Annotated in this window: 56 protein-coding genes (2 of these 56 only partly in view); 26 read left to right on the forward strand and 30 right to left on the reverse strand. The window is 51.4% G+C overall.

The window, feature by feature from the left end:
- The 10 genes from IPI86_RS01885 to pyrE form a co-directional block, all read left to right on the forward strand.
- On the forward strand, positions 1–1019 hold the 3' portion of the coding sequence (locus tag IPI86_RS01885) for an S-layer homology domain-containing protein (protein ID WP_345296282.1). It extends 367 nt beyond the left edge of the window; the window shows 1019 of its 1386 coding nt (coding positions 368–1386); its start codon lies off the left edge, out of view; it ends in the stop codon at positions 1017–1019.
- Between the two features lie 220 nt (positions 1020–1239).
- On the forward strand, positions 1240–2103 hold the full coding sequence (locus IPI86_RS01890) for a hypothetical protein (RefSeq protein WP_345296283.1): 864 nt from the start codon (positions 1240–1242) through the stop codon (positions 2101–2103).
- On the forward strand, positions 2022–2660 hold the full coding sequence (locus IPI86_RS01895) for an S-layer homology domain-containing protein (protein ID WP_345296284.1): 639 nt from the start codon (positions 2022–2024) through the stop codon (positions 2658–2660). Before IPI86_RS01890 ends, IPI86_RS01895 begins: the two co-directional genes overlap by 82 nt.
- A gap of 177 nt (positions 2661–2837) precedes the next feature.
- Positions 2838–4235, forward strand: coding sequence for an S-layer homology domain-containing protein (locus tag IPI86_RS01900; protein WP_345296285.1), 1398 nt, complete (start codon positions 2838–2840; stop codon positions 4233–4235).
- Between the two features lie 176 nt (positions 4236–4411).
- A complete protein-coding gene (locus tag IPI86_RS01905) occupies positions 4412–5803 on the forward strand; it encodes an S-layer homology domain-containing protein (RefSeq protein WP_345296286.1) in 1392 nt (463 codons plus the stop codon).
- A 587-nt stretch (positions 5804–6390) separates the two neighbouring features.
- Positions 6391–6651 carry a stage V sporulation protein S gene (locus tag IPI86_RS01910; protein WP_345296287.1) on the forward strand — a complete coding sequence of 87 codons (261 nt, stop codon included), beginning with the start codon at positions 6391–6393 and terminating at the stop codon, positions 6649–6651.
- A gap of 170 nt (positions 6652–6821) precedes the next feature.
- On the forward strand, positions 6822–7736 hold the full coding sequence (locus IPI86_RS01915) for a DUF11 domain-containing protein (RefSeq protein ID WP_345296288.1): 915 nt from the start codon (positions 6822–6824) through the stop codon (positions 7734–7736).
- 169 nt (positions 7737–7905) lie between these two features.
- Positions 7906–10137, forward strand: coding sequence for a lamin tail domain-containing protein (locus IPI86_RS01920; protein WP_345296289.1), 2232 nt, complete (start codon positions 7906–7908; stop codon positions 10135–10137).
- Positions 10138–10203: 66 nt separating this feature from the next.
- Positions 10204–11004 (forward strand): orotidine-5'-phosphate decarboxylase, encoded by an 801-nt coding sequence (gene pyrF / locus IPI86_RS01925; RefSeq protein WP_345296290.1) that lies wholly within the window; start codon positions 10204–10206, stop codon positions 11002–11004.
- A 55-nt stretch (positions 11005–11059) separates the two neighbouring features.
- Positions 11060–11671 carry an orotate phosphoribosyltransferase gene (pyrE, locus tag IPI86_RS01930; RefSeq protein WP_345296291.1) on the forward strand — a complete coding sequence of 204 codons (612 nt, stop codon included), beginning with the start codon at positions 11060–11062 and terminating at the stop codon, positions 11669–11671.
- A 31-nt stretch (positions 11672–11702) separates the two neighbouring features.
- Here pyrE and IPI86_RS01935 read toward each other — a convergent pair whose 3' ends face one another.
- Positions 11703–12692 (reverse strand): hypothetical protein, encoded by a 990-nt coding sequence (locus IPI86_RS01935; RefSeq protein WP_345296292.1) that lies wholly within the window; start codon positions 12690–12692, stop codon positions 11703–11705.
- A gap of 116 nt (positions 12693–12808) precedes the next feature.
- Here IPI86_RS01935 and IPI86_RS01940 point away from each other — a divergent pair, with 116 nt between their 5' ends.
- Both IPI86_RS01940 and IPI86_RS01945 read left to right on the forward strand, forming a co-directional pair.
- Complete coding sequence (locus tag IPI86_RS01940; protein ID WP_345296293.1) at positions 12809–13705, forward strand: GNAT family N-acetyltransferase; 897 nt, start codon at positions 12809–12811, stop codon at positions 13703–13705.
- Positions 13698–14786 carry a quinone-dependent dihydroorotate dehydrogenase gene (locus IPI86_RS01945; protein ID WP_345296294.1) on the forward strand — a complete coding sequence of 363 codons (1089 nt, stop codon included), beginning with the start codon at positions 13698–13700 and terminating at the stop codon, positions 14784–14786. Before IPI86_RS01940 ends, IPI86_RS01945 begins: the two co-directional genes overlap by 8 nt.
- Here the strand turns inward: IPI86_RS01945 and IPI86_RS01950 are convergent.
- Positions 14772–15389 carry a hypothetical protein gene (locus tag IPI86_RS01950; protein ID WP_345296295.1) on the reverse strand — a complete coding sequence of 206 codons (618 nt, stop codon included), beginning with the start codon at positions 15387–15389 and terminating at the stop codon, positions 14772–14774. The two genes, IPI86_RS01945 and IPI86_RS01950, sit on opposite strands and share 15 nt — an antisense overlap.
- A 122-nt stretch (positions 15390–15511) precedes the next feature.
- Between IPI86_RS01950 and IPI86_RS01955 the strand changes: the two genes are divergently transcribed.
- The 4 genes from IPI86_RS01955 to IPI86_RS01970 all read left to right on the forward strand — a co-directional run bounded on the left by IPI86_RS01955 (position 15512) and on the right by IPI86_RS01970 (position 19615).
- A complete protein-coding gene (locus tag IPI86_RS01955; protein ID WP_345296296.1) occupies positions 15512–15874 on the forward strand; it encodes a hypothetical protein in 363 nt (120 codons plus the stop codon).
- Between the two features lie 65 nt (positions 15875–15939).
- Entirely contained in the window at positions 15940–16707 is a 768-nt protein-coding gene (locus IPI86_RS01960) for an enoyl-CoA hydratase-related protein (protein ID WP_345296297.1), read from the forward strand.
- 231 nt (positions 16708–16938) lie between these two features.
- A complete protein-coding gene (locus tag IPI86_RS01965; RefSeq protein WP_345296298.1) occupies positions 16939–18237 on the forward strand; it encodes a Glu/Leu/Phe/Val dehydrogenase in 1299 nt (432 codons plus the stop codon).
- A 202-nt stretch (positions 18238–18439) separates the two neighbouring features.
- Positions 18440–19615 (forward strand): acyl-CoA dehydrogenase, encoded by a 1176-nt coding sequence (locus tag IPI86_RS01970; RefSeq protein ID WP_345296299.1) that lies wholly within the window; start codon positions 18440–18442, stop codon positions 19613–19615.
- Between the two features lie 66 nt (positions 19616–19681).
- On the opposite strand, the gene IPI86_RS01975 is transcribed toward IPI86_RS01970, so the two are convergent.
- The 4 genes from IPI86_RS01975 to IPI86_RS01990 form a co-directional block, all read right to left on the reverse strand.
- The gene (locus tag IPI86_RS01975; RefSeq protein WP_345296300.1) at positions 19682–19999 is read right to left on the reverse strand and encodes a cupin; all 318 of its coding nucleotides are present in this window, start codon (positions 19997–19999) and stop codon (positions 19682–19684) included.
- Entirely contained in the window at positions 19996–20370 is a 375-nt protein-coding gene (locus tag IPI86_RS01980) for a VOC family protein (RefSeq protein WP_345296301.1), read from the reverse strand. Before IPI86_RS01980 ends, IPI86_RS01975 begins: the two co-directional genes overlap by 4 nt.
- Positions 20371–20490: 120 nt before the next feature.
- Positions 20491–20862, reverse strand: coding sequence for a rhodanese-like domain-containing protein (locus IPI86_RS01985; RefSeq protein WP_345296302.1), 372 nt, complete (start codon positions 20860–20862; stop codon positions 20491–20493).
- A gap of 90 nt (positions 20863–20952) precedes the next feature.
- A complete protein-coding gene (locus tag IPI86_RS01990) occupies positions 20953–22392 on the reverse strand; it encodes a M3 family oligoendopeptidase (protein ID WP_345296303.1) in 1440 nt (479 codons plus the stop codon).
- 477 nt (positions 22393–22869) lie between these two features.
- Between IPI86_RS01990 and IPI86_RS01995 the strand changes: the two genes are divergently transcribed.
- The 3 genes from IPI86_RS01995 to dnaN are packed head-to-tail and all read left to right on the forward strand — an operon-like array spanning position 22870 to position 26476.
- Entirely contained in the window at positions 22870–23343 is a 474-nt protein-coding gene (locus tag IPI86_RS01995) for a hypothetical protein (RefSeq protein ID WP_345296304.1), read from the forward strand.
- 34 nt (positions 23344–23377) lie between these two features.
- On the forward strand, positions 23378–25300 hold the full coding sequence (locus IPI86_RS02000) for a DUF5671 domain-containing protein (RefSeq protein WP_345296305.1): 1923 nt from the start codon (positions 23378–23380) through the stop codon (positions 25298–25300).
- A gap of 42 nt (positions 25301–25342) precedes the next feature.
- On the forward strand, positions 25343–26476 hold the full coding sequence (dnaN, locus tag IPI86_RS02005; protein WP_345296306.1) for a DNA polymerase III subunit beta: 1134 nt from the start codon (positions 25343–25345) through the stop codon (positions 26474–26476).
- 75 nt (positions 26477–26551) lie between these two features.
- Here dnaN and IPI86_RS02010 read toward each other — a convergent pair whose 3' ends face one another.
- From IPI86_RS02010 to IPI86_RS02030, 5 genes are all read right to left on the reverse strand, one after another.
- Entirely contained in the window at positions 26552–27379 is an 828-nt protein-coding gene (locus IPI86_RS02010; RefSeq protein WP_345296307.1) for a YhfC family glutamic-type intramembrane protease, read from the reverse strand.
- A 122-nt stretch (positions 27380–27501) separates the two neighbouring features.
- On the reverse strand, positions 27502–28152 hold the full coding sequence (locus tag IPI86_RS02015; RefSeq protein WP_345296308.1) for an SdpI family protein: 651 nt from the start codon (positions 28150–28152) through the stop codon (positions 27502–27504).
- Between the two features lie 36 nt (positions 28153–28188).
- On the reverse strand, positions 28189–29130 hold the full coding sequence (locus IPI86_RS02020) for a slipin family protein (protein ID WP_345296309.1): 942 nt from the start codon (positions 29128–29130) through the stop codon (positions 28189–28191).
- Positions 29127–29555 (reverse strand): GntR family transcriptional regulator, encoded by a 429-nt coding sequence (locus IPI86_RS02025; RefSeq protein ID WP_345296310.1) that lies wholly within the window; start codon positions 29553–29555, stop codon positions 29127–29129. Before IPI86_RS02025 ends, IPI86_RS02020 begins: the two co-directional genes overlap by 4 nt.
- A 163-nt stretch (positions 29556–29718) precedes the next feature.
- Positions 29719–30372, reverse strand: coding sequence for a cupin domain-containing protein (locus IPI86_RS02030; RefSeq protein ID WP_345296311.1), 654 nt, complete (start codon positions 30370–30372; stop codon positions 29719–29721).
- A gap of 229 nt (positions 30373–30601) precedes the next feature.
- On the opposite strand from IPI86_RS02030, the gene pdxS reads away from it, so the two are divergent.
- From pdxS to IPI86_RS02065, 7 genes are all read left to right on the forward strand, one after another.
- Positions 30602–31489, forward strand: coding sequence for a pyridoxal 5'-phosphate synthase lyase subunit PdxS (pdxS, locus tag IPI86_RS02035; RefSeq protein ID WP_345296312.1), 888 nt, complete (start codon positions 30602–30604; stop codon positions 31487–31489).
- Positions 31490–31535: 46 nt separating this feature from the next.
- Complete coding sequence (gene pdxT / locus IPI86_RS02040; RefSeq protein ID WP_345296313.1) at positions 31536–32114, forward strand: pyridoxal 5'-phosphate synthase glutaminase subunit PdxT; 579 nt, start codon at positions 31536–31538, stop codon at positions 32112–32114.
- Positions 32115–32158: 44 nt separating this feature from the next.
- The gene (locus tag IPI86_RS02045; protein ID WP_345296314.1) at positions 32159–33079 is read left to right on the forward strand and encodes a hypothetical protein; all 921 of its coding nucleotides are present in this window, start codon (positions 32159–32161) and stop codon (positions 33077–33079) included.
- Positions 33072–33392 (forward strand): hypothetical protein, encoded by a 321-nt coding sequence (locus tag IPI86_RS02050; RefSeq protein ID WP_345296315.1) that lies wholly within the window; start codon positions 33072–33074, stop codon positions 33390–33392. Before IPI86_RS02045 ends, IPI86_RS02050 begins: the two co-directional genes overlap by 8 nt.
- Position 33393: 1 nt before the next feature.
- On the forward strand, positions 33394–34074 hold the full coding sequence (locus tag IPI86_RS02055) for an HAD family phosphatase (protein WP_345296316.1): 681 nt from the start codon (positions 33394–33396) through the stop codon (positions 34072–34074).
- Between the two features lie 3 nt (positions 34075–34077).
- Positions 34078–35313: a hypothetical protein gene (locus tag IPI86_RS02060; protein ID WP_345296317.1), complete on the forward strand. Its 1236-nt coding sequence runs from the start codon at positions 34078–34080 to the stop codon at positions 35311–35313.
- A 152-nt stretch (positions 35314–35465) separates the two neighbouring features.
- On the forward strand, positions 35466–36476 hold the full coding sequence (locus tag IPI86_RS02065) for a fatty acid desaturase (protein WP_345296318.1): 1011 nt from the start codon (positions 35466–35468) through the stop codon (positions 36474–36476).
- A 172-nt stretch (positions 36477–36648) separates the two neighbouring features.
- Here the strand turns inward: IPI86_RS02065 and IPI86_RS02070 are convergent, their stop codons facing one another.
- The 19 genes from IPI86_RS02070 to cmk all read right to left on the reverse strand — a co-directional run.
- The gene (locus tag IPI86_RS02070) at positions 36649–38106 is read right to left on the reverse strand and encodes a sulfatase (RefSeq protein ID WP_345296319.1); all 1458 of its coding nucleotides are present in this window, start codon (positions 38104–38106) and stop codon (positions 36649–36651) included.
- 185 nt (positions 38107–38291) lie between these two features.
- Complete coding sequence (locus IPI86_RS02075; RefSeq protein ID WP_345296320.1) at positions 38292–40133, reverse strand: ABC transporter permease subunit; 1842 nt, start codon at positions 40131–40133, stop codon at positions 38292–38294.
- A 3-nt stretch (positions 40134–40136) separates the two neighbouring features.
- Positions 40137–40889, reverse strand: a complete 753-nt coding sequence (phnC, locus tag IPI86_RS02080; RefSeq protein WP_345296321.1) for a phosphonate ABC transporter ATP-binding protein — start codon at positions 40887–40889, stop codon at positions 40137–40139.
- A 145-nt stretch (positions 40890–41034) separates the two neighbouring features.
- Complete coding sequence (phnD, locus tag IPI86_RS02085) at positions 41035–42168, reverse strand: phosphate/phosphite/phosphonate ABC transporter substrate-binding protein (protein WP_345296322.1); 1134 nt, start codon at positions 42166–42168, stop codon at positions 41035–41037.
- Positions 42169–42316: 148 nt separating this feature from the next.
- Entirely contained in the window at positions 42317–42826 is a 510-nt protein-coding gene (locus IPI86_RS02090; RefSeq protein WP_345296323.1) for a GNAT family N-acetyltransferase, read from the reverse strand.
- A 173-nt stretch (positions 42827–42999) separates the two neighbouring features.
- Positions 43000–44049 carry a PKD domain-containing protein gene (locus tag IPI86_RS02095; RefSeq protein ID WP_345296324.1) on the reverse strand — a complete coding sequence of 350 codons (1050 nt, stop codon included), beginning with the start codon at positions 44047–44049 and terminating at the stop codon, positions 43000–43002.
- 172 nt (positions 44050–44221) lie between these two features.
- The gene (locus tag IPI86_RS02100) at positions 44222–44581 is read right to left on the reverse strand and encodes a VOC family protein (protein ID WP_345296325.1); all 360 of its coding nucleotides are present in this window, start codon (positions 44579–44581) and stop codon (positions 44222–44224) included.
- Positions 44582–44661: 80 nt separating this feature from the next.
- Complete coding sequence (locus IPI86_RS02105) at positions 44662–45063, reverse strand: DUF6855 family protein (protein WP_345296326.1); 402 nt, start codon at positions 45061–45063, stop codon at positions 44662–44664.
- 16 nt (positions 45064–45079) lie between these two features.
- The gene (locus IPI86_RS02110) at positions 45080–45562 is read right to left on the reverse strand and encodes an SRPBCC domain-containing protein (protein ID WP_345296327.1); all 483 of its coding nucleotides are present in this window, start codon (positions 45560–45562) and stop codon (positions 45080–45082) included.
- Between the two features lie 54 nt (positions 45563–45616).
- Positions 45617–46417 (reverse strand): sigma-70 family RNA polymerase sigma factor, encoded by an 801-nt coding sequence (locus IPI86_RS02115; protein ID WP_345296328.1) that lies wholly within the window; start codon positions 46415–46417, stop codon positions 45617–45619.
- A gap of 110 nt (positions 46418–46527) precedes the next feature.
- A complete protein-coding gene (locus IPI86_RS02120) occupies positions 46528–47550 on the reverse strand; it encodes a serine hydrolase (protein WP_345296329.1) in 1023 nt (340 codons plus the stop codon).
- Between the two features lie 226 nt (positions 47551–47776).
- Complete coding sequence (locus IPI86_RS02125; protein WP_345296330.1) at positions 47777–49762, reverse strand: serine/threonine-protein kinase; 1986 nt, start codon at positions 49760–49762, stop codon at positions 47777–47779.
- Between the two features lie 104 nt (positions 49763–49866).
- Positions 49867–50808 carry a lipoyl synthase gene (gene lipA, locus IPI86_RS02130; protein WP_345296331.1) on the reverse strand — a complete coding sequence of 314 codons (942 nt, stop codon included), beginning with the start codon at positions 50806–50808 and terminating at the stop codon, positions 49867–49869.
- Positions 50809–50845: 37 nt separating this feature from the next.
- On the reverse strand, positions 50846–52156 hold the full coding sequence (locus IPI86_RS02135) for a nodulation protein NfeD (protein WP_345296332.1): 1311 nt from the start codon (positions 52154–52156) through the stop codon (positions 50846–50848).
- A 129-nt stretch (positions 52157–52285) separates the two neighbouring features.
- Positions 52286–54286 carry an ATP-binding protein gene (locus IPI86_RS02140; RefSeq protein WP_345296429.1) on the reverse strand — a complete coding sequence of 667 codons (2001 nt, stop codon included), beginning with the start codon at positions 54284–54286 and terminating at the stop codon, positions 52286–52288.
- On the reverse strand, positions 54249–55598 hold the full coding sequence (locus IPI86_RS02145; RefSeq protein ID WP_345296333.1) for a hypothetical protein: 1350 nt from the start codon (positions 55596–55598) through the stop codon (positions 54249–54251). The genes IPI86_RS02140 and IPI86_RS02145 overlap by 38 nt, the downstream gene beginning before the upstream one ends.
- A gap of 76 nt (positions 55599–55674) precedes the next feature.
- Complete coding sequence (locus IPI86_RS02150) at positions 55675–56418, reverse strand: lysophospholipid acyltransferase family protein (RefSeq protein WP_345296334.1); 744 nt, start codon at positions 56416–56418, stop codon at positions 55675–55677.
- A 3-nt stretch (positions 56419–56421) separates the two neighbouring features.
- A complete protein-coding gene (locus IPI86_RS02155; RefSeq protein WP_345296335.1) occupies positions 56422–57126 on the reverse strand; it encodes a lysophospholipid acyltransferase family protein in 705 nt (234 codons plus the stop codon).
- On the reverse strand, positions 57117–57671 hold the 3' portion of the coding sequence (gene cmk, locus IPI86_RS02160; protein ID WP_345296336.1) for a (d)CMP kinase. Its footprint extends 129 nt past the window's final position; 555 of the gene's 684 nt are visible here — the last part of the coding sequence; its start codon lies off the right edge, out of view; its stop codon occupies positions 57117–57119. The genes IPI86_RS02155 and cmk overlap by 10 nt, the downstream gene beginning before the upstream one ends.

The following is a 57671-nucleotide window of genomic DNA, read 5'->3' on the forward strand; positions in this document are numbered from 1 at the left end:
GCGCACCCACCACCCCAGCCGCCGACTCCGTCATGGGTACCTCCTACGTTGACATAAACCCCGTGAATGGAATCAAAGCGAATCCCCCTTCCACATCCGGCGTTCCTTCAGCACTGGATACGGCTTCTTGCAACACCTTTGAATACTGGTCTCTTGTGGCTGATGATTACTTCCTGCCCGCTGGCACCGTGTATTCCGGCTTTGATAAGTGGGTTACACATGTGACCGGCACCTTTGCCCCGCCCGCTCCTGAGGGCCCCACCAGCAACCTACTCTCCTGGAAGTTCACCTTCCCTGCCACCGCCTCAGGCACCTGGTCCGCGAGCGCTACAGCCTACGATATGGCTGGAAACCCAATCAACGCAACATTCCGCGCAGCTGTAAATGTCATTCCCGCGGAATTGGCTGATTGTGCCGATTTCACCGATACTGCCGGTCATGAGAACGAAGTCTACGTCCGCTATCTCGCCGACCTCGGCCTGATCAGTGGCTTCGCCGATGGCTCTTTCGGCCCCGACAACACCCTCACCCGCGCCGAAGCCGCCACCCTCTTCGAGATCTCCAATGGCTACGATGAGACCTTGCTCCCCACCTCCGCTCCTGCTGGCTGTGACTTCACCGATGTGGCCGCCTCCGACTGGTTCGCTGGCTGGGTCTGGCAGGCCTGTGATGACGGCTTCATGAACGGTGTCGGCGGCGGTCTCTTCGACCCCAATAACCTGCTCACCCGTGGACAGATCGTCACCATCATGAACAATGTCGCCAATACAGCGCCCAGTGGTGGCTTCCTGAATACAGGAAATATTATGAACTTCTACTGGGGTTTTGGCTCTCCATTCCCCGTTCGTGAAGCCGCATGGACCGATGTTGCCGTTGGCGCGTACTACGCCACCCCGGTCATCGAAGCCTATGGTTTGGGCATTGCCGATGGCACCTCCGAGACCACCTTCTCACCCGATATGCCCGTCACCCGCGGTGAATTCGCCAAGATGCTCTATCGCGCTTTGAGCATTCCTTAACGAATACACGTACAAGTTGTTTTTCGGGCGGGCCCATTCACGGGTCCGCCCTTTTTCGTTAATATGATCACTGTGTCTATAAACCAGAGTAGGGGGGTGTTTAAATGACCTATTTCCTATTACAAGCATTGACTGAATCTCTGTACATATTTAGAATACAAATATTCGGATGATAATACTCCGAAAACATGTCAATCATTTTTTATTAAAGGAGAAACAAATGAAGAAAATCTTTACCGTTTTGTTGTTGGCTGTCTTCATGCTGGCTCAATTCAGCATAGCCTCCGCCGTTGCCGTAACCGGCGACGCCTCCATCACCGCCATCCCCGATTTTTCGAGTGGCACTGATGTAGACCTCGATTGGGCCGCGACCGGCATGGCCGCTGGCACCAAGAACATCCTGGTTTGGGGTCGTGAATATGCAGCAGTTCCCGTTGCCTACGACTGGAATGACTGCCAGCTCATCGCCACCATCATTGGCACCAGCGATGCGAGCGGCACCTTCACCTACGACTTCACCACCACCGCCAACCTTGCTGCGTTGAGCAATGGTGACCAGGTTGAATTCACCCTCAGCGTGGATGACCAGACCTGCGCCACCGCCGACGTCCCCGCCATCGACTCCGTCATGGGTGTCAACTATGTAGACACACTTGATCCTCAGTACTACCAGGGCAACCCGCCTTCTGATACCGGCGTCGCTCCCGAACTCGATATTGCCGCATGTAATACCTTCGAATACTGGGCGCTTGGCCTTGACGGCGGCCCATTGTTACCCGGAATCGCTTATTCCGGCTTTGGCACTTGGAATCCCCAGGTGACCGGTACCTTCGCACCTCCCGCTCCGCTTGGACCCGATACCTCCCTGCTCTCCTGGACCTTCAACTTCCCTGCCACCGCCTCCGGTGTCTGGACCGCCACCGTCTGGCCTGAAGATATGGCCGGAAATCAGGCGCTGCAGCCGAATATTTCCGCAATGCTGTTGCTGTGGACCCCGCCGAGTTGGAAGACTGTGCCGATTTCACCGATGTGGCCGGTCACGCTGATGAGACGTACATCCGCTACCTCGCCGACCTCGGCCTGATCAGCGGCTTCGCCGATGGCACCTTCGGCCCCGACAACACCCTCACCCGCGCTGAAGCCTCCACCCTCATCGAAATCTCCAACGGCTACGATGACACCATGCTTCCCACCTCCGCTCCCGCTGGCTGTGACTTCACCGACGTCTCCGCCTCCGACTGGTTCGCTGGCTGGGTCTGGCAGGCTTGCGATGACGGTCTCATGAACGGCGTGGGCGGCGGTCTCTTCGACCCCAACAACCTGCTCACCCGTGGTCAGGTCGCCACCATCCTCAATAACATCTTCCCGGCCTATGTAGCCGATCCGGCCGCTTTTGGCGGGTTCATTGTTACAGGCCAGCCCAACGCGATCTTAGCGCTTTACCCAGGCCCCATTTACGGGTATCGCCAGGCCGCATGGACCGACGTTAGCGTTGGCGCATACTACGCCATCCCGGTGCAGAAGGCCTATGGCTGGGGTATTGCCGAAGGTACCAGTGACACCACCTTCTCCCCCGATCAGGCTGCGACCCGCGGCGAATTCGCCAAGATGCTCTATCGCGCTTTGAGCGTCCTTCATTAAGTTTTTCCTGCAAGAACAATTCTTTTGGGCGGACCCTTTCACGGGTCCGCCCTTTTTCGTTCCCACCAATTTCAAAATTGCCCGTTCTTGCCCGTCTCTTTTTCGCTTCTTATCCGTTTTAATAACAAAGGGTTTGTACAGATTACCCTAACCTCACATATTATCAAGGAGAACTAAATGAAGAAGCTCTTCACTGTTTTGTTGTTGGCAGTCTTCATGCTGGCCCAGTTCAGCATGGCTTCCGCCGCTACCGTCGCGGGGGATGCCTCCATCACTGCCATTCCCGATTTCAGCCGCGCCGTTGGCGTGGATGTGGATTGGGCTGCGACCGGTATGGCCGCTGGCACCAAGAACATCCTCATCTGGTCGCGCGAATACCCCGCCGCTGCCTATGCCATGAGCGAGTGCCAACTCGTCGCCACCATCAACGGCACCAGCGACGCCTCTGGCACCTTCACCTATGACTTCACTGCCACCGCTCTGGCTATCGCCAATGGCGACCAGATCGAATTCACCATCACCGTGGATACCGATGACTGCGCTGGCGCTCCCACCACACCCGCCACCGACTCCGTTATGGGCACTTCCTATGTAGATACAGGATACGTGAATGGAATCAAGGGCAATCCCCCCTCCACAGCCGCCGCTGCTGGAGCGCTGGATACGGTTTCTTGCAACACCTTCGAATATTGGGCGCTTGGAGCAGATGATTTCGGCCTACCCGCCGGGACCCCGTATTCCGGCTTCGATCAATGGAACCTTTCCACCACCGGCACCTTTGCACCGCCTGCCCCAATCGGCGCAACCAGCGACTTGCTCTCCTGGAAGTTCACTTTCCCACCCACCGCCACTGGCCCATGGACCGTTTATTTTACGGTAAGCGATAAGGCCGGAAATGTGACCCCCCCAGCGGTTCCTTTCCGCAACGCCGTACCAGTAATCCCCGCGGAATTGGCGGCCTGCGACGATTTCACCGATACCGCCGGTCATGAGAACGAAGTCTACGTCCGCTACCTCGCCGACCTCGGCCTGATCAGCGGCTTTGCGGATGGCTCCTTCGGCCCCGACAACACCCTCACCCGCGCCGAAGCCGCCACCCTCTTCGAGATCTCCAATGGCTACGATGAGACCTTGCTCCCCACCTCCGCTCCTGCTGGCTGTGACTTCACCGATGTCTCTGCCTCCGACTGGTTCGCTGGCTGGGTCTGGCAGGCTTGTGATGACGGCTTCATGAACGGCGTTGGCGGCGGTCTCTTTGACCCCAACAACCTGCTCACCCGCGGTCAGATCGTCACCATCATGGGCAATGTAGCCAATGCTTCCCCCTTGCTGTACGGCGGCTTCATTAATACCGTCAACATTATGACCGCCTACTGGGGATTTGGTTTTCCATTCCCCATTCGTGAGGCCGCATGGACCGATGTGCCCGTTGGCGCGTACTACGCCACCCCGGTCATCGAAGCCTATGGTTTGGGCATTGCCGATGGCACTTCCGATACCACCTTCTCGCCCGACCAGCCCGTCACCCGCGGCGAGTTCGCCAAGATGCTCTACCGCGCGCTCAGCAGGCAGTAAAAATATACATGTAAATTGATTTTCGGGCGGACCCTTTCACGGGTCCGCCCATTTTTGTTTCCACCAATTTCAAAAATTGACTGCATTTACCCGTCTCTTTTTCGCTTCTCATACGTTTTAATAACATAGGGCCTGTACAGATCACCCTAATCTCATACCTCGTCAAGGAGAAATATATGAAGAAGATTTTCACTGTTTTGCTTTTGGCTGTCTTCGTGCTGGCGCAATTCAGCATGGCTTCCGCCGCCACAGTGGCAGGTGATGCTTCCATCACTGCCATCCCAGATTTTTCATCCGGCGCCAATGTAGATGTGGACTGGGCCGCCACCGGCATGGCCGCTGGCACCAAGAACATCCTCATGTGGGCACGCGAAGTCCCCGCCGCTGCCTATGCCATGAGCGAGTGCCAACTCGTCGCCACCATCAACGGCACCAGCGATGCCTCTGGCACCTTCACCTATGACTTCACTGCCACCGCCCTGGCCCTTGCCAATGGCGATCAGGTCGAGTTCACCATCACCGTGGATACCGATGATTGTGCTGGTGCTCCCACCACACCCGCCGCCGATTCTGTGATGGGCGCCAACTATGTAGATACCTTCCCAATGAACGGTATTATGGGTTCCCCCCCATCCCTGCTCGTCGCCGGCCGCGGCCTCCGTATTTTGGAATGTAATACCACCGAGTACTGGTCCTTGTTATCTGATGAATTCTTGCTGTTCCCTGGAACGGCCTACTCCGGCTTTGGCGCGTGGAATCTTTCCACCACTGGAACCTTTGCCCCGCCCGCACCGATCGGCCCGGATAATGAATTACTCTCCTGGGTGATCACCCTGCCCGCCACAGCCAGCGGTCCGTGGACCTATTCCATGGAGCCTGAAGATGCGGCTGGAAACTTAACACTGCTTGATTACTGGCGCGATCACCTTGCCATTGACCCCTCTGAATTAGTGGATTGTGCTGATTTCTCTGATGTTGCCGGTCATGAGAATGAAGTCTACGTCCGCTACCTCGCCGACCTCGAGTTGATCAGCGGCTTCGCCGATGGTTCCTTCGGCCCCGATACCACTCTCACCCGCGCCGAAGCTGCCACACTCTTCGAAATCTCCAATGGCTACGATGACACCATGCTCCCGACCTCGGCTCCCGCTGGCTGTGACTTCACCGATGTGGCTGCCTCCGACTGGTTCGCTGGCTGGGTCTGGCAGGCTTGTGATGACGGTTTCATGAACGGCGTGGGCGGCGGTCTCTTTGACCCGAACAACCTGCTCACCCGCGGTCAGATCGTCACCATCATGGGCAATGTGGTCAATGCTGGCGCTACAGGCGGCTACTTGAACACCGTCACCGTGATCAACTCTTATTGGAATAGCCCTATTTACAGCAGTGTTCGCAATGCAGCCTTCTCTGATGTTTCCATTGGTGCTTTTTATGCCGATTCTGTCATCCGCGCATACGGCATGGGTGTGGCCGACGCCACTAGTGACACCACCTTCTCGCCCGACCAGCCTGTGACCCGCGGCGAATTTGCCAAGATGCTTTATCGCGCTCTCAGCCGCTCCTTCTAGTTTTTCAAGAAAATTACACGAATTTCAGGGCTGACTCTTTTGAGTCAGCCCTCTTTTTTGGAGTGCGGACTGAATTCTCCATATTGCTATCCGAAATACCCAATCTGATGCCCACATTTAGGGGTGATTGTTTAGACAACATTTTCAACAAGCCAAAAAAACTGTGGATAACTGCCGTAAAACTGTGGAGAACTCCCCCTGCCTGTGGACAAGGTGCCCCTTTCTGCCGGATGGGGATTGAAAACTTAAAAAACGGCACCCCCATATATGGGGGGTGTTTTTGGGTTTTACCGAAATATGGAAAACTGGGATTAAGTACTTTTACGCAGTGTTTTTTTCGGGGAATCTATCCAGAATCTATCCACAGGTTGTGGATGCTTGAAAACAGGATCAAGCCCCAGATGCGGATGATTCGTTTTTGAGTCCAGCATATGCAGGGAGGCTTTGAATCTATCCACACTATCCACAGGCTCTACTACTATTACGATTCCATATAAATATCTATATATTACTTGAATCTGTTAAGTGAACCATGTACAATGCACAAGTAAGTCCGTTCCCTTCTTAGCCAACCTTGGGAGGTTGCCATGGATGTTATCAAAGTTTCTGCTCTCTCCCGTACCTCTGCAGTCGCCGGGGCGATCGCGGGCGTTGTCCGCGAACATAAACGGGCAGAAGTGCAAGCCATTGGAGCTGGCGCAGTGAACCAGGCCGTCAAGGCGTGGACATTGGCCACTGGATATCTCAAGCTCGATGGAATCGATGTTGTTTGCACGCCTGAATTCGTGGAAGTCAACATTGATGAAAAGGTTCGTACGGCTGTAAAATTTACAATCGAACCGCGTTAGTACAAACAGGTGACGGTCTCATGTAGCGAGGCTGTCACCTGTTTCATAGACAATAGAATGCAGGGTGGCGTATAATCTTCGTTGCGGATGGTTCGCTGCGCGTATCCTCATGTGACTTGTGCCTGGGTGCCCGCTTCAAGCTGAATCTCCCTTCGTTTTTTTCTGTGCTTATGCAAAACTCGATCCGTTTTTCGCGTGTGTTGTTTTTCATCACCCTGCTGATCAGTCTGCTGGCGTTCGTTTCCGCGCCTGCGATGCTCGGTGACTCGGCCAGCGCCGCGCCGTTGAAACAAGCTCCCGATGTGGATTTGTCTTTGACAATGAGCGTGAATGATGCAACACCGAACAAAGATCAGGATATTGTTTTCACAATTACAGTCAGCAATTCAGCGGGATCTGCTGTTGCTACAAATGTAACAGTTAATGCTGCTTTACCAGCGGGATTGGCATGGCAAACAGACGATGGCGGCGGGGCATACAATAATGGCACCGGTGTTTGGACAGTGGGGGTATTAGCGAATAATTCCAACGCTGTTTTGCATGTAACAGCAAAAAACACAACAACTTCGCCGAAAACTTATTCAGCTGCTGCTGTGTCAAATGTAGAAGCCGTTGTTAATTCTGGAAATGATAACGCCAGTGTGGGAATAACGACTATTGCGGATCTGAATTTGACAATAACTCCTATTTCCTCGGCCAGATTCCCAGGTGATAATGTAGTATTCACAATCAAAGTAACTAATGGTGGTCCGAATGTTGCAACAGGGGTAACTGTAATGGACGACCTTTCACTCACGGGGTTGACTTATGTAACGGATGACGGCGGGGGAACATATAATGATGGGACAGGAATTTGGATAATAGGGTCTTTGGCTAATGGAGACAGCGCTTCACTAAAAATTACAGCGCAGACCCCCCTCACAGGTGGTGTGTATACAAATTCAGCAGAAGTATGGACTTCTGCTGAACCTGATAATGACTCGACTCCAGGGAATGGTCCAACCCCTCCAACGCAAGAAGATGATTACGATACTAGTGTAATAACCGCTGAAAAAGCTGATTTAAATTATTACCAATACTGTTAGCAGTACAACCACCTACCAAATATGTACAATTTACAATTCCTGTAATCAATAACGGGCCTAGTGATGCAACCGGTGTAACGGTAAAAGATGTTTTACCTGCTGGTGTGGAATATATTTCACACAACCTTGGAACCTATAACAGCAGCTCAGGGATTTGGGCGATAGGTTTTTGGCAAATGGAAGTACAGCTACTTTAATAATCAACGCAAGAATTGCCTCGCCCGGTGCAAAGGTAAATATTGCCGAAGTATGGACGAGCGATCAATTTGATGACAATTCCACTCCGGGAAATGGCGTCGCTTCAGAAAACGATTATGATGCTGCACCTGCCACGCCTTTGGTAGCCGACTTAAGCCTGACCAAGACAGTTGACATAATTACTCCAACGGTCAGTGGTGACCCTGTAGAGTTTACGATCACCGTTACAAATAATGGCCCTGACACTGCGACAAATGTAACGGTACAAGACGTACTGCCTCCAGATTTGACTTATGTTACAGATGATGGCGGTGGAGTCCATAATAGCGGTACTGTAACTTGGACTGTGGGGTCTTTGACGCCTTCCGGTGCGGGTTCAAGTGCTATATTACATATCATAGCCACGTCGTCCAGTACAAATCCAATAGGTACAAACTATGCTGAAGTTTGGACCAGCGATCAGGTTGACCCCGACTCAACACCCGGCTTCGATGGCACAGTCAATAACGAAGACGATGACGACGGAACCCCGTACGCCGACCTAAGCCTTTCAAATGTAGTCAACAACCCAACGCCAAAATTAGGTGAGAATATTATTTTCACTGTCACGGTCGCCAATGCAGGTCCGCTGAACGCCACGGGTGTGGTCGTGAAAGACCTGTTGGATACGAATTTCTTTACATTTGTATCCAGTGTCCAAACCGGCGGAGGCGGGCCTGGTGCAACCCCATACAGTGCAGCTACAGGGCTTTGGGGCGTGGGAGACCTTGCCGGTAATGCGACTGCGAAATTAACCATCACAGCCACGGTGAAACAAACCGGTACATTGACGAACTTTGCAGAAGTATGGGATTCTGATCAATTTGATAAAGACTCAACCCCGGGCATTGGCACACCCACCATCATCGGCGAAGATGATGATGAGGCTGCCACAGTTACCCCTTCCGCTGGCATGGCGGTGGTCATCAGCGAAGTGGCCTGGTCTGGTACGACCACAGGCAGCACCGATGAGTGGATTGAGCTTTACAACCCCGGCACGGTCGAGATCGATATCACCGGCTGGAAATTAAAAGACGGCTCAGGGGAAGTCACATTGGCGGGCAAGATCGCCCCCGGTGCATTTTTCATTTTGGCCGACAACTCGGGCGTTTTTTCAACGGGCACCGAACCTGTCACGGTCAATCAAACCGATAGCGGTTTGGGCCTCACCAACGACGGCGAAATTCTGCAATTGGTGGACCTGTTGGGCAATGTGATCGACACCGCGAATAAAGATGATGGCAGCTGGCCTGCTGGCGATTCCGCTACATTTGCCAGCATGGAAAGAATCGTCACAGAAGTGGATAGCGATACCGCCTGGTACACGAATCAAGGCGTTGAACGCTATGGCTATGATGCTGGCAATAATCCGATCTGGGGCACGCCCGGCAAGAAGAATTCAACCCCGCCTGGGCCTACGGCCACCCCCACAGCCACTGGCACAGCCACGCCCATCACCCAAACCCCCACGCGCACACCTTCGCCGACCAAGACCGTCACGCCCACAAAGACCGTCACCCGCACGCCCACCTACGAACCCGTCGGGCGTCCCATCATCAACGAATTCCTGCAGCGCCCCGGCTACGATTGGAATCGCGATGGCCGCGTGGATGTGTACGACGAATTCATCGAGATCAAGAACATCGGCCCTGTCGATATCAACATCAAAGGCTGGAAGCTGGATGACGAAGCCGACTCAGGCTCGACCCCCTTCACCTTCCCCGACCTCGTCCTTGCGCCCGGTGACCGCGCCGTATTCTTCGGCAGCGAAACCCGCATCCTGCTCAGCGATGGCGGCGACACTGCGCGCCTGCTGAATCCCAGCAACAAAGTATTCGACGCCTACACCTATCCGCTTGCCAAGGTCAAAGATCGCTCCGTCTGCCGCATGCCCGATGGCAACGGCTCATGGTACGAAGACTGCATCCCGACCCCCAACCTCACCAATTCACGCGAAGGCTCGGTCCCGTCCATGCCGGGCGGCATGGATTCTGAATCCGTGTTTTGCGACCTGCCCGATACCCTGCCCGCCGATTTCCTTTTTGCAGAATGCCGCGGCTTCGGTTCCAACATCTGGGATACCTTCCTCTGGGATCAATTCGGCTGGCTGAGCAACCTGATCTTCCAGCCAGGCATGAGCAAGTGGGAAGTCATCCTTGAATAAAAAACATCCGCCCTGATCGCATCGAAGGGCGGTTTTTTAATCCATACTCAGGACGTAACCACTCCAATGGAAACCTTTTTCACTTTTCTCGAAAGACGCGTCGACGATTCATCCTCCCTGCTTTGCATCGGACTCGACCCGCACATTCCCGACCTCAAGGAACCCACCGCCGAATCTGCCCTCGACTTTTGCCTGACTCTGGTCAAGCAGACAGCTCCCTACGCTGCGGCATTCAAACCCAACGCCGCCTTCTTCGAAGTCTTCGGCGCCGAAGGCTGGACCGCCCTCAAACAGGTCATCGAAGCCATCAATGCAGAATCAAACCGCTTGGGCTCGCGCATTCCCATTATCCTCGATGCGAAGCGCGGCGATATCGCCTCCACCGCCGATGCATACGCCAAATCCGCTTTCGAGAATCTCGGCGTGGATTGCATCACCTTGAATCCGTATTTGGGAAAAGACTCCATCGATCCCTTCCTTCAAAATTCTGAAAAAGGCGTCTTCCTGCTTTGCAAAACATCCAACGCAGGTTCGATGGATCTGCAAAACCTGCTCGTCATGCCGATGGGGTCAGACAGCCCCATGCCCTTGTATTTGTATGTTGCCCAGCTCGCCCAGCAATGGAACGAAAAGAATAATATCGGCATCGTCGTCGGTGCCACCCATCCGCAGATCATGGAAATGATCCGCGCCGCCGCGCCTGATCTGTGGTTCCTTTCACCCGGCGTCGGCGCACAGGGCGGCGAATTGGAATTGGCGCTCAAAGGCTGGCCTGCGCAAAGATGGCAAGGGAATCCTCCTGCCCGTCTCACGCGCTGTGGCCCGCGCACAAAACCCCGCCAAAGCCGCCGCCGAATTACGCGATGAGATATTGAATATCAAAAGAGAATTGAAGCTCAGATAATCGAAAAGGAATCCATCCATGACAGAACTCAACCCCAATCTGGCATCCCTTGCCGATGGCCTGCTCTCTGCTGGCTGCATCAAATTCGGTGAATTTACACTCAAATCCGGGCTCAAATCCCCCATCTACATTGACCTGCGTCAGATCATCACCTATCCCAAACTGCTGGAGCAGGTCGGCGCGGCTTATCTGCCTCTGTTAAAAGAATTGAAGTTTGACCGTCTCGCTGGCCTGCCCTATGCCGCCATTCCCATCGCAACGGCCGTTTCCCTGCAGGGCAATTACCCGATGATCTATCCGCGCAAGGAAGTGAAGACCTACGGCACCAAGGCCGAGATCGAAGGTGAATATCATGCGGGTGAGATCGCCCTCGTCATTGACGACCTCGCCACCACCGGCGGAAGCAAATTCGAAGCCATCGAAAAACTGACCGCTGTTGGTTTGGCCGTGAAGGATGTGGTCGTTCTGGTAGATCGCCAGTCTGGCGCAAAAGAATCGCTTGAACAGGCGGGCTATTCCATGCACTCTGTATTGACCATCAAACAAATGCTCGACCACTGGGAGTCTACGGGTAAAGTGGAAAAGGACAAGATCGACGCCACGAGAAGGTTTTTGGAAAACAACCATTAATGCGGAGAGTCATGACTCCCTATTGCCATTGTCACTGACTGATATTAAGAGGCGTTTCAGACGGTATCAACAGATTGAGAAGATCACCGCGTTCTTTGCCTGTGCCGCATATCTTGTAGGTATCCATTTCCACTCTGGCTTCATATGGGCCGCCCCACCAGGTTGTGCTGGTAAGGTTGTATATCACCCGATTGGGCCGGTCAGGGGGTGGAAGAATCTTGTGGGTATCGGGGATTGAAAGACGACCCAATTCTAAAAATACACGATAAGCCATATCATTCGGGCTGCGCACCACATTCCTGATCTCTGCACATAGATATTCATATGCAGTCACCCAGTTTTGGCCTTCGATCGCGGTCAGATAGCCATTCAAAGACTGTTCCATCAGGTACGTTGGTGATAACGGTGTTTCTGATGCCAGTGATTGCTGTTGCTCCGCCTGCATCAGCGGCAAAATGGGCTGGCCTGCATGGAATAAAGGCATGGCTGAAGGCTGAGGGTGTTCCGTCTGCCTGAGTAGCAATGGCGGACGGGTGACCTCTATGTTCGGAAGCAGCGGATGTTTTGCTTGGGCGCTGATTCCATACCTGCCAATATAATAAAAAAGCACGCTGGTGATACAAAATATCAATATGCCGAGCATGATCGGTATGTAGCGCGAGTTGTTTGGACGCTTACCCCACCCGTCAAAATAGATCCATTTTGGTTCCCGTTTCACAGGGAGCCCGGACCTTGCATTTTTCACCGATAGAGGTTCCTGTATTGAACGTGCGATGACGGTATGTTTGGATGTTAATTTTTCAAGTTCGCTGCGCGCATTTTGGTTGTCGGGATTGATCGCCAGGATCTTTTGCAGGCAATACTTTTTCTTCGAAACGCTTTCCACACATTCAAATAAACAGATCCAGGCCGCCTCGTTATAAGGCTCTTCCTGGACAAGCTTGCTTAAAAGGGACAAAGCCGCCCGCTTGTCTCCCTCCAGAATAAGTGCAATGGCCTGCCTGAGTTTATCTGAATTCATTTGCCCTCACTGATTTGCTTGAGATCCACATTATATTTTCCGTATGGTAATGGCTTGCGGTACGATAAAATAAAATGGATACAAAGGTGATTTTAGCATAAAAGAGGACAGTGAAAATGCAGCCCAAACTCATCCCCTGCGGCACAGAACATTTTGAAGAATTAATCAGTTTCGTCGTTCGTTTGAACAGTGAAGATACTCATCATATCGGTTTTTTCGGCGAAGGAGAAGCCGATGTGCGTGCTTCTCTGGCGGAATGTGTCGTTCCGCCTGCAGAGGGATTCCATCTCGCCTATGCTGACGATCAACTGGTCGGCGTTTTTGGTGTGGATGCAGACCCCGAGGTCAACCGCGCCTGGCTTTTCGGTCCGCTGATCGAACATGCAGATTGGCACTCCCTTGCAGATGATCTGTATGCAGCCAGCTTAAAGGTCATCCCTGCAGGTATCGGGGAGCAGGACCTTTTCTTTGATGTTCATAACGTGAACATCAAAGAATTTGCTGAAAGACATGCTTTTCTCTCCCGTTCTGAAAACGCGATCATGACTCTGGCGCGGGCGCAATGTAAAAAACTTTCATTGTCCCCAAATTCATTTTCAGTGATTGAGTTTCAACCATCATTTTTTGAGCCGTTCGAGCAAATGCATAATGAGCTTTTCCCGACCACTTATTTCACGGCGCGGCAGATTGTTGAAAGAATAAACGAAAGCCGCCGCCTGTTCCTCGGGATTGAAAATGGGATATTGAAAGGGTATCACTTCTGTAAAATCGAATCGGATGCGCGTCTCGGCTATGTGGATTTCATCGGTGTGGATCGATCGGTGCGCGGGCGCAGCCTTGGGGCATCCCTGCTTGCTGCGGGCATGGATTGGATGCTGTCTTTTCCGGAAACTGATAAGATAAGCCTGACGGTCAATGCGGATAATGCGGCCGCCATAAAACTCTATGAAAAGTACGGCTTCATCACCGAACGGGTGATGTGCGGATATCGTAAAAAAGGACTTGATGTATAACTCCATTCGCCCTTATCTTTTTCGGCTCGATCCCGAGCACGCCCATGCGCTCACCCTTCACGCATTACGCATCACAGGCAATTTCGCTCCTTCACGCTGGATCATGGAGCAGTTGTTCAAATCCCCGCCAAAACCGGTCGAAGCATTCGGATTGACTTTTAGGAATCCCGTTGGGATTGCCGCCGGTTACGACAAGGACGGCGTTGCCATTCGCGGACTCGCCGCACTGGGGTTTGGTCACGTGGAAATTGGAACGGTCACCCCTCGGCCTCAACCTGGCAATCCATCCCCGAGAGTCTTCCGCCTGGTGGAGGATGAAGCCGTGATCAACCGCATGGGCTTCCCGAGCAAAGGCTCCGAGTTTATGCAGCTCAAATTGAATCCGTCGCTGCGCTCTGGTTTATTCGAACGCATTTATGGCATTCAGCCGCGCAATCAAAAAAGATTTATCAACTCCATTCATCGGGGCGGCGCCATGTTGGGGATCAACCTCGGCAAGAATAAGGATACATCCAATGAGGAGGCCGTTTTCGATTATGTCTCGCTTGTGGATGTCTTCTCGAAATACGCCGATTACCTGACCATCAATATCAGTTCGCCGAATACCGCGGGCCTGCGTGAATTACAGGGACGGGCGGCGTTGGAAAACCTGCTTTCTCATTTGCATCAACAGCGGCTTGTTTCGCAGAAACTGCACGAGAAGAATCTGCCCATCCTTGTCAAACTTGCGCCAGATCTTTCAGAAGCGGAATTGGATGATGCCATCGAAGCCATTCTGCGCACGAAGATGGACGGTGTGATCGTTACGAACACGACCCTTGCACGCGATGGGCTGAGATCAAATTTGCGGGGAGAAACAGGCGGCTTAAGCGGGAGTCCGCTCAAGGGTAGGAGCGAAGCGGTTCTTCATCAAACCGTAAAAAGAGTGAACGGTGAAATTCCGATCGTGAGCGCGGGCGGAATTATGACTCCGCAAGATGCAAAACGCCGCCTTGATATGGGAGCGGCGCTTGTTCAGGTTTATACAGGCTTGATCTATCGCGGGCCGGGTTTGGTGAAGGAAATTTTACGGCATATATAATCCACCCGAAGATTCCATCCAGTCGGCGATCTTTTCAACGGCGGCGGGGATATTGTTATCTGAAATATCAATTTCGAGTTTTGGCAAAATTGATTCGCTGGCTAGCCTGCGGATCAATTTTTGTTCATCAATAAAAAGATTCAGGTCATCATATTGAGATGGATTGCCCGAGACCTTGAGCCTTTCGGCGCGCGCGGCTTCGAATGACTCAGGGGAACGAGTGAGCAGCACCAGGCGGAAATTAAGCGGGAGCAGGCGTTCTTCAAGCCAGCGGAAATCGTAATCTTTTTGGTAGGTGTTAAGCTGATACATGCGCGTGGAAAGATGAAAACGGTCCACGATCCATGAGTAATAGCGCTGCAACTCGAAGAGCTTCACCCATGTTTCGTAAGTTTCCATCGCGAGCGATTCTTCATGCGGCTCGAAATTGATCAGGCCTCGTCCCCAGGGGAAATTGGTGAAGGCGCACCATTCGCCGGAGATGAGCGGCGAGTGGTATTTGTATTTTCGCGGGCCCACGATGCGTGGGTGCTCGTTGAGGGCAAAAGCGATGTCGGTTTTGAACGTCAGGCGCGTGCCCTCGAGGATTATTTTTGGGGTCATTTTGCTCATATTTGTAATTATATTCACAGTTTAACCTTGCAAAAAAATTCTAATAATATTCTGAAACGATTCATCTGCATTGTTGTGGTATATTCCCGCTAGGTAAAACTATAGGTAAACTTATGGAAGATAAAATTACGATCATCGAAGGTCCCCCGCCGATTTTTGAGCACGTCAACGACGGCTGGGCATTGGGTTTGAACGAAAGTTCGACCCTGTCGGTCCCCGCGCTAACACGCCTGCGTACGTTCAACGGGCCAGCGCTTGTGCAGCGTTGTTATACCGCCTGGCACAACAAATCATCCATCCATCTGCATTATCGTACCGAATCCGGTCTTGAAGAGACCGCCCCCATCCTCGCCGCCCGCAATGTTGATACTCCCGATGGGCACATGCTGCTCCTGTGGGTATATCTCGACGGCGAAAGCGTTGAATACGAAGTGGATGCAGGCGACGAAGATCAGCAGGATGATTTCCCTGAATAAATAGTTTTCAAAACAATGACAGTCACCTTGCACAAGGTGACTGTCGCTTTTTGTACCGAGGACTCATGACAACGCTCAACACGAACCTCAAATCTGGTACGGCGATCCTGACGTTGAATCGCCCCGAACGCGCCAACGCTTTTAATTTTGAAATGACGAATGCCCTGATGGACGCCCTGTCACACGCGGAGAACGACCCGAACGTGAAATGTGTGGTCATCACCGGTGCTGGGAAGGTTTTTAGCGCTGGGCAGGATATCACCGAAATGAAACAAGGCGGGGCGATTTCCTACCGCGAGCATCTTGAGAAAACATACAACCCGCTCATTTTGCAGATCCGCAACATGGGTAAGCCTGTCATCGCCGCAGTCAACGGACCGTGCGCGGGCGCCGCGTTTGGCATTGCGCTGGCTTGTGATCTGCGTATCGCAAAATCCAGCGCATATTTTGTGGTGGGTTTCAGTGGAATCGCGCTTGCGCCTGATTCTGGCGTTTCCTTGTTCCTGCCGAAATATATCGGGCTGGGACGCGCGCAGGAGTATTTTTATTCCAACAAGCCCATCACTTCCCATCTGGCCTATGAGTGGGGATTGGTCAATCAGGTGGGTGGATTCAACTTCGATGCGCTGGTCATGCAGGTTGCGGGCAAACTGGCCGCAGGTCCGCGTGAAGCGTTTGCGGCGGGGAAGCAGGCTTTCAATCACGCCATCCTTCCCAATTTGGAGGATGCGCTTCACTACGAAGGCATCCTGCAGGACAAGGCAGGTAAGTCGGCGGAGCATCGAGAAGGGGTGGCGGCGTTTTTGGGGAAGCGCGCCCCAAAGTTCGAGTAGTGGCGGAAATCCTGCAAAAGTAGTCAAAAATCATCATTAATAATCCTAAATATGCGGATTTTTGTCATATTGACTTCATTATGATTCTCGTGTAAAGTTCAGGAGTAATTGTGATTTAACGGATTAACTTTATGGTTCAGTCGATTGACATAACTCGTGTTTAGAGCGGGTACCCCGTCCGGGGTGCCCGCTTATATTTTCTCAAAATTCTTCATTCAAGGAGAACAAAAAATGTCAGGACAGATCAATGCCTTTGAAATGGCACAGAAGCAATTCGATGGAGTTGCCAAGCAATTGAAGCTCGATCCCGGTGTCGCCGAGGTCTTGCGCTGGCCGATGCGCGAATTTTCGTTCCGCATCCCCGTGCGTTTGGACGACGGCTCGTTGAGGGTCTTCCAGGGCTTCCGTGTACAACACAACGATGCCCGTGGCCCCAACAAAGGCGGTATTCGTTTCGCAGCGAATGAGACCATGGACACCGTCCGCGCTCTCGCCACTTGGATGACCTGGAAATGCGCAGTTGCCGATATCCCTCTGGGCGGCGGCAAGGGCGGCATTATCGTCGATCCCTCCACTCTTACTGTCAATGAAAAAGAAGAAATGTGCCGCGGTTGGGTACGTGCCATGTGGAAGAACATTGGTCCACGCAATGATGTGCCCGCTCCGGATATTGGTACCACTCCTCAAATGATGGGTTGGATGATGGACGAATATTCCCGCCTCGTCGGCCAATACACCCCCGGCGTATTCACCGGCAAACCGCTTGGCGGCGGCGGCTCTTTGGGCCGCACCGAAGCCACCGGCTATGGCGTGATCTACACCGTCCGCGAAGCAATGAAGCACCTCAAGATCGATGGCAAGAACTCCGTCGCCGCCATTCAAGGTTTCGGCAACGTGTCACAATATGCGGCTGCCGGTTTCGTTGAAATGCTCGGTGGACAGGTCGCTTGCGTTTCCTGCTGGGATCGCCACGACAAGAAGGCTTACACCTACAGCAAGAAGGGCGGCATTGATCCGCGCTTCCTGCTCACCATCGTTGATGAATACGGCACGATCGACAAGGCCAAGGCTCAGGATGCTGGTTACATCGTTGAAGACGGCGACGCCTGGATCACCAAGGAAGCCAATGTCTTGATCCCCGCCGCGATGGAAGGACAGGTCACTTCCGATACCGTTGGCAAGATGTCCAAGAACATCAAGATCGTTGCCGAAGGCGCAAACGGCCCCTGCACACCCGAAGCGGACGAATTCTTCAAGAAGAACAACATCTTCAATATCCCCGACTTCCTCTGCAACGCTGGCGGCGTGACCACCTCCTACTTCGAACAGGTTCAGAACGATATGAACTTCTACTGGTCGAAGGAAGAAGTGCTCGAAAGACTCGACCAGAAGATGACCTCCGCCTTTAACAGCGTCGTTGACCGCAGCGAAAAGGAAAAGGTCTACATGCGCGATGCAGCCTACATGGTTGCGATCGATCGCGTGGTGAAAGCCATGGATCTGCGCGGCTGGTTGACCGGTAACGCGTAAGAAGAGAACCGAGATTCGCGAATAGTAAAAGAGGACTTGTCACCAGACAAGTCCTCTTTTTGAATTGCGATTAATCGTAAATCTCGGAACTGTTCCTGTTTTCTGCGGCAGTAACCCAACTCTGACATTTGATACAATCACCAGAAACAACGCGATTTGCTATTCTCTGCTCTCTAATCACTATTCTCTAAAAGAGGCCCTCATGTCAAAACAAACCTTCAAATGGGACGATCCTTTCCTGTTCAACGACCAGCTCAGCGATGAAGAGCGCATGATCCGCGATACGGCACGCAAATACTGCCAGGACAAGTTAATGCCGCGCATCCTCGAAGCGAATCGAAATGAGAGCTTCGACCGCTCCATCATGAATGAAATGGGCAGCCTGGGGTTTTTAGGCAGCACCCTGCCCGAAGAATACGGCGGCTCGGAATTAAATTACGTCTCCTACGGCCTGATCGCCCGCGAAGTGGAGCGCGTGGACAGCGGTTACCGTAGTGCAATGAGTGTGCAAAGCTCGCTGGTCATGCATCCCATTTATACCTACGGCTCCGAAGAACAGAGGAAGAAATATCTGCCCAAACTCGCCAGCGGAGAATGGGTCGGTTGTTTCGGTCTCACCGAGCCTAATCATGGCAGTGACCCTGGCAGTATGGAGACCCGCGCCAAAAAAGTGGATGGCGGATATATTGTGCATGGCAACAAAATGTGGATCACCAATTCCCCGATTGCCGATGTTTTCATCGTGTGGGCAAAATTGGATGGTGAAATTCGCGGCTTCATTTTGGAAAAAGGCATGAAGGGATTAAGCGCCCCGAAGATCGAAGGCAAATTCAGCCTGCGTGCCAGCACTACAGGCGAGATCGTGATGGAAGAAGTCTTCGTCCCCGATGAAAACCTGATGCCGAATGTCTCTGGCTTGAAAGGTCCATTTGGATGCTTGAACAAGGCACGATATGGAATTGCCTGGGGTGCTCTTGGGGCGGCGGAATTTTGCTGGCATGCCGCGCGTCAATACACACTTGACCGTCCGCAGTTTGGACGTCCACTGGCGGCGAATCAGATCATTCAACTCAAATTGGCGAATATGATGACGGAGATCACGCTCGGTTTGCAAAGCGCATTGCGCGTGGGACGACTCATGGATGAAGACAAGTCCACGCCTGAGATGATCTCGCTCATCAAACGCAACTCCTGCGGCAAGTCACTTGAGATCGCGCGCATGTCACGCGATATGCACGGCGGCAATGGCGTTTCAGATGAATTCCACGTCATTCGCCATGTGATGAATTTGGAAGCGGTTAACACCTACGAAGGCACACACGATATCCACGCGCTGATTCTTGGCAGGGCGCAAACGGGAATTCAGGCGTTTTCATAAAGTGATGACTATGATAACAAAAAGAGGATGTGCTTCTGCGCATCCTCTTTTTGTATCGAAATTTCGTTACAGATGTCCTTCCAGACACACCACACCCTCGGCGCCGACTTGCGCATCGTGGACCGTACCCGCTGGCAGGTCGAGCCGATCGCCTGCATGGAGGGTGACCTTCTGTTTAAGCAGGGGCAATCCAAAGGTGATGCTGCCCCTGACCACATAGATCACCTTGTCGAAACCATGCTTGTGCGCCGAATAAACATCATGCGGACCATTCGACCATGAATAGGGATTCAATCCCTGGCCTGCCATGATCGTATATAACAATTCCTCGGTTGGTGGGCTTGCTGTTTCCCATGGGGTGACGCGAAATGAGTTTGTTGTCATCCTGTTGCTTCCATCAACTCGATTCGATTTCCAAACGGGTCGAAGATGTGTGCTCGTTTGTAGCCATCCAGCGGCGGCTGGGTCGTGTCTGTTTCAAACCCTGCTTGTTGGATTTTTGCAAGTAACTCATCAAGGCCATCCACGACGAAAGCAGGATGTGCCTTGCGCGCGGGGCGGAAATCCGCTTCGACCCCGATATGCAATTTCACAGAATCAGACTCGAACCAGACTCCGCCGCGTTTTGCAAGCTCGGGCGGTTTTGGGACTTCATGAAACCCAAGCAGGTCGACGAAGAAAGCCCGCGCTTCACGCTCCGCGTCGCCGCCAACTGGCATTGCGATTTGAACATGGTCAACCCTGAGAATGCTCATCTATTCCGTTGGATAACCCGCTTCCATCCACGCGGCCAGGCCGCCAAGGATGGGAGTCGCTTTGGTAAATCCGTTATGTAAAAGCAGGAACGCCGCACGGGCGCTCGTGTGTTCATTTTGTCAGGTACAGTAGGTAATGATCCACTGATCCTTATCGAGCGGCACGTTCGCTATATTGCCTTCAAACTCACCCAATGGAATTAAGACAGCCCCGGCAATGTGGACCTCGGCATAGGCTTCCGAACTGCGTACATCCACAATGACCGCTTCACCGCTATCGAGCGCAAGCTTTGCATCCTCTACAGAGACGCGCGGCACCTCATCTTCTGTTTGTGGCTGGCCGCTTTTGGTCGGCAGAGGAGACAGGGTGAAGATCGGGGCTTGCGTTGAGATGGGGGCATTGGATTCGCTTTGCGGCAGGATGGCATTACACGCCAGCACTGCCAGCAAAGCGACTGAAAGGCCGATAAAAATATTCCTTTGTCTTGTCATTGCCTACCTCCAAAGTTTATTTAAAGTGCGTCGCACCAAAAGGTTGGATCGTTCTATCAAAATTGGTGCGACGCACCCTGCGCCATAAGACTACAACTTGCAGAAACGGTCGATGCGTTTACCGATAATGGCGAGGCTGTCATCCCAGAACTTGCGCGTGGTGATGTCAATACCAAAGCGTTTGGCGAGTTTTGCCGCGCTTTCTTCGCCTGTGGATGCAAGCAGATTCTTGTAATCCTGTACGAAGGCTTCACCGCGCTGTTGATAAATGGCATACAACCCCGTGGCGAACAAAAGGCCGAAGGCATACGGGAAATTATAGAAGGAAAGCCCGGAAGAATAGTAGTGCGGCTTCCAAGTCCACATGAATTTTTGCAGGTATTTCTCGTCGATGCCGTTGCCATAGGTGGCCTTTTGGGCACGTTCCATGATGTCGTTGAAGTCATCCGCAGAAAGCTCGGATTGTTCACGGCGTTCGAACACTTCCTTCTCGAACAGGAAGCGCGAATAAATATCCACCACCACCTGCCCCGCACCCTGGATCTGCGCTTCGAGCACGGCCAGTTCTTCCTGTGGGTCCTTGGTTGTGGCGAGCACTGCTTCAGTGATGATCGTTTCACACATGGTTGAGGCAGTTTCGGCCAGAGTCATGGGCGTGAGCTGCTGTAACACCGTCTTGTTTGCCTGATAGGCACATTCGTTATGGAAGGCATGTCCCAATTCATGTGCCAGCGTGCTGACTTGATCGAACGAACCGTCGAAGTTGCACAAGATGCGGCTTTCCTTTAATCCCTGTACCTCAGTACAGAATGCGCCGCCGCGTTTGCCTTCGCGTTGTTCAGCATCGATCCAATTGTTGTCGAAGGCGCGTTTGGCGAACACACTCAGATCGGGAGAAAACTTCTCGAAGTTTTCGAGAATGAAATCGCGCGCTTCTTCGTAGGAATACACCTTATCCGTTTTTCCGAGCGGGGCGAAGATATCCCACCAGGCGAGTTGTTTCTTGCCGATCTTCTTCGCCTTGGATTTGAAGTACTTACGGAACATTGGGAAGGAATCTTTCATCGCTTCGAGCATGGCTTCGAGAGTCTTGCGGTCGAGGCGTGCCGCGTCAATGGCAGAATGGACTGCATCCTTGCGTCCACGGCGTTTGTTCAAGACCACGGTTTCACCTTTGACCCCGTTGAGGCAGGCGGCCAGTGTTTCTTTTACACCTTCCCAGGCAATGTTCTCTGCTTCGTATCCACGGCGGCGCGTAGCTTCATCGGGGTGCGAGCGCAGATTGATCAACGCGGGCATCGGCATTTTCTCCACTTTGCCGTCGAGTTCGAATTCAACTGACATCTGCGAAACGACCGAGCCCTGCAATTTGCCGAAGGCATTCCCGCCGCTGAGTGACATTTCTGCGGCAAGCTGCTCTTCGATCTCGCTCATCAGGTATTTGCTCTGCTGTGCAGATTCCTTCAGCATGAAGGCGTGTGCCTTTGCCGAGGGATTCAACTTGACGATCATCACCCAGCTTTTGGGCATTTGCCCCGACCCATGCGGTGAACTGTGTGAACAGTTGACTCATCGGCAGGCTGGCCTGCTCCATTTCGGAAAGGGTCTTCATGGCCACTTTGTCACGTGAATTGGTGGTGACGAATGAGTAGATATATGGGAAGATCGTGGAGGAAAGGGTCTGGATTTTGTTGATGCGGTCAATGGCTTCGCCTATGAGGGGTGCCAACTCCCTGGCTTTGGATTTCGGGCCAGCTTTGCTCAGTTTGTTCTTGAAAAACTTTCCAAAAGAAGCAACCTGTTTTTTGTAATCTTCAACAGCTGCCTTGAATTCTTTTGATTCAAGCGAAGGATATACGTTTGTTAGATCCCAATGGGGGGCGGAAATGGTCATTTTGTTCTCCTTGAAATATGAGATATGGCTAGTATACCAAAGGCCTTGGGGAACTTTTTACCTTGCCTTTTCATCTTTGAACCTATACAATGAATTTAGACACGGAGGTTCTTATGAAACAGGATCGATTTCTTATCGGCATTCTGGCAGGCATTGGAGTTTTGATCCTGCTTGCCCTCGTTTTGTTCTTCACGCGAAAAGAAGACAAAAGGGAATACATGACCGCGGATTCACCCGAGGCGGTGGTTTATAACTATGTGCTGGCTATCACAAACGATGATTACAAAAAAGCCTACTCCTATCTTGCCGAAAAGGAGCATAAACCCAGCTATGAACAATTTCGGCAGTCCTTCTTTAATGGAAGTATTTATTCAGATAACGTTGGTGTGGATGTAGGAACTGCGGAAATTGATGGTGCTGACGCCCTTGTTGATTTGGATATGGTGTACTCTCCCAGTGACCCATTTTCCGGCGGCTACACCAATACAGACCGCGCCCAACTTGTCAATCAGAACGGTGATTGGAAACTGACCTACATGCCATATAACTTCTGGGCATACGATTGGTATCAGGAACAATTTAAGTAATAGCTGCCCTCGCAATGGCGAGATGGAGTGAATCATGAAAACAGTCAGAAGACTTTACTTTTATGCCGTAGCCCTGATCAGCTTCGAGGTGGTGTTGTGGGGCTTGGTTGGTTTGATCCGCTCCATTGTCAACCCGAACCTGATCACCGATAACGCACAGGCGCTGGCAACGGCACTTTCCCTTATTTTGGTAGGAATCCCATTTTTTCTTGTCCACTGGTTGTGGGCTCAGCGGGTCTCGGCGCGTGAAGAGGAGGAGAAAACTGCCACGGTGCGCGCTGTATTTTTGTATGGCGCATTGCTTGCCACACTCATCCCAGCTGTGCAAAATTTGCTGGCATTGCTCAACCGCGCCTTCATCGGTGCAGCCAGGATTTCATACGAACGTGCTTTGATCGGCGGCACGCAATCCTGGCCCGATAACCTCATTGCGATCATTCTCAACCTGTTGATGGCCGCCTACTTCTGGAGCATTCTCCGCGCCGAATGGCCCGCTCTGACTGATACTGAAAACTTCAAAGATATTCGCCGCATCTATCGTTACTTGTGGATGCTGTACGGCTTGTTGATGGTCGTATTCGGTACACAGCAAATTTTGCAATTCATTTTACAAATCCCCACAGATTTGATCGGGACTTCCGGACGCGAGACATTTGTCAACGCGACCGCTTTGCTGGTGGTGGGTACGCCGATCTGGTTCTTTGCCTGGCGCTTCATTCAGGACGCCTTGCCTGATCCTGATGAAAGTGGGTCTGTTCTGCGCCTTATCATTCTCTACCTGCTTGCGCTCGGCGGCATCATCACTGTGCTGACAGCGGGCGGGAACATCCTTTACGATCTGCTCAGCCGCCTTTTTGGAGAAAATATCTCGAACACAGACCTTCTTCAAAATATCAGCGGTCCGCTTTCGTTGGTGATTCCCTTTGGCGTTTTGTGGGGCTACTATGGCGGCTGGCTAAACAAACAATTCGAGTCAGTGTCGAGTATTCCACGCCGCTCGGGAATGAAGCGAATCTATTTTTACATTCTTTCCACCATTGGGCTGGCAACAACGATCACTGGTGTGCTCTTGCTGTTTATGTTGATCATTGACCAGCTTACCAATAAAAACGTGGACGTCATTGCGGCGGATACTGTGTTGAAACAATTGGCCGCCGCGATTTCTGTTATTGCTGTGGGGTTGCCGCTCTGGTTAATGACCTGGCGGCCCATGCAGGCAGAGGCACTCGCCGATGGTGAATCGGGTGGACATGCGCGCCGTTCCATTGTTAGAAAGGCATATTTATATCTGGCTTTGTTCGCGTCTGTTCTGGGAACAATGGTGCCAGCAGGAATGATCATTTTCCTGTTGATCCAGGCCGCGTTGAAGGGCGAAGTCGAAAAGGATTTTCTGAACAGCATATTGACAGCCTTGCAGGCATTGATCGTATTCGTTGTGGTATTGGCTTATCACCTTATGGCGTTGCGCAAAGACGGCGCGGCGCAAGCTGATGTATTGGAGGAAAAGCAATCGGAATTCCGTGTGGTGGTCTTTGACCATGATGGGAAATTTGGCGAGGCGGTCAAGTCGGTATTTGCCAGGCAGGCTCCTAAATTACCCGTGACCGTGCTGAAGGCGGGCGAAGCCATTCCTGCCGATGTGAAAGCGAATGCCTTGGTATTATCTGGTTCACTGGCTGTGAATTTGCCCGACCATGTCGAGGCGTGGATCCGCTCATTTGATGGGAGCAGGCTCATCGTCAATGATGATGCGGCGGGCGTTTACTGGATGAATGATTTTGGGCAGGCGGCTTTATCCGCGCAGGCTTTGGCGGAGGGGCAGGATATCCGCCCGCGATCTGCCGCAAAAGCAACACCAGTGTGGACGTATGTAGCTTATGTGTTTGCAGGATTGTTCGCGTGCCAGTTGCTGATTATATTATTGTCTCTGGGTATATCTTTGGTTGTCGGCGGTTAGTTAATGATATACTTTCAAAAAAATCATCCGAGGCGATAACCTATGAAAGTAACTGTCCTTCAAGAAAACCTTGCACGCGGTTTGAGTATTGTCTCCCGCGCCGTTTCGCCGCGCAGTACCCTCCCTGTTTTATCTAATATTTTGATCGCAAGTGATGAAGGCCGTTTGAGGCTTTCGGCCACCAACCTTGAGTTGGGCATTACCTGTTGGATCGCGGCTCGTATCGACGAGGAAGGATCCACCACGGTCCCTGCGCGTACCTTTGCTGACTTGGTGAATACTTTGCCGGGTGATCAGGTGCAGTTGGCATTGGATGTGAAGACTCAAAACCTGCATGTAAAAGGCGGCACTTCGAATAACGATATCAAGTGCATTGATGCGCAGGAATTCCCTCCGCTGCCTGTGCCTGAAATGGATGGCGCTGTTCAATTAAACGTGGCTGATTTTAAAGAAATGATCCAGCAGGTTGTCTTTGCTGCATCCACCGATGAAGCCCGCCCTGTGTTGATGGGCGTGTTGATGCATGTGGAAAAGGACAAACTTACGATGGCAGCGGCAGATGGTTTCCGTCTTTCGGTTCGCAAGGCAGTCCTTTCGAATCCCGTGCCCCAGCCGTTGAATTTGATCATTCCGTCACGCGCGTTGAGCGAACTGGCTCGCGTGGCTTCGGATCATGAAGAACCCATTTACATGGTTGCGCCGAAGAATCGTGGTCAGGTTTTATTCCGTGTGAAGGACGTTGAAGTTGTTTCGCAATTGATCGATGGGACATTCCCGGATTATCAGCAGATCATTCCGCGTAGTTACAAATCACGCACGCTGGTTTCCACAGCCTCGCTGCTCAAGGCTTGCAAGCAGGCTGAGATCTTTGCGCGTGAAGGTTCGAACGTTGCCCGTTTCGACATCAAACAATCGAATGGCGAAATGCAGCCAAGTGAAGTGGAAATCTCCGCCACATCTGAAGAGACTGGTAAAAACGAGACCATCGTTGAAGCGACTGTGGATGGCGGCAGTGTGTTGATCGCGTTCAACGTCAAGTTTTTGCGCGAAGCGTTGGAAGTGATCAAGACTCCGAACGTTGCGCTGGAAACATCTGCGGCGAATGCGCCTGGTGTCATCAAGCCGGTGGGTGACGATAATTTCCTACACGTGATCATGCCGATGCATTTGGGATAATCAATAGAATCAAAAAAATCCGCCGAAGATTTTCTTCGGCGGATTTTTTTGATTCTTGAAACCAGAACAAATGTTCTATTTTGTTTGCGCTTCATTTTTGACGGGGAAGTTGGTACGGAGTCGAATGGCATATGCCAACACCCCAACACCTAAAAGCAAGATCATTAGCTCGAATCCAAAAACACTCACGGCAACATTTTCACCAGCTGTGATCTTTGGAAATACATAAACTGCCACTGCATCGACAAATGCATGCCAGAGTAATGCGATCCAAAACCATTTCTTTTGATTGGCGACAATGCTGTACAACACAAGAATCGATAAGCCAATATGTAAACTCATCGCTGAGATACGTTCCATAAACCCGAACAAAGGCATGACATCGGGCTGAGTCCAATATGCATTAATTTGTTCTTGAACAAGCCCAACTTGATCGGCTGGTAAGTTCAATGCAGAAAGATTGGACGGATCTCGCATGGCAATCATTTGTGCCATCGTTGAGATCGAGATGATGCCCAGCAAGATCGCCTCGATGCCACCATGTCCAAGCCCGATGACGATTCCATTTTTCCATGTGTCTGTTGATTTGCGAATGGCTTTGAATAAAATGTAGCGAGCTGTTTCCTCGAATATACCCGCAAGTAAACCCAACACAACCGCGTTGAAGATCAGTGTTATAGATTTATCTGGCGATGGAAGTATGCCGTTTGAAAACAGTGCAGTCAGCCCATATACAACGGGAATATGCAGCACCTGTGATGCGATAAAAGTCAACGCGCCTACTGTGAATAGTTTGCGAAAATCTTTGAAGCCAAGCTTGAATTTCTTCGCGATGAAAAAACCAGCAATAAGCGGCAATAGGATCATGCCTGTGTAGCCAATGATGGAATATGGAATAAACATTTCTTCTCCGAATTTATCTGATGCGTGTGAGAATCTCTGACGGTGTTGTGGCCGTGGTCATATCTCGTGGACGGTTTCACGTGAAACAAAAAGCGCGGCACTTTTGAAGCCGCGCTTTTTGTTTAGGTCTTCATTTCATTACGATACAAAATATAAGAGTAGACCACCAGAAACAGTGTGGATCCCATCAGCGGAACAAACATCAACCAGAAGGCCAGCATGCCGCCGAAGAATCCTCCAATGATGGCGAATGCTCCAGAAAGCATGAACAGGACCGAGCCGAGTTGATGCGTTTTATTCCAGACCGTATCGCTGGAAAGAGTCCACGGGGTCCGAATCCCGATGAAGAAATTGCGTTTGGCCTTCTTCAACATATAGCCGATAAAGAAGAACAGCAGGCCGATCATCGGCAGCATGGCTGCGCTCATTTTGAAATTATTGTAGCCGAGGCTCCATGCCAAGGTCAGCGCGTGGATATAAAGCATGAAGGCCACGAAGAACACGATAAAAAGATTGAAAGTTTCGCGGAATTCCGCAACGTTTGCTTTTAGTGGGTCAATGTTGGGAATAAAGATGAATAACACGAACATTCCCAACGTGATCAGTGGCAGCAGGAACACGCCCCAGAATCTTGGCATGGTTCCGTCCACTTCATCATTGGCATTCCAATGGGAAGCCATTTGGTCTGGAAGCTGATTCCAAAGAGCCAGGCCAGCAATGGCAGCGATCACAATCAAGCCCAGTACAATCATTGAAGTTGTTTTGGTAGTCATTTTTTCTCTTTTCTGTTTCGTTTCACGTGAAACGATTTACTTGTCTTTTGGTAGGTTATTTTGCGCCAGCGAAACCATTCCACTGAGACCGCCGAGATTCATCGTGTCCACAGCGGAGGATGGAACGATCACGAGCGCGCCTTTTTCTTTCAGGCCTTCAAACAGCATGTTCATCCCACGCAAATGGAGCGCGGTGGGATTATTGATGTACGCTTGCGATGCTTCGGCAAACGAAGCTGCGATCTGTTGCTCTGATTCGCCGAGGATCACGCGGGCTTGTCGTTCGCGTTCTGCCTGCGCTTGGCGCGACATGGCGTCCTCTAGAACCTGAGGGATTACCACATCGCGAATCTCCACAGATTGTACGGTTACGCCCCAGGGTGTGGAGCGCTCGTCAATGATCTTCTGTAGCTCTTCATCCATTTTTGCGCGGCCGACCAGAATATCGGCGAGCGACATTTGCCCAATGATCTCACGCAGTGCGGTCTGTGCTGCCCACGAAATCGCGCTCTGGTAATCCTTTACTTCAAGCGCGGCTTTCTCCGCATCCCACACCACCCAGAACAATACGGCATCCACGTCCACTGGCACGGTATCTTTGGTGAGAGTCTTTTCCGCTGAAAAGGATGTGACCATCACACGATGATCAATCCACATTGTGGCGTTATCAATGATCGGAATCAACCAAAACACACCGGGCCCTTTCAAGCCATGGAATTTCCCCAAACGCAGTACAACGGCTTTTTCCCATTGCGACGCAACCTTCAGTGCAAAGAGAAAATACGTGCCGATCATGGTCAGGCCAAATACCCAAACTCCGATCACTGCATCTGGAAATCGACCATCGCCAATCACTGCACCAAGTATTGCAATCAACAGAAACACTGTGAATATTGTTATGGCAATCGGCGAAATGTGTTGATCATCTTTTGATTGTTTGTTCTTTTCGATTAACGACTTAAATAGATTTGTGTTCATTTTGCATTCTCCTTCTGTTTGTTTTGCGCTTCTTTCCTGACCTTCAAACTGTCTCTAACCATTTGGCTGATCTCCTTTTCGAAGAAGCCCAGTCGAAAGGCTTCGTTGATGAATCGTTGAGTCAATGCTTCAAGTGATTCATTCCGTAACTTTTCACTGATGTTTGGTGGTGGTATCTCTGTAATATATGTGCCGCGTCCTTGTTGAGTGGAAATGATTCTGGCTTCATCCAATATACGATATGCACGCGCCACAGTATTGAAGTTGACTCGTAATTCCTGCGCCAGCGCACGGACCGTGGGTAGCTGGTCGCCGGGTTTCAACCTCCCATTTGCCAGCTGACTTTGTATCTGGTTAACGATTTGAGTGTAAATAGGAAGGCCTGAATGGAAATCAAGCCGAAGGGTGAGTTTCTTCTCTGTCATAAATCGCATCCTGATTGTACTAATTGTATCATTGTACTAATTGTAATCAGATTCAAATTTAAGTCAAGCCCTTTAAGAACTGATGTTCCCGTTGCCCAACGGGAACATCAGAAACCCAGGAGAATGCATTTAGGTTTTTTACTTGGGAATTGAACCCTTGCGATTATTTCAAAAAGTGCCTGTCGCTTGGGTTTTCGCGCTCATCCATTGCGCACAGAATCAGCAGCGCACGAGATGGCGTTGCGTTGGGATTCTTCCATTGATGAGGAAGATATGCTTCAAAGATCAGGCTGTCGCCAGGCTCGAGAATATAGGTTTTATCCTCCACCGTGTAGATGATTTTTCCTTCGATGCAAAAGACAAACTCACGCCCGGTGTGGACAATCGGAGTCCGTCCGCTGTCGGCATAGGGATTCAGTGTAATAATGACTGGCTCCGCCCCAAAGTGCGACATCCCCGAAGCCAGGTCCGCTACTTCCCCCTGAGAAAAAATGGACTGAGGTCTTTCTCCCGATTTCTGGAAAACAATCGTGCTATGGCCGCGGTTATTTTCAAAAAATGAAGTGATTGGTATTTGCAGGGCCTGTGATAATTGTTGAAGTGTATTGACACTTGGTGATGTCCGTCCGTTTTCGATCAGGCTGAGTGTATTGACATTCAACCCGCTTAATTCAGCTAATACTTTGATCGAAAGTCCTCGTTCTGCACGAATAATGCGCAGTCGCTGGCCTACATTAAGTTCACTGTTTGACGACGCTGTTGAGGTGAAAAAAGGAGAGTTTGTATTACGGGCATTTTTTGGCATAAAATCTTTCACTTGCTAATCCAATTACACATTATTATAGTTGTGGAACCGAAATGGTCAAGATGTGCAACTATTACATTGGTTTTTGCTACGGGTTTATTGGTATAAATAGCACCCTTCCGCTGTTTTTTTCGCTTTTTTTGAGTATATGGACGATGGGAAAGATGCTTACGACCCTCTTATGATTTAAATATATCTGCATGGTAGAATTCACACGCATTAATTAAAGGAGCGTATAAAAATGGAATCAAAAACTGGTACATGGACTGAGAAAAAGGGTTTGGCCCAAATGTTAAAAGGCGGCGTCATCATGGACGTGGTGAATGCCGAGCAAGCCAAGATCGCAGAAGATGCGGGTGCGTGCGCGGTGATGGCTTTGGAGCGCGTCCCTGCTGACATTCGTGCAGACGGCGGTGTGGCGCGCATGTCTGACCCTGACATGATCTTGAAGATCATTGATGCGGTCAGCATTCCTGTTATGGCGAAGTGCCGCATTGGACATTTTGTGGAAGCGCAGATTTTGGAATCCATCGGCGTTGACTATATTGATGAATCCGAAGTGTTGACTCCTGCTGATGAAGAACATCATATTTTGAAGCACAACTTCAAAGTGCCGTTCGTTTGCGGATGCCGTAACATTGGCGAGGCCTTGCGCCGCATTGGTGAAGGCGCCGCGATGATCCGCACTAAGGGTGAAGCTGGTACTGGTGATGTGGTGGAAGCTGTGCGCCATGCCCGTTCGGTGATCGGTTCGATCAAGCATTTGCAGGTGATGGACGATGAAGAGTTGATGACCTTTGCCAAGAACAACGGCGCGCCGTATGAATTGGTGAAGGAAGTGAAGACTCTCGGACGTATGCCTGTTGTCAATTTTGCGGCGGGTGGTGTTGCAACTCCCGCCGATGCAGCCTTGATGATGCAGCTCGGCGTAGACGGTGTATTCGTCGGCTCTGGCATTTTCAAGAGCGGTGACCCTGCCAAACGCGCCGCGGCCATCGTCAAATCTGTGACCCATTATCAGGATGCCTCCATCCTTGCCGAAGTGAGCAAGAACCTCGGCGAAGCCATGGTGGGACGCAATGCCGCACACATGCCTGAAAGCGAAAAACTCGCTGTTCGTGGTTGGTAAACTATTGTAGGAACACGGCATCGCCGTGTTCCTACGGAATTTGAAAATGAAAATCGGTGTCCTCGCCCTTCAGGGCGATTTTGCGGAACATATCACCATGCTGAAACGAATTGGCGTGGAGACGGCTGAAGTGCGCCTGCCAAAACATCTTGATGGACTCGACGGGCTGATTATGCCCGGTGGCGAATCGACGACGTTTGGAAAACTGGCCGTTGCGTATGGCTTGATCGAGCCCATTCAACAATTTGGAAAAAGCCATGCCATTTGGGGAACCTGTGCGGGAGCCATCTTCCTTTCAAAGGATATCGGGCGTGACCAGCCTTTGTTGGGCCTGATGGATATCAAAGTCCAGCGCAATGCATTTGGCAGGCAGGTTGATTCGTTTGAAACGGACCTTGAGATCGACGAATTAATGAAAGTGACCGGTACGGAACATCCGTATCACGCGGTGTTCATCCGTGCGCCCATCATTGAGTCGGTGTATGGGAATGCGCGGGTGCTTTCTGCTTTGGAAGATGGCCGCATTGTTGCGGCGCAGGAAGGCCATTTGCTGGCGACTTCCTTCCATCCTGAATTGACCGATGATACGCGTTTCCACGAGTATTTTATTTCTTTAGCATCGTAAATTGCAGGGGGCACAGCATGGCTGTGCCCCCTGCGGTATAAAAAATGTCCATTCGCCCTCTCGACCTGCTTGATCTGCCTGTTATTACGCGATATCGAAATAATGTCTTGACCCTCGATAGCGCGCGTGCACTCACGCGTGGTCATCCCCTTGGGGCAATGGGATTGCTGGCTTATATAAATCCCGCACGTCATTTGTATGCGGCGATCTCGAACGGCGGCGATACCGCCCTGTTGGGCGGAGTAATCCACACCCGCGGTGAAACGTTTGCGAAGTTATTGTATCTTGCACCTTCATCCAACTTGGCCGACCCGACCCTGCCTGCATTGATCGAACATCTTGCCGCCCAGGCGGGCGAGTGGATGGCTTTCCATGTATTGGCTGAAGTGGATGAATCAAGCGATGTTTTCCCGGCGTTGCGCATGGCGGGATTTTCCGTCTATGCCTGGCAGAGGCTTTGGGATGTGAGTCTGCTTGAGAAAACAGAACCAGCTTCCAGCTTAAGTTGGAGGCGCACCCGTTCGTTGGACTTGCCTGCGGTGCAGAGTCTGCATTATCAGATCGTGCCGCCGTTGCTGCATCCTGTTGAGCCTGCGCCGAATCGAGTGATCGGGTTTGTGAGTCAGAATTTGAAATGTTATGCCAGTGTAACCGCGGGCATGTATGGAGTTGTGCTGACACCGCTCATTCATCCTGATGAACAGAATGTGAGTGAAAAAATATCGGCGCTGGTGGCTGGGCTGCCAGATCGCCGCGGGCGCAAAGTTTATTTGAATGTGCGTTCGTATGAAGCATGGCTCGAACCTGTGCTGGCAGACCTCGGCGCGCAGGCTTCGTCACGTCAGGCGGTAATGGTGAAACATCTGGCGCGTTTGATCAAGGAAGGCCAGACGGCTGCGCGTACTGTTCCCACAAATGTGGGTGTACCTGCTTCACGGATTAGTAGAATGGATGTAGATGAGTAATTGGGTCACATATGATGGCGGCCGCAGTATTGGTAAAACAGGTGCTGCGGGCGATCTCATTCTTTATGATGAAGAACACAATCTCGGTGCGCGCATCACACTGAAACGCGGCAAGACCTTTATTTCCGTATCGTGCAATTTTTATGGATGGATGGATCACACGCGCTTCTTCAATACGCTTTCTGAAGCGGAACGCGAATACAGGTCCATGAAAACGGCGATCGTTGGAATGATGGAATCTTTGAAATTGGCAAGCTCGAACAAGCTCAAGGGCTGGGAAGCAATCTCTGAATTCGTAAGGCGGTTTCCATAAAATGCTAAAAGCACTTATCTTTGATTTTGACGGACTGATCCTCGACACCGAGACGCCCGAGGTTTTGGTATGGCAATCCATTTATCGCGATCATGGATTTGAATTACCCGTGGATGAATGGAAAAAAACGGTTGGCGGATATGGGCTCTCGAACTTTGATGCGGCGGTACATCTGGCGCTTCTTTCTTCGGGACGGCTGGATCCTGTTTCAATGCGCAGCCGCTACCGAAAAGAAGCGGATGCGATCATCCATGCGAGCCCGATTTTGCCCGGGGTGGTCGGTTTGATCGAGCAGGCCCGCGAACTGGGTGTGCAAGTTGCCATTGGTTCCAGTTCACCGCATTCATGGGTGGATACGCACGCAAAACGACTCGGTATCTTTCATTATTTTAAATACATCATCTGTCAGGATGATGTGGCGCCCGGCCGAACCAAACCCAACCCCGATATTTATTTGAAGGCGCTGGAAGTGCTCAAGGTTCAAAACACCGAAGCGGTGGTTTTCGAAGATTCTCCGAATGGTGTGCTGGCCGCCCGCCGCGCGGGCATTTTCGCGGTGGCTGTGCCAAACCCGCTGACGAAAAGCCTCGGCGTCTCCGGCGACCTGACAGTTTCATCGCTGGCCGATTTATCTGTGCAAGAACTTTCGCAAATGATCTCATTGAAATCCCCGAACTCATAATCCATGTCGCCGCAGCAGAAAAAAATCGGACTAATCGCTGTGCTCGTTTTTGCGCTGGCGGGTTTGCTGTTCTTCAGATCCAGCCGCGTCACCCCGCCCGCAGACACTCCAACCGTGGCGGTGAATGTAACAGCGACATCCACCTGGACCCCTGCGCGAATTCCCGAAACCATTCCCATTGCAGATGACCCGTTGAAGGATTCGATCCTTGCAGCGGGAGATTATCTTGTGCGGCAGCAGCTTACGAACGGCGAGCTTTCCTATCAAGTGGATTTTGTGACAGGCGAACGTTCGTTTTCCCCTTCACATATCCGTTTGATCTCAGGAACAGGCGCGCTCTTCACAGTGTGCAGGGTTTCAGGAGATCTGAAATACTGTAGTGCCGCCGACCTCGCGCTCGACCATTATTTGGACTTGCTCGTCACAGACCCTGCGCATTTCAAAGGGACCTGTCTTTACACGGAAGGTACCTGTCAACTGGGCGGCGCGGCAATGACAGTGGATGCCATTTACAAACGCTGGCAGGCCACTGGGGAACTTATTCTGCACGAACGCAATTTGCTTGAAACTGCAATTGACCTTGGCTATTTCATCGTCTCCATGCGCAAACCGGAAGGCGGGTTCTATCATTCATATGACCCTCACTTCGGCGGCACGGTGGATGATGATTTTTTTGTATCCTATTTTCCTGGTCAGAGCTTGTTTGCGCTGGCACAGCTTTATGAAATGACAGGGAATGATTTCTGGCTTAAGCAGGCGCATGAAGTGAATGATTTCATGATCACACAGCCTGTCACCGAAGATCACTGGCATAGCTACGGACTCGGCCTGTTGGCTCGTCTCGATTCACTCACGAAGGCAGACCAGGCGTACGGGGAGCAGATCGCGGATACGATCATTTTAGGGGAAGTCCGTTCTCTTGATCTGAAAAACACCAGCATGTCCACGGCGACGAAGATCGAGTCGCTTGCATCGCTTGCACAGGCCCTTTATCTTTCAAATGCTGGCCACGAACGGCTGGATCCTGAAATCCGTACGTTTATCACCTTTGTGCAGGCGCGCCAGTTGCCGCATAATAATTGCGGCTGGACCATCAATGAGGAGATCACTGAAAAATTCGGCGGCGGGATCTTCAGCAATTGTGAAGCCACCACTATCCGCATTGACGGTCTGCAAAACTGGATCAACGGAGTTACGGCATATTTGGAATATCGGAGTATGATTAAAGTACAGAAATAAAGACGGCATCAAGCCCGTGCTTTCCCTTTACTGATGTCAGTTCGTTGGACGGGTTCTTAACCCGTTATCGCCGCATTTTCAAAAAATGTCAGGCTCAAGCCTGGCCTACCAAATAAATTCGAAGATAATCGATTTTACTAAAGGAGATTAATATGAGCATTGGAAAAGTAAAATGGCAATCCATTGTTTCGAAATACGCCTACCCTGAAACCTGGCGCAGTATATGGCAAGTATTGAATTCGGCTGTTCCCTTCTTTGTGTTGTGGTATCTGGCATACCGTAGCCTTGAAGTCGGGTACTGGCTTACGCTTTTGATCACGATCCCCACCGCCGGATTCATGGTGCGGATGTTCATCATCTTCCACGATTGCTGTCACGGATCGTTCTTTGAGACCCCGCTGGCGAACAACCGCCTGGGCTTGCTGCTCGGCGTAGCCGTGTGGACCCCCTACTATGCCTGGAAGCATTCTCATGCCATTCACCACGCCACTGCCGGTGATCTCGACCGCCGCGGCATTGGCGATGTCTATACCATGACGGTGGAGGAATACCTCGCCGCACCGTGGTACAAGAAATTCGGTTATCGTGTGATGCGCAACCCCGTTATTCTGTTCACCGTAGGTGCGTTGATCGTCTTTGTGTTCACACATCGCTTCTGGGAAAAGGGTTCAGGCAAACGCGAAAAAAACAGCGTGACCTGGACGAACATCGCCCTGCTCGGCTTTGTCGGCTGGACGATCTATCACATCGGCTGGCAGGCTTATCTGCTGGTTGAAATCCCCATTTTGCTGATGGCTTGTGGCGCGGGTGTTTGGCTATTCTATGTTCAGCACAACTTTGAGCCCACCTACTGGGAGCGCCACCAGAATTGGGAGTTCTTCAAGGCAGGCATGGACGGCAGTTCGTTCTACAAACTTCCGAAGGTGTTGCAGTGGTTTACCGGTAATATCGGGTTCCATCACATTCATCACCTCAGCCCGAAGATCCCCAATTACAAACTGGAGGAATGCCATAACGAGAATCCGATCTTTCAGATCCAGCCGCTTACTTTTAGAGACAGCTTGAAGTCGTTGTACTTCCGCTTATGGGATGAGAAGGAAAAGATGCTGGTGGGCTGGCGTGCGGTCAAGAAATATAAGATGAAGATACAGATGGATAATTAATATTTCATGTTATTCATTTGCTCTGTGTACCCAATCATGATTCCCTGAGCGTAGCGAAGGGTCTCTACTCCTGAAATCTGAGGTTCTTCGCTTTGCTCAGAACGACATTGCGTAAGGCGCATTATTCATTCAACACAAAAGAGAACGGCCATATGGCCGTTCTCTTTTGTGTTTATTCCTTTTTCAATTCGATCAAGCGCTGTTCCAATTGCGCCTGCATCTCCGCATACTCGGGCTGACCTGCGAGGTTGTTCAATTCGTACGGGTCATTCACCAGGTCGTAGAGTTCTTTTTCACCTGTGGAGTATTCCACGTACTTCCACTCGGCGTTTCTTACTGCGTAAAACTCCGGGATGTCCGCGCCGACTCCATCCTCGGTGGGCCAGTGTTCGAAGAGCAGGTCATCGCGCCAGGTGATATTTTCGTTTTTTAGCAAAGGCAGCAGGCTGGTACCGTCTACCGTATCGGGTGCGGTGAAGCCTGCCAGATCCGCGAATGTGGGGGCGAGGTCAATATTTGCAACGAAACTAGATTCAGTGCGGGCGGGGAACATGCCCGGCGCATACATAATGAATGGCACGCGGATACAGCTTTCGTACGCGCAATTCTTCGTCAGGCCAAAGCCATGATCGCCCACTGTCAATCCGTTGTCTGAAAGGTAGACAATGATCGTTTTTTCACGCAGACCTGTTTTATCGAGCGCATTCAAAATGGATGCGACCCCATCATCCACGGAAAGCAGGGAGCGCAGGATCTGTTTGTAGGTGATATCGATCTTGCTGACCGCGATCGAATTGAGATCCTGCAAATACTGGGGTTTGTCGCTGCGATCTTCTTCCATGAAACTTGGGTTTCTATAAGGTTCCGCTGTCAGCGCCGAATTCGCGCGGAATTGCTCGTCGTGCCGCTGCGCCCAAAAATAAGGCGAGTGCGGATTGTAATATCCCACCACCATGAAAAATGGTTCGTCTTTTGATTCTGCAATGAAGTCGACGGCGTTGCGCGTGGTTATATCGGCGCAAAAATCCTCGGGGGTATCGCCGTGCGTTTCCACATTTCCGTTGACGGAAATATTGTAGTTGTAAAAAGCCGCGTCCAGCAGGGTCGCCCATTCATCCCAGCCTGGCGGAACATACCCATACGGTTTAAGGTCTTCGTAGGCGTTCAAATATTTTCCATAATACGCAGTACGATAGCCCGCATCATTCATCCAGGTTGCGATCGTGGATGAGTCATCGAGTTTGGGCGCGCCGCCGAGCGGCATGCGATTGGTCAGCACTTGATGATTGTGCGCATACTCTCCCGTCAAAATACTTGAACGGCTCGGGCAACACAGTGGCGTGGTCACAAATCCATTTTCGAAATTCACGCCATCCTTCATCAACACATCGCGCACGGTCGGCATATATTGGACGGTTTCATACGGCTGATCATCGGTCAGAACGAAGATGATGTTCGGACGTTCATCATCGAGCCGCGATTGGGAAGCCTTCGCATCTGACTTAACCTCGAAGATGGTCGCTGAATAGGGGGCAGGGTCAGCGCCTGAGGTGGGGGCTTCTGTCGGCGTTGGGGTTGGTTGTGCACAAGCAGCGAGGATGAAAAGGCTTGCAAGGAGCGCGGATTTCAATTTACTTTTATGGGTTCTTTTGGAATTTGTCATTTTGGCAGGGTCATGGTGCGGGGAGAAAATGATTGGGTTGCAGAGCAGGTTTCAGCGGAGCGTGAAGCGCGAGTCATTATATCGTAATAAAAAACGGCGCAGACAAATAAAGTCTGCACCGTTTTGACAGGGTGCGTCGCACCCATTTGAATTTACACGTACTTTTCGCGCAGCACGGATGAAATGTAGTCCATGCTTGCGACGACGATCGCGATGGCAAGCATTTGGGTGCTGGCGGCGCGGTAGTTGAGCAGGTTGATATTCTGCTGAAGCAGGAAGCCGATGCCGCCGCCGCCCACGAAACCGATGATGGTGGACATGCGCACGTTGATATCCCAGCGGTACATGGTGTAGGAAATGTACGGCGGGATGATCTGCGGAATGACGGCGTAGATGATGGTTTGCAGGCGATTTGCGCCGGTGGCCGTGATGGCTTCGAGCGGACCAGGCATGATGCTTTCGACCTGTTCTGAATAGAGTTTTGCGAGGCTGACGATGGTGTGCAGTCCAAGCGCCATCATGCCTGCGAATGGGCCGATGCCGACCGCGATGACGAAAACGATCGCCATAACGAGAGCTTCAACGGAACGCAGCGCATTGAGGATGGTACGTGTGATGCTGTAGACGACCATGCCTGTTGGCAATGTGGCTTTGGGTTTGGTCAAAAAGGCAAGCAGTAAACCAAGCCCCGCGCCGACGATGATCGGCCCCCAGAAGGTGTATTCAACACGCCCAACCTGATACAGCCATTCCACCAGCCAGCCGCTTAAGCCGAAGATGGTTGCGCCTGCCAGTGATGCCACGATGAAGTTGATTGTTTTTACACGCGCGGCGGGGCTTTTCTCGGCTGTGCGCTGACCGATGCGCCCAAGGAAGCTGGCGAGTGCGCCGCCTGCGGCAAGTGCGCCCAATGCAGGTGTTGTGATTCGTAAAATATCGCTGACCTGGAAAAGGAAGGTGGCCAAAAAGCCGAGAGATCCAAGTGCCTTTTCAATGCCGAGGCTGATGCTGGTGGTCAAACCGGCCAGTTGGAAGAAGCCGAAAAATGCGACGAGGATCGCAATGAAGATCACGAGAAGGCGTGTCAGACGCACGGAAAGTGTGGGGACTTTTATTTCCTCCTGCGGTAGTGCCCAGCGAATCGCGAACCAAAAAATGAATGGCGTTGCGATCACACTTAACAAACTGACGACGATGTTTTCTGAAAGTGGGATGGTGAATTTACCCACCTGATTGACCACGAAATACCCAAGTCCCATGCCGATCGGCCAGCCCAAAACGGAAAGCGAAACACTGGTCAGCGGGCTGCGGACGGATTTCATCAAATTGCGGGCGGCGAGGAAACTAATGGGGAAGGCAAGGATTGTCCCTGCGGTGGTTGCCAACAACGCCATGAATACCGTTTCAATGATCTTGTCCCAGGTGTCTTTTGCATTTTGGGTGAAGTACGGTTTGCCGACGCTCTCGCTGATGGTCACGCGGATGAATTGCGGCGCATCACTGATACGGTCGGGGATAAGGAATGAAGCCGAAAAATGTCCATCGCTGTCGGTGGTGATCGACTCACGACCGAGTTCTACTACATTCAGAGGATCGTTCCCGGGGATGAAGCGGATCGGACCGGTGATGTTGTTTGGAAAGTTAAACCCTTCCACTTGAACAGTTTCGCCGGGTGCGGCGCAGGCTGGGCTGATCGTTAAGTATGCGCCGGAGGTATCTGCTTCGGGTAGGGTGGAGAGCAAGCCACCTGCTGGGCAGGGTACATACAAAGGCATGGTCACGATCGCCTGTTGTTGTTCGTAGCCAATGATGTCAGGCTGTGCCAGCGTGCGGGTGACACGGGTGAGGCTTTCCTGACGTCTTTCACTGCGTAATTCTTCAAGGTTGACTTTGGTGACATCGAAACCGTAGGCGTAGACGAATAACCCCAATAACACGGCCAGCCCGATCTGAATGGATTTCCACGCGGACGCGGATGATTTCTTTTCGTTCATGGCTTATCCCACCCTTTCTGCATCGCGGCCATAGATGTCTTTGAATTTCTTGTCGTTGATATCTCTGGGGTAGCCTTCAAATACCAACTGCCCCTGATTGAGAGCGATCACACGGTCTGCGTAACGATGGACCAGGTCGAGGAAGTGCAGGCTGCACAACACGGTCACGCCGTCTTTTTTGTTGATCTCTTCGAGATGTTTCATGATGCTGTGCGCGAGGACAGGGTCAAGGCTGGCGACCGGCTCATCGGCGAGGATCATGTTTGGGTCCTGCATGAGCGCGCGCGCAATGCCCACACGTTGCTGTTGTCCGCCGCTGAGTTCATCCGCGCGTTGATCGGCTTTATCCGCGATCCCCACACGTTCGAGTTGTTTGATGGCTTTTTCAATATCCTCTTTGGGGAAGCGGTTGAGGAAACTCCATGCAGGGTTGACGTATCCAAGCCGCCCGGCCAGCACATTGGTGATGACCTTGGAGCGATGTACGAGGTTGAAGTGTTGAAAGACCATGCCGATCTTGCGGCGGATGTTGCGCATTTCCTCGGGGGATGCGGCAGTGATATCCTCGCCATCCCATAAAATTTGGCCTTCTGTTGGGTCGATCAACCGATTGATGCAGCGCAGCAAGGTGGATTTCCCCGAGCCGCTCAAACCGATCACGGCCAGGAACTGTCCTTTGGGTACTTCAAAGGAGACATTGTCCAGCGCTTTGACACCCCCGTCGTAGATTTTGGTGAGATTTTTTACCTGGAGCATTGTGGCTTCTCGCAATCTTTGGTAAAGATATTGTGCGTTGTGCTTTCGCCAGATTATAAGATATAAGCGGGAAAAATGACTTGTGTGAATATAAAATGGGCAGAGAGAAATTCTCCCTGCCCATTTTATTTACTGCTGCATTGTATTACTTGGGAGCCTGATAACCGGTAGCGGCGACCATGGCGCGGACCATGTCATACTCGGCATCGGTGGCGGGAGCAATGCCAGACCAGCCGTAGAAATCTGCGGAACCGATCGAGGTGCCCCAGGCTTCAGTTGCTGCGAAAGCGAGGAGAGCTTCTTCGATCTGGGCGCGCAGGTCGGCAGGGAATTCGGGGCCGAAGGACAGGGTGTCATTCGGGATCGCGGCAGACACAGCGAGGATGCGGACCTTCTGCATTACATCTGGGGCTTCAACGCGGATGTTCGCGCGGGCATCCAAAACACGCCAGCCGTCGCAAAGGAGTTTCTTGCCTTCGGTATCGGGAGCGCAGTTCGGAATGGCATCGGCGGCGATTTCATACTGTTCGAGGCTGGTGATCTTGCCAGCGACATAGTCGTCGTAGCTAAAGAGAGGCTTGCCTTCGGGGGTCAGCGGAACGCTGTAGAAGACGGTACCGAAATCAACTTCGCCGTTGTACACAGCGGTGACGGTCTGGTTGTGACCGCCGGTCTGCTTCTGCTCACCGGGGGTGATGCCAGCAGCGGCGAGTTCAACAGCAGGGACCATATAGCCGGAGGTCGAGCCCTGATCGCCATAGCCCCAGGTCTTGCCTTCGAGGTCGGCAAGGGTCTGGTATTCGCTGTCGCGGGCGACAATGTATTCAGCCCAGTAAACCGGGAAGCCGAAGCGGATGGCCTTGAAGGCAACATCCACGCCGCACAATTGGCTGGCAAGAGCGTAGCCAAGGCCGGGGATGAACGCCATGGTGTCTGAAGGGGAGGCGCACATTTCTTCAATGGTCGCAGCATAAGAAGTCGGGACGACCACTTCGAAGGTCAGGCCGGTGGCTTCATTCAAAGCGGCTGCCATTACTTCACCACCGGTCACGATGATGTTCGCGTCCACGGAGGGGACGAACAACACTTTGATGGGGTGTTCCGGGGAGCCGATCGCAGGAGCAGGGGGTTCGGTAGCGGTTGGGACTTCGGTGGGGGCCTCAGTGGCGGGGGCTTCTGTAACAACAGGGGCCTCGGTGGCAGCGGGGCCACAAGCAGACAGCATCATCGAAGCGGCAACGATGAGGGTCAGCAGGACGAAAACGATACGTTTATTCATTTCTTCTCCTCTTAAGAGATAACAGTTTATGGGGCAAACAGCGCCCCTGACTTAAAGATGATAGCTCATATCGATTGTACAAACAAGTACGCTTGTCTTAAAAAAAGATTATGTTTTTCACTGTTTGTTTTACTGAACGATTGCCGGGTTATAACGTGCGTATGAAGAACTTTAACTCCTCATCGTCGTTCGGGAGTTTGATCATCTTTTCGAATTTGAGTCCCAGCTTTTCGAGCAGACGGATCGATCTGTGGTTATCCGTCGTGGTGATTCCTGCAATTCGCTTTAATCCCAGTGTGTTCCTGCTGTAGTCCATGATTGCAGCAGCGGATTCGAATCCATAGCCTTTGGATTCGTATTGCGGCAGGAATGCAAAGCCGACATCCACATCATCGAGTCCTTCGCGCTTTACCAGGCCGCAAATACCAATGGGGATATCGCCTTCCTTCAAGAGGGTTAAATACAACCCGAAGCCATGGCTGTCATAACTTTTGACCAGTCTGGTTTGAATGTATTCGCGCGCGCCATCCAGGTCACGGATTCCACGGTCTCCAATGAATCGAATGAACGAAGGCTGGTTCAGCAGATCGAGAATGAATGGAGCATCGTCTGCGGTTGCATTGCGGAGAATTAAACGGTCTGTTTCGAGAATGTTCATGGATGATAGGTTCCTTTTTCGTTAAAACTTTGTGATGAGAAAAACACGCTTTCCAATATGCTGGGTTTAAATATACAACTGTACTGTAGGTTTGACAACAAAAAGCCATCCCGCTATTTACCAGCAGGATGGCTTTTTGTTGAGATTGATATTCTTTTTTTCAATCCTTGTACTTACTTCGTAATACTCCCGCTCAACACGCTGTTGACACTGTCAAAGCTATAGCCTGTTTTGCGAATATTGGTGACAGTCAGTGTGAAAGTGCCAAGGTTTCCGCTGGTGCTGAATTTGGCGACACCGTTCGCGTTTGTTTTCGCGTTTTGTGTGACCATTCGTCCATTTGGCTTGACCCAGGTTATGGAGACCACTGCACCGGGAATGGACACACCATTGCCGTCTTGAACAATGACGGTGCCGCTTACGTTGACGGTGGTCTTTTTCAACGTGGCCGAGAGATTGACCGCTGTGCTTCGTAACACAGTATCGACAACGGGGTTGACGATGATCGTGGTCGTGGCGCTGGCGCTGACAGCATTATTGTAAGTTACCGTCAATGTGGCGGTGTAGGTGCCAGCAGTGGTGTAGACGTGGCTTGAAGTCCCAGTAAATGACGTGACACCGTTGCCAGTGTTCAAAATAAACTGGTTGCTGGTTCCATCCCCATAGTTCACCTGATAGGAATTAATCATGGGGCCGTTCGGATTCATGGTAGCGGAACTAGTCAAGGTGGTAGTCAATGGCGCAGTACCGTTTGACGGAGATGCGGTTATCAGCGGCAACTGCTCTGGGATCACGCTGGGGTTGACAGTGATGATGAGCGTTGTAGAAACACTGGTGTTATCAACGTAGAACACCGTAAGATTGGCAAAATAGACACCGGATTGTATGTAGGTATGGCTTGAAATTTGATTAAGGGTGAATGTCGGGGTACCATCTCCAAAATCAAGCGTGCCAGATACGCCTGGGTTGCTGTCCCCATAGTTCAGTGTGACGTAGCTGATAATGGGGCCGTTCGGATCGGTGATGACAGATCTTGTGAAGTTGACTGTAAGAGGCGCAGTTCCGCTCACAGGAGTTGCGGTTAACACAGGCTGGTAGTTCACTGCGGCTGCAAGAGCGGTACTGGCCGAGAACGGCAACATCACTAGTGAGATGATACAGGCAGCTACTAAAAGGCCACGCAAGGTCATGCGCTTCAAACTTATATTCGTGATTTTGTTCATTGTCTTACCTTCCTTTTAAACTGGACTATCTATATCAGTTATAGTCGAAATGCTAAGCAAAAAGTTACGGGCGAGTTCAAATTCCCCAGATGAGATATAAAAAAACCTCCTGCCAACAAACGGCGGGAGGTTTTCACTTCTCACTATTTACCTGTTACTGCCTTCCCAATGACTATCCCATCGGAGTCATCAATTGAAAGTAGTTTCCATCCGGGTCGGCGAGGGTAGCGATCCAGCCTTGTCCCATTTCACCGGGTTCCTTGATGACTACAGCGCCAATCGCCTTGATTCTCTCAAACTCTTCTTTGATCTGCGTGGTTTCAAAATTAAGCATCACACGTCCCGGATCCTTGGTGTTGCCGCCCATTTCTGAATGTTCCAATACACCCATAAAGGTACCGCCCACCTGCCATCCGTAGAAACCATTGTCTTGATCGACCATGTCCGCTGGCTTTCCGAGGACCTTTTCGTAGAAAGCTGATAATACCTTGAGTTGTTTCGTTCCGATCATGACTGAATTTAGATTTAACATATTGAGCGCATCCTTTCTAGATATAAAACGGTAAGAGTTTTTGGCGAGTCTGGTCAAATCTTATTATAACGAATGGATGTCTATTTTGCCCTCATTCTATTGTTTCGCGCATTATGCTCCACTTCTGCAAGCCCCAACGCTTCCATCAATGGCGGAATATACATGGCAAAACGCCCTTTGAAGCCTTTCTTAAGTCCATACCAGCCGCCAATGGGATTTTTCGACGAACGTGCCCAGTGTTCTACAGTGCCTTCAACAGTTTCCTGCTTTTCATCCTTGCTGCCCAGTTCCATCCAGTCGCCATGCTTTTTTAACATGGCGTGCAGGTCTGCAAGACAACGATAGTCATAATGCAATACAGTTGTTCCGACCGTGCAAACAATAATTTCCTTCCCATCTTTCGTATCCACATACATTTCATAGTCGGATGTTTGGGGAGGTGTTTTTAATTTCCAGGGGTTGTCTTTGGTTCTTTTTTCCATGATGGTTTCCTTTGGTTTATTTTTTCGAGCCTTGAATCGTTTCGGCTTCTTTTTTTAGATCTGCCGAGAATTTTTCAAAAGATTCATCAAATGATGGAATCATTTTAGCAAACAATGGGAAAAGCGGACCTCCGATCTTTTCGGACATGGTAAAGAGGACGCCTCCCGCATTTTTGTCAAGCGTATAAACACGGCTGCCCATGCTGTCTCCCCAAACCAGCCGTTTTTCCGGCACAAATTCCTTCACCTTTAATTTGAAAACTCTTTTTTCATCCAGCGTGGACTTAAGCTCAATTGCCCCGCCTTCCTTGATCTCACCTTTCATCGAAACGACAGTGGAATTCCATCTCGGGACATCGGATGCATGCGTAAGCAAAGCCCACACAATGGATGGGTCCGCTTCGATATTCACACTGACACTTGTTTCCCGACTGAACATGGTCTTGCTCGTAAAGGCTTTTCCCGCCTGCGACTTTGGGTTTGTCTGTGCATTATTCATTTTGTAACTCCTTTTCTTATTTAGACGATTTGAAGGAGAAAAATGATAGGCAAATTACCCTTTTTCTTCCAGGTATCTTTCCATGACCTGCCTGTTATGCTCCAAATGATGCAGTTGTAACTCCGCTGCCCCGGATTCGAACGGATCCAGTTCCTGCAGGATTTTCATCCGCAGATCGAACAATTCCTCTTTACTCTTATTTTCAGCATCTTTTGCCATTTCGATCTTGACCAGTTCTTCCTGCGCCTTTTGTTTGGGATTAAAGATGCCGTTCAACTCTGTACATTGGTGACAAATCCCCTGCTTGTTGATCAGGGAACAGCGGTGGTCGAAAATATCGATCATCTTGCTGCGACTTGTGTGTAAATAATATTTCACCATGGCATCTGTTTGATCAAGAATCTGGGCAGTTTCCTTGACTGAGAAACCATATGCTTCTTTCAGAAGCAAGGCAAGCTGTTGTTCCAGCGGAAGAGACCTGGAAACACATGTAAAACAAAAAGCAATATGCTCCTTGATCTCGAAATTTCCCTGCGGCGATGTTTCGCGGATGTGCAGAGCTTCCTGAAAAAATTGCCGATTGCCCAGCACTTCCTCCCTGCAAATATCCGTCACATTTTCAGGCCATCTCTTCTTTGCTCTCAATAGATCCCTTGCAAGGTTGGATGCAATGCTAAAGACCCATGTCTTCAAAGATGACTCGCCTCGAAAGGTGTTCAGCTTTGCATGGGCCTTAATATAAGTTTCTTGGACAATATCCTCAGCATCCTGCACACTGGCAGTCATGCGCAGGATAAAAGACTTCAATTCTCCCTGAAATGTCTCGAATTCTGGTGTGAGTTTATCTATTGTCATTTTGTCTTAATTACCTTTATTTTCTATGTCACCGTTAACTCATTAATTTTTACTTTCATTTCCCATACAATTTCTAATACGCCGCACTTAACTTCAAACCGGCTTCGCTGTTAGGTAATAAGCATATCGGCAATGCCAGTATAAATATTGCGTGCGGCTGGGCGATCATAATTCGACAAGACAACAACCGTATAGCCGAGGTCGCGATACATTAAGGCAAAGGCATCACCACCCATGGCGCGCCCACCATGACCGATGACGCGTCCATGCTTGCCATCATCGATAATATGGAAGCCATAGCCATAACTGACTCCGGGTTGTTCACCTGCTGCGTGCGGGGTAAAACATAAATCTGTATGATGGGCATCTAACAGACGACCGTTCTGGAGCGCCTGACAAAAGAGGAACAGATCCTGCACGGTTGAAAAGCAATGTTCAGAAGGACTGCCTTTAACAGCATAGATAAAGTGATTGGATCGCCTTTGTCCATCCTCTGGTCCAAACCAATTGTCGTTGGTGTATCCCACAGCGCAATTCGCGATAGGCAGATCCATTTCAAAGTGATCTGTATTTTGCATGCCCAATGGTTGATAGATCGACTCACGCATATGGTCATAATATGATTTCCCGGTGACCTGCTCGATCAATGCTCCAAGCACAACATAGCCGGTATTGCCATAGTGATGGCGTGTGCCAGGTGGAAATTCAAGCGGAGTTGTGGCGAACAACTTCAGGTAGTCATTCACGGTGCGCAGGTCTGAACGCGCAGCACGATAGGCATCGTTCCAATAGCGGTCAAAACCCGCGGTGTGTGTTAAGAGTTGGTGGATGGTGATTTCGCTGGCATGAGGCAGGTCAGGGTTGTAAGTCGCAACCGGCTTATGCAGGTCGAGTTTCCCATCAGCGACAAGCTGCATGACAGCAACGGCTGTCAGCATTTTGGTAACAGAGGCGATGTTGAATTTGGTGTCTGGTTGATTAAGCAGTATATTGGGATGAATTGCGTAGCCGCGCGCTTCTGTAAGGATGACTTGGTTTTCTCGGGCAATGAGCACGGAGCCGGAGAATTTGTCGGCGGCGGCTTGGGCATCCAGCAGTATATTTACTTTTTCAATCAACTCGGCATCATTCATTAACACTCTCCAGTTTTAAGGTTAGATATAAAGACTGACTATACAGCCGATCCAGGCTTTTGACAATAAAAAAACATCCCGTCAAATTTGACGGGATGTTTTTAGTTATTCACTATTCACGGCACTTCCCCATACAACTTCCGATGCACCACACTCAACGCGCGGACGCTTCGACAAGCTCAGCGCACTGCCTGTTCCGCAGCGTGATACAAAGACCTTGCCAGCGTCAGGCGATTTCTATTGCAAACTCCGTTGCAGTTGCAAATCGCTCATCTGGTTTCTTTGCCATTGCCCGTTGAATTGCAGCAGCGATATGATGTGGCAGGTCAGGCAGGATATCGCAAGCGTTAGGCGGAGGTTGATTCAAATGGGCGATCAGCAGCGCACCGGGATTGCTGTGTTTGAATGGCATTTCTCCGGTCAGCATTTGGTAAACCATCACGCCGAGGGCGTAAATATCCGCCTTGCCATCCACGTGGGCTGATTCTTGAATTTGTTCCGGGGCGATGTAATCAAAAGTACCCAACACATAACCAGTGACCGTCATGACCGTATGCGCATCATTGATTTTAGCAATGCCAAAATCTGTCAACACGGCGCGGGTGCCATTTGAATCCAGCAGGACGTTGGAAGGTTTGATGTCGCGATGAACAAATCCTTGCATGTGTGCATAATCCAGCGCGGACGCGATCTGCTGAATAAGCGGCAAAGCTTGAGCGAGCGGCAGTTTGCCATTGTTCTTGATCAGGCGATCCAAATCCTTGCCGACAAGGTATTCCATCACCATGTAATGCCTGCCGTCCTGTTCGCCGGAGTCAAAGATGCGGACGATGTTGGGGTGTTTTAATTTAGAGACGACCAAAGCCTCGCGCGCAAAGCGTTGACGGAATTCATTTTCGGCGCTGAGACGTTCAGGCAGGATTTTGATGGCAACGGGCCCAGGGGGATGGATGGATTTATACACATCCGCCATGCCGCCGCGCCCGATCAACTCAAGATCCTCGTATACGCCGAAGCGGGTTTGGCGCAGGACTTCTGTGTTGCCGCTGGTTGAAATGTCGGGCGGCGCCTTTTGGTAATCAATTTCGATGTGATAGAAACGCTGATCTACGAAGCGTTGAATTTGACGATGGGTGGGTTGAAAGATTAAGCCAAATACAGTTGCAGATACGGCAACAGCAACTATTGGCCCGCCTGAAAAATTTTGAAAGAGTTGGGAAACCATAAACAAACTTCCGCCGAAAAGCACGGCAAGCAATGCAGTGAGCGCACCATAGACCAGCGAGCGGTTGATGATGAAGTCAATATCCCATAAACGGTACCGCAGGATCGAAAAGCCCATACTAACCGCTACAAATAGGATGCTTAGCCAAAAAACAGGATTATATGTCAGGTTCCAAATCGCTGATGAATCGTAATCCCAGGTGATGACACCCGAATTGAAAAGCAGCTCAAGCAGAATCTGAATTGAGAAAATTGTTGCAGCTATGCTGGCGCTTAACACTACCCATTTAATTTGCTGTATCTGAACTGGATCGGAAATATGATGGTAGCGATAGACCAGCGAATAGATAAGGGAAATCACAAATAGGATTGCTATCCCGCTTGGCCATGGGGAAGGCCAGTTCCCATAATTGAGCGCTGAGTCGGGGAAAAATTGTGAAATAGCATTGATGATTGCCCACCCAACCGCAACCCAACGTAGCCAGTATGGTACAAAGTGACCATCCGGAAAGCGATACCATAGAATGAGAAGCAAGAGTCCGATAAAGTTCATTCCACTTATGAGCGGCAACAGAACTGGATAGATATACTTGGCCCCATTACCAGGCACCTGATCGAGATTGAACGTACCCGCCACCACCAACATCAACGAGAACAAAAGTCCAAACGGTTCGTCTGATTTTTTCCAGAAAATCAATACTCCAACCAAAATCCAGGGTATCGTCTCGACCATCATCCCCAATGGGTTGTAGATGGCGTAAAACTCTTTTGGCAGGCCTAATTGGTTTATTGCCTGTTCTGAAGCAATACAATATGCTTTATATTCCTGCGTCAAAATGTTACATGGTTGATGCCAGAAAGTATTAATTCCTTTGAGGCCAGCGATAAAAATCACAACCGTGATAATCGCTAGAATAATCCAGACGCCACGCGCGAGTAACAGCCAGTGACCCTTGATGCGGTAGGATGATGTGGTGGAAGAAGTCATTATTCGTTAATTGTATTCTAAGAAGCAGTAATCAGGGGTAGAGAATATATAACAAAAACTCCCGCCGACCTTTTGGTCATGCGGGAGCTACTACTTACTACTCACTATTCACTTACAGTTCCATACAACTTCCGATGCACCACGCTCAGCGCGCGGACCTGCTCTGCGGCGTGATACGACGACCTCACCAGTGGATTCGACTCGACCCACTTGAAACCAATTTCCATGCCGAAGGCTTTGAGTTCGGCGAATTCTTCCATTGTGTAATAGCGTTCCATCGCAAGATGTTTCTTGCTCGGTTGCAAATACTGGCCGATGGTCAGAATATCCACGCCCCAACTGCGTTGGTCGCGCATCACTTGTTTCACTTCGTCCATGGTTTCGCCGAGGCCGAGCATGATGCCCGATTTGGTCAGCACATCGGGGTCGAGTTTCTTGGCGTTGGAGAGTGTCGCAGCGGCCCATTCGTAATTGTCCTGCGGCTGCACGGTCTTGAACAAACGCGGAACGGTTTCCACATTATGATTCAAAATTTCAGGGCGTGCATCCATCACGATCTTTAAGGCTTCAATCGATCCTTTGAAATCGGGGATCAGCACTTCGATGGAACAACCGGGCAGCACTTCGCGGATGCGTCGGATGACCATTGCAAAGATCGGCGCACCGCCATCGCGGCGTTCATCGCGGTTCACCGATGTGATGACCGCGTGTTTCAAGTTCATCGATTTCACAGCCTGCGCCACGCGTTCGGCTTCGCCCCAATCCATCAATGCGGGTTTGCCATGTTTGATATCGCAAAAGGCACAGGTACGCGTGCATACGTCACCGAGCATCAAAAATGTAGCGGTGCCGCTGCCCCAGCATTCGCCGAGGTTCGGGCACATCGCTTCTTCACAAACGGTATGCAGTTCTTTTGAACGCATCAGCACTTGCAGGCGTTCGAAGGTTTCGCCCGATGGCGCGCGCACCTTGATCCATTCCGGGCGGCGCAGCGGGCGCGATTCTATTTCGGGTTTGACTCTGTCTCTCGTAGGTGTAGCAGGCATAAGGTCCTCTTGATGCGGACACGGCAGCGCCGTGTCTCTACTTCTTTTTCACGATTAATCTCAATCCGCGTATTTCGACAACTTCGACAGGGTCGCCCTTACGAATGGATTCTGACCCAGCGGCTTTTTCCGCGCTCCATAATTCGCTTCCCAATTGAACTTGTCCCGTTTCTTCTTCGAACGTTTTAGCTGTTCCTGTTTTTCCAAGCAGCGACTCAACCCCGGTCTGGATCGGATTACGCCGTGCGCGCAAGGCAACCAGCACAATTGCAAAGAACAATGCGCCGATGAAAAGTCCCACGCCCACCACGAGCGGAACAGACACACGTTGGAATTGCGGCGTGCCCGGTGAATTGAACAACACCAGCGCGCCGACAATGAACGATGCCACGCCTGCCGTGGTCAATGCGCCATGTGTGGCCGCCTTGATATCGAGGATGAACAACACGAAGGCGATGACCAGAAAGATAAAACCGAACCAGTTGACGGTGAGCACGCCCATGCCGTATACAGCCAGCGTAAGACAAACCGCGCCGAGGAAGCCCGCGAACCAGCCGCCGGGGCTGGAAATTTCGATCAAGATTCCCTGCACACCAATGGCGAGCAGCAGAAAGGCGATGTTCGGGTCGGTCAGCATCAGCAATAGCTGTTCGATGAAACTGATATTCAGATCTTCTGTGCGGATGTTTTCAGTATTGAGTTTGATCTTGCTGCCGTCATCCATTTGAACAGTGAAACCATTCAGGGATTGGAGCAGGTCTTCTGTGTCATCGGAAACGAAATCGATCAGGTTTGCTTCAAGCGCTTCATCAGCGGTGACAGCCTTGGCTTCATCGATCATGGCCTCGGCAAGCTGAGTTGCCTCCGCGCCGCGCCCCTCTACCAATGTGCGCACACGCGCCTTCAAGATTTCCTTGATCTTTGTTTCCAGTGTGGATTCGATATCAGTACCGGAACTATCGATCGGGCTGGCTGCGCCAATGGCAGTTTTGGGCGCCATGGCTGAGGCATGGCCTGCCATGGTGATTAAAGCCCCTGCACTCCCTGCGATCGCATCGTTCGGCGAGACGTACACCACGATCGGCACTTTGCTGGCACGCATCGCCTGGATCATATCCAGCATGGTGTCGACGCTTCCGCCGGGTGTGTTCAGTTGAATGACAAGCACTTCCGCATTGAGACCTTCGGCGGTCTCGATGCCGCGCCTGAAATATTCCAGCATTGGCGGCATGATCGCGCCTTCGGCGGTCATCACAACGGCAAGCGGCTCATTACTTTGCGCATGTGCGAACTGAAATGCCGACAGCGCAAGCATGAGGGTGAAAAGAAGGACACGAGTAAGTTTCATTTTTACATTCACTTTCCATGTTCATTATAAAGGAATATGTGGGGAAAGGGCGTCGTGAATCACGGTTAAGCAATGAAGGGCGCAAAGAAAACTTTCTTTGCGCCCTTCGCATTCTGTTTGTTTCAAGTTCTACGAACCAATGCGTTTGTTTTCTTTGGGTTGTGCAAGCGGGATTTGTAAATAGAACGTGCTGCCCTTGCCCACTTCGCTATCCACCCAGACACGTCCGCCGTGGTTGGTGGCAATGGAATGGACAATGGCCAGCCCGAGGCCGGAGCCATGCTGGGCACGTGCTTCGCGTTGTTTGCCGCGATAGAATTTTTCGAACAGGCGCGGCAGGTCATCTGCGGCGATGCCGATCCCCGAATCTTCCACAATGAAGGTCAGGCTGCCTGGCTGCGTTTCTGTGCGGATGGTGACGCGTTCTTTTTCTGGCGTGTACTTGATGGCGTTTTCCACCAGGTTATACACAGCCTGATGTAGAAGCGCCTGATCCGCTTCAATGGCATGCGGCATGTCTTTGGAGAGTTCCACGTTCAAGGCGATATTCTTCTGGCTGGCTTGCAATTGCAGTGCGCCAGTCACACGCTCGATGATATCCAGCACGCTGACATTTTCCACCTGCAGGCCGACACCGAGGTCAATGCGCCCGAGGTCGAGCAGGTTGTTGACGAGGCGCGACATATTCTCCACGCCCGAGATGATCTTCTTGACATAGCCCTGCTGCTGCTCATTCAACTCGCCGACCATTTCAAGCATGGTGGCATAACCGCGCATGAGCGTCAGCGGAGAGCGCAGGTCATGACTCACCGTGGCGACGAATTCCGACTTCATCATATCCAATTCCTTGAAGTGGGTCACATCGCGCATGATGCACACACGCCCGATCTGTTTGCCTTCCACCATCACCGCGGATGCGGTTGCAAGATAGGTGCGTTTATCTGCCAGTGTGATCTCGGTGGATTGATTTTCAGTGGTCGCGCTTTCCAACAAGGCGAGCAGCGGTCTGATCTTAACGACCTGCTCGGTCTTTCGGCCGATATCGCTGGTCGTATCTTCAGATTGTCCCAGCGCAATGGCAGCGGCGCGATTGGTCAGCAGCAGACGGTTGCGGTGATCGGTCACCAGCACCGGGTCTGGTGTGGAATTGAGAATGGCTTTCAACTGGCGGCGCGAAGCTTCCACGTTCAGGAAGAGATGCGCATTTGCAACAGCCAGCGCCGCCTGACCAGCCAGTGTGGTGATGAAACGGATATCTGAATCAGAGAACATGCGCGGCTGTTCGAAACCTGCCCACACCACGCCGTAGTAACGATTTTCATGACGCAAAGCAACTGCCAGTAACGCCAAAGGCTGCGGCAGGGACGGGTCCAGTTCCAGTTCGCGGGAACGGGAAAGGTTCGGCAAAACCACCTTTTCCTGACTCTGCGCCAGCGCAAGGATCTGGTCATCGAGATGGGCATAAATATCCTTGACCGTACCCATCGCAAAACGTGATGGCAACTCCACGAAGGTATCCGGGAGGATGCTTGGGGAGAGCACTACGCTCACTGAATTCGCGCCCGTGGAAAGGATCGCGTCCAGCACCGGCTTGACCGCATCCTGCATTTCCAAACTGGAGGCCACGCCCTGACTCACGCGCAACAGACTGTTGATCTCATTCAAGCGTGCCTGCAAACTGGAACGCATTTTTTCAAAGGCGCGGCGTAATTGTCCAACTTCATCCACGCCTTCGGTTTGAAGCGGATGATCGAAGTTGCCCTGCGCGATGCGATTCGCTTCTGTTGCGAGACCTTGCAGAGAACCAGTCACAACGCGCAGACCCACACGCAGGGAGATCATCGCCACGATCGCAAGGATCACGATCATCAACGAAAGCGGCATGGCGATATTCAACGCAAGCTGCTGTGCCTGTTGTGCAGGGACGGTCAGCACTACTGCCCAGGGGCGGCCTGTCACCGGTTGATAATAGACCAGTTGCCGGGTCCCGTCTGATGCGGTGTCGTCATAGAAGATTGCTTCGGCGCTGCGTTGACCGTTATAGGTCGCGGCCATTTCCACAGTGTCTGAGTGATAAATGATGCGGTTATTCTCATCCAGCAGGAAGCCTGTGCCGTTGAGATTCTTCATGTTGTCGATGCCTTCGATCAAAGGCAGGGTCAACGGATTTGTTTTCAGTGTGGTACGGCCGATCAATACGCGTTGTACCGAGCCGAATATTATCCACGATGCCGACCAAAAATGAAACACGCGCGGATTCTTCCGGCGTGATCGGCGGAATGGAATAGATCTGCGTGAGCACCCCGTTTGCCGCGAGGACCAGCCCAATGCTTTCATCTGGATACAATTTGAAATTGGCGTTCGCATCGTCTGGATAGCCCGCAAGCAAAGCTTCGCTATTCGCTTCCAAAACGAAGAACTGGTCGAAATATGGCACAGCTTGAATGCGCGAACCAATGATGGAATGCAGTTCGTCGCCGGTGGCATCCAGCAAACGCGGATCGGAGGCAAGCTGCACCGCCAGGTTTTGACCGGTCTCAAGGAAGAACGGAACGCTTTGCGCCGCCGCTTCGCCCGCACTGGTGAGGCGATCCTCCAGCATGTCTCGCGCTGCCTGCCCGGCCACGACCCAATCACCGATCAACAGAGTCAACAGCAAAAGAGAGATGAACGTGCCCACCGCGAATAAAAAGCGCGACTCAAGACTCTTTTCGCCGGGAGATGGCTGCAAAGGCTGTTTTCCGCCCCATGCGGCGGGGAATGACATGGAAATGATCTGTGCCACAATGCCGCCCACCAGCATCTCAATGCCGAAGGTCGCTGTGACGATCCAGGTGTTGCTCAGTGCAAAATCAAGCCGCGCGGTTGCAGGAATATCCACACCCCATTGGGTGAACAACGCGATAACGATATAGAAAAAAGTGTGAATTGGAATTAACAAAATCGCACACACGATCGGCTGACGCAGCAAGCCATAGATCGGTGTGCGATAACGCTGGCGCATATTTTCAGAAAACCATGCGCCCATCAATGCGAATTCCAAAAGTGAGAACAGCGAATAGGAATCCAGTGTGCCGCGCAGGAGTCCAGCGAAAGCGCCGATTGCTGCCGCGCCCATCGGCCCGAGCAGTCCGCCGCTCAACAGCCAGGGGATGGCCGAGAAAACGATCAGCGCCGACCCCGGGGCTTGCACAGGCAGGTTCGGTAAAGGACGGGCGGAGGAGGCGAACGGCCTCAGAATAAAAATATTGGCAATTACGGTCAGGAGCAAAAGTCCGATTAAAAGTCCCCAATCATTTCTTTTCAACGCGGGCTGGTAGGCACGCCAGTAATACAACGCATACGCCAGCACTCCCAGCAAAGACAACCACACGGCCCATCCTGCAAGAGTGGGAGGGGCGGGGAATGCGATGCTTGCCGGCAGCGTGGAAAGAGATCCCATTTCATCGAATTATAGCCCCAAACAAATACAATTGTAATTACAAGATTGTGGGGTGCATCATACGAAAGCACCAGAGTCAGGAATATGCCCCGCGATATTTTTCTGGAAGCAAACCCGCCAGCGACTCCATGATCTGACGTGTTCCCTGCGCGATGACCTCCTGCCTCTCCCCGGCCCCGCCTCGGACTCCGCTCTGGGCCTGCCCAGCTAACTTGAACATTTTCCCCACCCGGACATGCACCCGCGCACGACGGAATCGCTTTATATTCCCGTACACATTCTCGTTTTCAGTGCCAGTGATGGCGATCGGCAGGATTGCCGCACCGGATTTATATGCGAGGAATGCCGCACCATTGCTGCCTTCCTCCAATGCCCCGGTAAGTGAGTACCTGCCCTCAGGTGCAATGACGATGACCCGGCCTTCGGCAAGCCCATCCAGAGCGGCGCGCAGGGCGCGTTTATCGGGGCGGCCACGATGCAGCCAAATCACACCGTACCAATCCATTAATTTTCCAAGGATAGGGAGGTCATACAGTTCGATTTTTGCGAGTGCATCCGGCGGAAACGGCAGGGATGAGATCAAGGCCGGGACGTCTGAATCGCCAAGGTGATTGATCACCACCAGCAAAGGCTCAGGCCCTGCCTTACGCGGAAAATTTTCCATGCCTTCGGTGGAAACGTTCATGCAAATGGCTGCGACCAATTTTGTCAGCCCATGCCCAAAGACGCGAAAGGCGCGGCGGGCACGAGTCATTTCCGGCAAGCGCACCAACTCGGGTCGCCACATTTCGCTGACTGGTTTTGGGATCGGATTTTCCATTGTTTATGTGGAAATGGCCTGCCCTGTGTAGGCTCCATGATATTCCGGGGGCAGCAGCCCAGCGATGTGACGCATGACCAGGTCGGCGTTTTTTTGCCTCGCCTCGCGGCGTTCCGCGCCTTTTTCATTGATTGCAGGAAAGTGGATCGGTTTTCCGATGCGCATTTCAAGCTGCGGCTTTTCCCCGCGTCCCCGCCAGTATAGCTTTGAGCGCTGCCAGAAGTCATCGGTCGTTCCCACCAGCCCAACGGGGATCACGGGAACCCCGGCATGCTCAATGATGTAACCCACCCCGGGCATGGCAGGACGCATGGCAGGTTCGTGCGAACGTCCGCCTTCAGGAGCGATCACGAGCGGGCGGCCGGTTTTCAGGATCACGAGAATTTTTTCGAGCAGGGTCCGGTCATAAGTCCCGCGATGAACGGGGATGACTCCATATAGGGAGACGATGGTTCCCTGTCCCTTTTTCTCGAAGACATCCGCTGCGCCAATCACTTCGGGCTGTTCCGGCCAAAAGCAGACCACCAGCGGCGGGTCGAAGATCGAAATATGATTCATTGCAATGACATACGGCGTGCCAAGCGGGATATTCTCTTTCCCCGTAACTTTTACACTTCCCAATATCTTGAATAATGTACGAATGCCGAATCGCAGCCAAAGGCGGTTGACTTGAATACGGAATGGGATGCGGTACTCGTTTATTTGCATAAACTCAAAACGTGCGCAAAGACCTGCTCTACATCCAGTTCATCCGAGTCGATGAGGATCGCATCATCGGCGGGGCGCAGCGGGGCAACGGCACGGGTCGAGTCGATGCGGTCGCGTTCGATCACTTTTCTGAGGATCTCATCGTAGTCGGCAGGTTCGCCGCGCGCGATGATCTCATTGTATCTGCGCTTGGAACGTTCCTCTGCGCTGGCATCGAGGTAGATCTTGAGATCGGCATCCGGTAAAACAACAGTGCCGATATCCCGCCCGACCATGACGACTTTTCCGCGCATGCCGATGCGGCGCTGTTGTTCAGATAGAGCCTTGCGTACGTTGGCATAGGCGGAAACCACGGAAACATTTGCATCCACTTCCTCGCCGCGCATATCCCAGGTGACGTCCTTTTCGCCGATGATCACATCACAGGAACGTCCATCATCCTTTGATGGAGGGCGGATATCGATCTGTGCGTTTTGTGCAAGCTGTGTGATCGCAGCCTCATCGCGCAGGTTCATATCGTGTTGCAACGCGATCCAGGTAATGGC

This window comes from Candidatus Villigracilis affinis, assembly GCF_016705895.1.
GTDB classification, from domain to species: domain Bacteria; phylum Chloroflexota; class Anaerolineae; order Anaerolineales; family Villigracilaceae; genus Villigracilis; species Villigracilis affinis.

Excerpts from the sequence above, each read along its gene's own strand:
- IPI86_RS01915 (WP_345296288.1), top strand. The coding sequence starts at position 6,822 with ATGCAAAACTCGATCCGTTTTTCGCGTGTGTTGTTTTTCATCACCCTG.
- pyrE (WP_345296291.1), top strand. The coding sequence starts at position 11,060 with ATGACAGAACTCAACCCCAATCTGGCATCCCTTGCCGATGGCCTGCTC.
- IPI86_RS02000 (WP_345296305.1), top strand. The coding sequence starts at position 23,378 with ATGAAAACAGTCAGAAGACTTTACTTTTATGCCGTAGCCCTGATCAGC.
- IPI86_RS01945 (WP_345296294.1), top strand. The coding sequence starts at position 13,698 with ATGTATAACTCCATTCGCCCTTATCTTTTTCGGCTCGATCCCGAGCAC.
- IPI86_RS02125 (WP_345296330.1), bottom strand. The coding sequence starts at position 49,762 with ATGACTTCTTCCACCACATCATCCTACCGCATCAAGGGTCACTGGCTG.
- IPI86_RS01985 (WP_345296302.1), bottom strand. The coding sequence starts at position 20,862 with ATGACAAGACAAAGGAATATTTTTATCGGCCTTTCAGTCGCTTTGCTG.
- IPI86_RS02135 (WP_345296332.1), bottom strand. The coding sequence starts at position 52,156 with ATGAAACTTACTCGTGTCCTTCTTTTCACCCTCATGCTTGCGCTGTCG.
- IPI86_RS02150 (WP_345296334.1), bottom strand. The coding sequence starts at position 56,418 with ATGGAAAATCCGATCCCAAAACCAGTCAGCGAAATGTGGCGACCCGAG.
- IPI86_RS01980 (WP_345296301.1), bottom strand. The coding sequence starts at position 20,370 with ATGAGCATTCTCAGGGTTGACCATGTTCAAATCGCAATGCCAGTTGGC.
- pdxT (WP_345296313.1), top strand. The coding sequence starts at position 31,536 with ATGAAAATCGGTGTCCTCGCCCTTCAGGGCGATTTTGCGGAACATATC.
- pyrF (WP_345296290.1), top strand. The coding sequence starts at position 10,204 with ATGGAAACCTTTTTCACTTTTCTCGAAAGACGCGTCGACGATTCATCC.
- IPI86_RS01975 (WP_345296300.1), bottom strand. The coding sequence starts at position 19,999 with ATGACAACAAACTCATTTCGCGTCACCCCATGGGAAACAGCAAGCCCA.
- IPI86_RS02015 (WP_345296308.1), bottom strand. The coding sequence starts at position 28,152 with ATGACTACCAAAACAACTTCAATGATTGTACTGGGCTTGATTGTGATC.
- IPI86_RS02075 (WP_345296320.1), bottom strand. The coding sequence starts at position 40,133 with ATGAACGAAAAGAAATCATCCGCGTCCGCGTGGAAATCCATTCAGATC.
- IPI86_RS01905 (WP_345296286.1), top strand. The coding sequence starts at position 4,412 with ATGAAGAAGATTTTCACTGTTTTGCTTTTGGCTGTCTTCGTGCTGGCG.
- IPI86_RS02020 (WP_345296309.1), bottom strand. The coding sequence starts at position 29,130 with ATGAACACAAATCTATTTAAGTCGTTAATCGAAAAGAACAAACAATCA.
- IPI86_RS02060 (WP_345296317.1), top strand. The coding sequence starts at position 34,078 with ATGTCGCCGCAGCAGAAAAAAATCGGACTAATCGCTGTGCTCGTTTTT.
- pdxS (WP_345296312.1), top strand. The coding sequence starts at position 30,602 with ATGGAATCAAAAACTGGTACATGGACTGAGAAAAAGGGTTTGGCCCAA.
- dnaN (WP_345296306.1), top strand. The coding sequence starts at position 25,343 with ATGAAAGTAACTGTCCTTCAAGAAAACCTTGCACGCGGTTTGAGTATT.
- IPI86_RS02115 (WP_345296328.1), bottom strand. The coding sequence starts at position 46,417 with ATGACAATAGATAAACTCACACCAGAATTCGAGACATTTCAGGGAGAA.
- IPI86_RS01890 (WP_345296283.1), top strand. The coding sequence starts at position 1,240 with ATGAAGAAAATCTTTACCGTTTTGTTGTTGGCTGTCTTCATGCTGGCT.
- IPI86_RS02095 (WP_345296324.1), bottom strand. The coding sequence starts at position 44,049 with ATGAACAAAATCACGAATATAAGTTTGAAGCGCATGACCTTGCGTGGC.
- IPI86_RS01965 (WP_345296298.1), top strand. The coding sequence starts at position 16,939 with ATGTCAGGACAGATCAATGCCTTTGAAATGGCACAGAAGCAATTCGAT.
- IPI86_RS01910 (WP_345296287.1), top strand. The coding sequence starts at position 6,391 with ATGGATGTTATCAAAGTTTCTGCTCTCTCCCGTACCTCTGCAGTCGCC.
- IPI86_RS02065 (WP_345296318.1), top strand. The coding sequence starts at position 35,466 with ATGAGCATTGGAAAAGTAAAATGGCAATCCATTGTTTCGAAATACGCC.
- IPI86_RS02050 (WP_345296315.1), top strand. The coding sequence starts at position 33,072 with ATGAGTAATTGGGTCACATATGATGGCGGCCGCAGTATTGGTAAAACA.
- IPI86_RS02025 (WP_345296310.1), bottom strand. The coding sequence starts at position 29,555 with ATGACAGAGAAGAAACTCACCCTTCGGCTTGATTTCCATTCAGGCCTT.
- IPI86_RS01995 (WP_345296304.1), top strand. The coding sequence starts at position 22,870 with ATGAAACAGGATCGATTTCTTATCGGCATTCTGGCAGGCATTGGAGTT.
- phnC (WP_345296321.1), bottom strand. The coding sequence starts at position 40,889 with ATGCTCCAGGTAAAAAATCTCACCAAAATCTACGACGGGGGTGTCAAA.
- IPI86_RS01970 (WP_345296299.1), top strand. The coding sequence starts at position 18,440 with ATGTCAAAACAAACCTTCAAATGGGACGATCCTTTCCTGTTCAACGAC.
- IPI86_RS01960 (WP_345296297.1), top strand. The coding sequence starts at position 15,940 with ATGACAACGCTCAACACGAACCTCAAATCTGGTACGGCGATCCTGACG.
- IPI86_RS02055 (WP_345296316.1), top strand. The coding sequence starts at position 33,394 with ATGCTAAAAGCACTTATCTTTGATTTTGACGGACTGATCCTCGACACC.
- IPI86_RS02100 (WP_345296325.1), bottom strand. The coding sequence starts at position 44,581 with ATGTTAAATCTAAATTCAGTCATGATCGGAACGAAACAACTCAAGGTA.
- IPI86_RS02010 (WP_345296307.1), bottom strand. The coding sequence starts at position 27,379 with ATGTTTATTCCATATTCCATCATTGGCTACACAGGCATGATCCTATTG.
- lipA (WP_345296331.1), bottom strand. The coding sequence starts at position 50,808 with ATGCCTGCTACACCTACGAGAGACAGAGTCAAACCCGAAATAGAATCG.
- IPI86_RS01955 (WP_345296296.1), top strand. The coding sequence starts at position 15,512 with ATGGAAGATAAAATTACGATCATCGAAGGTCCCCCGCCGATTTTTGAG.
- IPI86_RS01950 (WP_345296295.1), bottom strand. The coding sequence starts at position 15,389 with ATGACCCCAAAAATAATCCTCGAGGGCACGCGCCTGACGTTCAAAACC.
- IPI86_RS02045 (WP_345296314.1), top strand. The coding sequence starts at position 32,159 with ATGTCCATTCGCCCTCTCGACCTGCTTGATCTGCCTGTTATTACGCGA.
- IPI86_RS02120 (WP_345296329.1), bottom strand. The coding sequence starts at position 47,550 with ATGAATGATGCCGAGTTGATTGAAAAAGTAAATATACTGCTGGATGCC.
- IPI86_RS02110 (WP_345296327.1), bottom strand. The coding sequence starts at position 45,562 with ATGAATAATGCACAGACAAACCCAAAGTCGCAGGCGGGAAAAGCCTTT.
- IPI86_RS02105 (WP_345296326.1), bottom strand. The coding sequence starts at position 45,063 with ATGGAAAAAAGAACCAAAGACAACCCCTGGAAATTAAAAACACCTCCC.
- IPI86_RS01900 (WP_345296285.1), top strand. The coding sequence starts at position 2,838 with ATGAAGAAGCTCTTCACTGTTTTGTTGTTGGCAGTCTTCATGCTGGCC.
- IPI86_RS02155 (WP_345296335.1), bottom strand. The coding sequence starts at position 57,126 with ATGCAAATAAACGAGTACCGCATCCCATTCCGTATTCAAGTCAACCGC.
- IPI86_RS02090 (WP_345296323.1), bottom strand. The coding sequence starts at position 42,826 with ATGAACATTCTCGAAACAGACCGTTTAATTCTCCGCAATGCAACCGCA.
- IPI86_RS01935 (WP_345296292.1), bottom strand. The coding sequence starts at position 12,692 with ATGAATTCAGATAAACTCAGGCAGGCCATTGCACTTATTCTGGAGGGA.
- IPI86_RS02140 (WP_345296429.1), bottom strand. The coding sequence starts at position 54,286 with ATGAAGAATCTCAACGGCACAGGCTTCCTGCTGGATGAGAATAACCGC.
- IPI86_RS01940 (WP_345296293.1), top strand. The coding sequence starts at position 12,809 with ATGCAGCCCAAACTCATCCCCTGCGGCACAGAACATTTTGAAGAATTA.
- phnD (WP_345296322.1), bottom strand. The coding sequence starts at position 42,168 with ATGAATAAACGTATCGTTTTCGTCCTGCTGACCCTCATCGTTGCCGCT.
- IPI86_RS01990 (WP_345296303.1), bottom strand. The coding sequence starts at position 22,392 with ATGCCCAAAAGCTGGGTGATGATCGTCAAGTTGAATCCCTCGGCAAAG.
- IPI86_RS02145 (WP_345296333.1), bottom strand. The coding sequence starts at position 55,598 with ATGGGATCTCTTTCCACGCTGCCGGCAAGCATCGCATTCCCCGCCCCT.